Raw genomic sequence first — 57671 nt, 5'->3', positions numbered from 1 at the left:
GGTCTGCGTAAGTTTCTCGATAGCATTGGGCAGATTGCTTATCTCATAAACAGCCTTGAACGGGTCTACAATCTGAAAATAAAGCAGGGCGTTGATCTGCGTCTGCACATTGTCTTTTGTAATCACGTTCTGCTTGTCGAAGTCGTAAACCTGCTCACGAAGGTCGATAGAGTTGCTGTAGATGTAGCGGCCGCGGCGCATGGTTACAATCTCCTTGGCGCGGTCAATAAACGGTATGATGATGTTTATTCCGGGTTTCAGCGTGGCATAATACTTGCCGAGACGCTCTATAATCTTTGTTTCCGACTGAGGTATGATGACAAGACTCTTCTTCACTACGATGAGCGCACATATAATTAGCGCAATAAAGATATAAGCAACGATGTCCATAATTTAAAAGATTATTAGGTTATTAAATCAAATTTTCTCTACCGTGATGATAATACTCTCGCGCCCTATCACCCTTACGCTCTGCCCTACAGCCACACTTTCGCCATTGGCCGTGACGGCTTTCCAGTCGTCACCGTCTATGGCCACGCGCCCGTATCCGCCTTCAACGATGGTCTCGCTGACGCGGCCTGTACGGCCTATAATGGCATCGGCATTGCTAAGGCGCTCCTTACGGCTGCCATGCAGATACTTTATGGCAAACGGACGCACAAAGAATATGCACAACACCGAAAACAGCAAAAACAGGAAAAGCTGCAGATAAAAACCCGGCACAAACAGCGAGACAAGAACCGTAAGCAGCGCACCAATGGAAAAACACATCACATAGAAGTCTCCGTTGGTAAGCTCTACTATAAGACAGACAATGGCTATGAGAGTCCACATCTGCCACAAATTATCGGCAAAATATTCTATCATACACACTAATCTTATTTATTTGCGAAGATAATGAAAATTATTTGTTCCTACAAATAATAAGAAACAAATTAAACATATAAAACGTAATACCACAGAATGGCGGCATACGGAAAGACACGGCAGCCAACATAACTTTACGAACAAGACGTGGCCGACTTCACAGCCGGCCACGATCAGTGTATACAAAAACATTATGAATTTTACTTAGCGAACAAGATTTCTAAAAAGTTTATCATCTACTTTACGTCATTGTGCCTTCATGCAGCTGCGGCATTTGCGCTCACAATAGCGCTCACACTGCGCGCAGATATCATAGCCGAGCATAGCTCCGAGGATGAAGTCTTCCTCAGGCGTGAGCTGGCTCAACGGCCGTGTAACCATGAGACGGATAGCCTCAAGACACTGCTTGCGGCCGAAGAACAAGTTTATGCGGTCGTTGCCCACCGGCTGAAGTATATAGCTGATGTTCTGCCGCTTAAGGCGCGCCGTGGCATAGTCCTCATATCTCTTGTTGAAAGTGAAGAGCACCATCTGGCGCACACCTTTCTTATACTCGTAAATATGGTTCATCAGCACCTTCATGTCAGGCGGCAGTATCTCTGTAATAAGGGCATCCGTTCTCATAATTCATGTTGTTTTAAATTAACTAAAGACTGTTCTTTATACTTTCAAGCCATGCGTCGATGCGGCAGTCTGTCTTGTCCGGCTCATTGACATCGTCGAGCGCAAGCCCCACAAAACAGCCGTCTACCACGGCAGCTGAATCGTCATAGGTGTAGCCGTCTGTCGAAACGGCACCGACAAACTTTGCTCCGCTGTCTTTAAGCGCATTGTATATCTCGCCGATAGCCGAACAGAACGTGTCGCCATACGACTCGCTGTCGCCGCAGCCAAACAGAGCAATGGTCTTTCCGGAAAGGTTGGCCTGCTTAAGTGTCTCAAGTCCGTCGTACCAGTCGTCCTGAAGTTCGCCTGCTCCCCATGTAGAAGTGCCCAAAATCAGATTTGTGTAAGCATCCGGAGTTGAAGCGTCTATACTTGAAACGTCAAGCACGTCGGCAGCTCCCACACCCAGCTTGCCGGCTATATTCTCGGCAATGGCCTGACAGGTTCCCGTTGACGAACCGTAAATTATACATGTCTTTTCCATATCAATTTTATCATTTATGAGTTATTTGTCTTTACGGCTGCAAAGATAACGTACAAGAAAATATACTGCAATACCTAAAAATAGGGTTTCTGACAATACCTAAAAATGATTAGGCCATGGCCGTAACGACTGGGTTTTGCACTAAATTAAAGTCAACAGACTCACGAAAATATTTTCAAGAAAAAGTCAAAAATAATGTCATGAGTTTTCTGTAAAATAGGAATCATACTGCTAACATAAGTTAATTTGACGCAATCAACAGCAGCAATAAATTAACCTATATTCACAAGCGGCATCTCTTAGAACCTAAAAAGCACTTGTTTTTAATCAAAAAAGCATTGATTTCAGCAGGTAAAACTTGCCGTTTTGCATGCAGAAACCTATGCTTTTGCAACACAAAAGGGCACATATTGGGCAACATCCGACTTACGTCTACATGACAGGATATGATAAACTGCTGATATAGTGCAATTTAGAAAAGATTACAATATCCGGCTATTTTTCAGAGAAAAAATACTTTCATAAAGAGCAACGCCATTCTGAGAGCGTCAAAATAAAAAAGTTTTCTGTTTCAGCGGTAATATTTCATTACATTTCAGAATACCATACCGCGATAATGAGACACAATAACAAGATACAGCAAAATGCCAAACGACACATACAAATATGGCAGTCAGGACACAAAACAAAAAAAGTCCGTCTGAGCTTACGCACAGGCGGACTTCCTGATATACGATAATGATTATCTTTCTATGCCACGGTTGTTGAATGTTACGTTCAGAAGCATCAGATACTTGCGGAACTGATCACCGGTAAGAACGTTACGCATGTACTTCAAGTCTTTCTCTACTGCACCGTTAACCATAGATGCACGCTCGTCTGAATTAGCGTTGGCAGCATTCAACATGTCTGCGCAGAATGAAGTGTGAATGTCCTGAACAGCCTCAAGCTGGTCTGAAGAAAGACCGAGGAAGTCGGCAAGCTTGCCGTAGTTAACTTCCATGTTGTAAGCTTTTGCGCTCTCAACGTTGTTCAACTTCTCATCTTCTGCAAATGTCATAGTCATGCTGAGCACAGCTACGACGGTTAAAAACAATCTTTTCATAATCCTTAAATTTTCATTTTACCTTGAGCCCCGGCTCTTTTCTCACGAATCGCCTCAGCTCGTTATCCTAAATTTATTTATCTCTTTTTGTCTTTCGACGGTGCAAAGATACATCAAAATCCGACAAAGCGAAGCAAAAATATCATGCTGTTTGCGTTAACAGCTTACTTTTTTGACCTAAATCAAATATTTAAAATACTTTTAGCAATCTGTTTACAATATATTACAACAATATGAAATAACTGCAAAATATTTGTAACATAAAGTAAGACAATACCCCTTCATCCGTTCAAAACGGCAACAAAAGATGCACCCAAAACAGGCAAAGACAGGGCACGAGAACAAGAAACGGGCATGAGAATAAACAGAAAAACAGAAAATTTAAACACGATTTATTTTATTCTGAGCACAAATTGCATTATCTTTGCACTCAAAAGAAAATTTTAGTCAAGAAATGGAAAGTAACAAGAACAAATACATAGCAGTAGCTTACAGACTGTATGTTGTAGACAACAACTCTAACGAACTCGTTGAAGAGGCTACCGATAATGAGCCGTTCCAGTTTATCAGCGGATACGGCATAACGCTCGATGCATTCGAGAATGCCACTGCCGGGCTGAACAAGGGTGAAGAATTTGACATCACCCTGTCGAAAGACGAGGCGTACGGCGACTATGAGGAAGAGCATGTGCTCGACCTTGACAAGAACATCTTCTGCATAAACGGACACTTCGACCATGACAACATATATAAAGACGCCATTATTCCGCTGCAGAACGAAGACGGAAACAGATTTTTGGCAAAAGTTGTATCAGTAGGCGAAGACAAGGTTAGAGTGGACCTCAACCACCCGCTGGCAGGCAAGACACTCAATTTCAAAGGACATATCGTTGAGTCTAGAGAGGCTACTAACGAAGAAATTCAGGGTCTTATCAACCGCATGAGCGGCGAAGGATGCTGCTGCGGACACCATGGCGAAGACGGAGGCGACTGTTGCTGCGGACATCACCACGGAGATGGCGAAGGATGTCATCACGGACATGGTGAGGGATGCCACCATGAGCACGGCGAAGGATGCCACCACGGACACGAAGGCGGCAACGGATGCTGCTGCAACTAAAGAAAAGAACAGCACAGACAAAGGTCTGAAAAGCATATAGGCAAATACGGCAACAGACCTGAACCTATAACGGCAAAAGGCTATGACACGACAAGCGCTGTAGCCGTTTTGCCGATTTTTTATGTTAAAGTAAAAACGGTTCTGCAAAACATGAGTAACTCTTTCGGAAAATTGTTCAGACTGACCACCTTCGGCGAAAGCCACGGCGAGGCTGTCGGCGGAGTTGTAGACGGATATCCGGCAGGAATAGACATCGACCTTGATTTCATACAAGGCGAGCTTGACAGAAGAAAACCGGGACAAAGCGCCATAACAACAGCGAGGAAGGAGGCCGACAAGGTTGAAATATTGAGCGGAGTGTTTGAAGGCAAGTCTACGGGCTGCCCCATCGGCTTCATCGTGAGAAACTCCAATCAAAGATCGTCCGACTATGACAACATGAAGGACGTTTTCCGTCCGTCGCATGCAGACTTTACATATAATTACAAATATGGGATACGTGACCACAGGGGCGGAGGCCGCTCATCGGCACGAATAACCATAAGCAGATGCGTAGGCGGAGCGCTGGCCAAGCTGGCTCTAAAGCGTTTAGGTATATCAGTTAATGCCTACACATCACAGGTTGGCACCATCGCTCTCGACAGCGACTACAGTAAATACGACCTTGAGTCGGCCGAGGAAAACATTGTAAGATGCCCCGACAAGGCTAAAGCCGAAGAGATGATAAAACTTATTTCGGAGGTTAAGGCTGAGGGCGACACCATAGGCGGAACAATTACGTGCGTGATAAAAGGCTGCCCGGCAGGACTCGGAGAGCCCGAGTTTGACAAGCTGCATGCAGCCCTCGGAAGTGCCATGCTGGGCATAAACGCCGTGAAAGGCATTGAGTTTGGAGCAGGATTTGGCATGAGCGCCAGACGCGGAAGCGAAGTGAACGACCTATTCTTCAATTACAACGGGCGCATAGCCACAAGAACGAACAACAGCGGAGGCATACAGGGAGGCATAAGCAACGGCGAGGACATCTACTTCAGAATAGCGTTCAAGCCCATAGCAACACTGCTGAAAGACCAGACGACCGTAAACAAAGACGGCGAAGAAGTGAACCTCAAAGCCAAAGGACGACATGACCCATGTGTGCTGCCACGCGCCGTACCGATAGTAGAAGCCATGGCTGCCATGACAATACTTGACCAATATTTGTTATCAAAAACAATAAAACTTTAAAATTTTGCAGAAAAGTGTAAAAAGGCGCATAATTATTTGGTTGTATAAAAAATATATCGTATATTTGCATCGACGATTCAGGGTTTGTGAAAATCTTGATTTCGTCTAATTAAGTCTAGTTTAGTTTTTGTGTTGGTTGAGAGCGGTCAATTGGCCGCTCTTTTTTTGCTACACCGTAACATGCTAAAAACAAGCACTTTAGACAAAAATAAAAAGGCAGGACACAAAAAACTTTCTTATCATTTCGTTTTTGCATGACAATTGGCTATCTTTGTACGGAATAATTTTTTAGTGTCATGACAAATGTGTAATCCCTAAATAATTCTATCTATGAAAAGAATTTTATTTTCTGCATTTTTACTGTTTGTTGCGTTAATAGGCATTCAGGCGCAACTTTTATGGAAGATATCCGGCAACGGACTGAGCAAACCGTCGTACATAATAGGCACATACCATCTTGCACCGGCATCTTTTACTGACAGCATACCGGGACTGAAAAATGCCCTAGACGCATCTGAACAGGTTTACGGAGAAATAATAATGTCGGAAATGACTGCTCCTGAAAACATGGCAAAATTACAGAGCGCCATGATGCTCCCTGACGGACAGACGATAGACAAGATGTTCACAGCCGAGGAAATGGCACGTATCAACGCCATGATGAAGGACATTATAGGCATAGACATGACCAACCCGATAGTGGCACAACAGTTCGGGAAAATGTCACCACAGGCCCTTACAACACAGTTAACCGTACTGATGTATCTTAAAAAGAACCCGAAATTTAACCCGAACCAGACTTTTGACGAGTATTTTCAGAATAAGGCCAAGGAACAGGGTAAGCCTGTTGGCGCGCTCGAGACAATAGACTTCCAGATGGAACTCTTGTACAAGGGACAGACGGAAGAGCGCCAGAAAGAACTGCTGCTGTGCCTTGCGGACAATAAGGATATGTATGAGATGATGACAGAAAACATCACCAAAGCCTTCTTTACACAAGACCTGAAGGCCATAAACGACGCTATGGAAGAAAAACTGAACAACAGCTGCGACTACACTCCACAGGAAAAGGACGCGCTGATATATAACCGCAACGCCGACTGGATAAAGAAGATGCCGGAGATAATGAAAAAGAGAGCTACATTCTTTGCCGTAGGAGCCGGACACCTGACGGGAGAGCAAGGCGTGCTGGAACTGCTGAAGAAAGCCGGATATAAGGTTGAAAGCGTAAGACAGTAAGCTCCACAGCATCTGACAAATCATAACGCTACACGGCATAACAGAGACAAAAACGGGCAATACCCTGCCATTTTACAGGCAAGAAAGCCTGATGACAATAGCGTTTTGCTACAAAATAATGCTCCGAATATGGGATAGCCTTTATTCGGAGCATTTTAATTCTTACAGAAATAAGCTTTACGACAAATCTAAGCAGGGAAACAGATAAAAATGACAATATTCTGCAATATTAACCGCCAACAAGCATTATGAATAAAATAATGCTACAATCGGCCATAAGACCGCATATTGTTTTATCTATTTGGCGTATTCCTGCTTTCATCCCCCTTTTATGTTCTATAGACGCCTTTTCGCCCGTTTTTCTTGACATAGTTCGTTACATCTGCCCAAGAAGCAAACGGCAAGGCGACGGATATTAAGCTGCTATCCAGCAAAATAATAATGCCCGGTTGGAGTTAAACGGCCTAAATTTATCACTAAACACCCTGTTGAGAAGGCGGAATGGAGCTAAATTAGCCCCAATTATTAGGCAAAACACCATAATAGTAGGCAAATTGACATATAAAAGACCACCTTTCAGGCTCTAAAAGACGGCAAAACGCAACGTGAAAGGTATGCTTCTGCAAAATCGTCAATATGCAAAGACATCCTGATTAAGCTTTTCAAGCTGAAACAGGAATAACACAGCCTCAGGTAAACCGAAATCAGGATTAAATCAAAGAATATAAAGAAAAAGTTTTCTGAATAAACTCGTCACTCATCACAAGCAGACATAACTTACTGATTTTCAACGACATTGAATGTGATGAGTTGAAAAACAGACTCATCACGCCTAGCATAAAGCCTATGCTGTGATGAGTCTGCCTTCAAAGTCGTCACATCATAAGTGATTAAATTACAGCACTTTACATATCATTGTGACGAGTGACGAGTTTATTCAGAAAACTTTTTTATAAAAATCTCGTAAAAAGCAGAAATATCAGCAGTCTTCCAACGTACCGATAATCTCCTTAACCGACTTGCAGCCGTGGCTGTCAAGCCATTCATTAATGCCGTCGCGTACTTTTATCGTAACCTGCGGATCGATAAAGTTGGCTGTACCAATCTCTATTGCCGTAGCACCGGCCATAAGGAATTCGATGGCATCATGGGCATTACAGATACCTCCAAGACCGACAACAGGGATTTTCACAGCCTTGGCCACCTGCCATACCATACGCAGGGCAACAGGCTTCACGGCAGGACCGCTAAGTCCGCCCGTATTGATGCTAAGCAAGGGCTTGCGCTTCTCAATGTCAATAGCCATGCCCATAAGAGTGTTGATAAGCGATACGCTGTCGGCGCCCTCAGCCTCAACTGCACGCGCTATCTCGGCTATGTCGGTAACATTGGGAGAGAGCTTTACTATCATGGTCTTGTCGTATCTGGCACGCACAGCCTTTACTACGCTTGCCGCACCGGCACACGTAACGCCGAAGGCCATGCCTCCCTGCCTTACGTTTGGACATGAAATATTAAGTTCTATGGCCGGAATGTTGTCCAGCTCGTTGATACGGGCGGCACATTCAGCATAATCTTCAGGAGACGAGCCGCTGACGTTTACAATCATATTTGTATCAATGTCCTTTATCTCAGGATATATATGCTCACAGAAATAGTCTACGCCCTTGTTCTGCAGTCCCACGCAGTTGAGCATACCCGAAGCCGTCTCTACCATACGGGGATAATCGTTGCCCTCACGCGGTTTTAGAGTGGTTCCTTTCACAATAATACCGCCAAGACCTTCCAACGGTATGAAATCAGCAAATTCGGGGCCATAGCCAAATGTTCCCGAAGCCGTCATTACAGGGTTCTTCAACTGCAATTTGTTGATATTTACGCTTAAATCTGCCATAACAATTTCTTTATGTTTACAACCGGTCCTTCCTTACATACACACACGTTGCCTTCTGTGGTCTTTTCAACGCAGCAGAGACATGCTCCCAGTCCGCAGGCCATCTTATTTTCCAAAGACACCTCACATTCTATACCTTTTGCCTTGGCATATCTTGCCACGGCAGCCATCATTGGCTTCGGACCGCAAGTGGCTATACGGCCGAAAGCCACCTCATTGAGCACAGAATGGTTTGTAACAAAGCCTTTCTCGCCCATTGAGCCGTCTTCTGTCGTTACGCATACGCGCCCGTACTTTTTAAACTCATCCAGCAGAAGCAAATCTTTTCCGGAACGTGCCCCGAGAAGAAATACAGGGGGTATACCGGCATCGCAGAGTTTCTTGCCGAAATACAGCAGCGGAGCCACACCTACGCCGCCTCCAACAAGCAAAATCTTCTCTGAGGCGCCTTCAGGCATTGTAAAGCAGTTACCCAAAGGGAACATGCAGTTAAGCACGTCTCCGGCCTTTAATTGAGCCATACGGCGTGTTCCGTCGCCTATAGCAGCAACGAGAAGCCACAGCTGATTTGTGTCATAATCAACGAAATTAATTGAAATGGGACGCCTAAGGAATGTAGAAGGCGATCCGTCTACTCTTATCTCAACAAACTGTCCCGGGAGCATTTCCGGAAGTCGTTCGTCCTGAGTAAGCTTTATCAGAACATATTTGTCGTTTATATGTTCTACAGAAACGACCTTGAGGTCTGAAACATATTTTTTCATAAGAAACGAATTTATCTTATTAAACCAGGCGCAAGAAAGACTTTATCGCCTTACTTACAGAATACAAAGGTACAAAATAAGCCTGCGCTTTCCAAAAAAACGAAAGTCACAGGCTGTTAAATATATGTTAAACGGCATATATGATGCCATAAAAGGCTATTTAACGTCAAGAAAAACGCTCAACAATGAAAAACAGACACATGACAGAGCCAATAAATGCCTCAAAAAACGTATGTACATGCCATAAGCCTACAAAAAAGGGCATACCAGCAAAGCTAAATCAACATATTATCGGTTTTTACACGGCAATTCTATTTTTTGGGGACAAAAGTCTCATAGGTAAGGTCGTCAAAATAAACCCTTATCTCTGTAATCTGTCTTTGCGGACGCTCAACATATTTCACTTCAGGCCGAATAACGCTCTCAACATGTCTGTGCACAGACTGTTGAACAGATGCTCCGGTCTGGTTGTCTCCGAAAAGATCCGGCACGCCGCCTCCAAAGTCAGCAACATGCTCACTGCCCATATCTGTATCCTCAGCAGGAGAGGGGTCGGTAGTCGGAGTGTCGTCGATAAACATCGAGCCTCTTCCGAACATGAGCCAGTCTGTACTCAGGCGAGGCATTTTGCTCTTAATCGCTTCAACGGTGTTGAGCGTCGGTTTTGTACGGTTGTTAAAAATGCTGCTTAATGATGCAGCAGACATTCCGATGAAGTTAGCGAAGGTCTGTTGACTCATATGTTGAGACTCCATTATCTGCCTGATTCGGTCTTTCATTTCTTCCATTTTCTTACCTTGATGTTGTTTTTTGCTATTTTTCTTAGACTTTACAAAGGTAAATCATTTTTTTGACATACACAACAAACCTAAATATTATTTTAAAATTTAAATGTCAAATTTATAAATTTATATTTGTAAATGTAAATATCTAAATCTTATAATTTGGTATTTAAAAATACAAATGTAAATTTAGACTATTAAAACGCCCGATAAGCCTTTATTTAAAGGATTTTGCTAACTAATTCATTAGGCGAGCGTTATTTGCACTAATAAAAAGCGTTAATCTAGCTTTATGCAGTATTTTAAGGCGAAAATAAGCATAATCGCATAAATTTACTTCATAAAATATCGTATTCAGGCTGATAATCAGGCATTTAAACAATAAATCCGAAAATGCATAAATATAACTTGTAATTTGCAAATTTAAAGATTTAAGTATTAAAATATAAATTCAATTATCAATATATTTATATTTAAATATAAATTTATGCTTTACATTTGCATTTTATATAAACAAATATAAACATTCAGATAGCTAAATTTCGGTATTGTAAATCATAATAAATGCAAACGCTAAATTTTAACACCTGTTTTTCGGTCGAAAAACAGAAAAATTAAGTATTTCGAAACGAGGTAAAGAAAGCTCAAAAATACACGATTCTGAGAGCGTCAAAAATCATAAAAGGCTCTGATTTTTACGACTTTAACCCTATTTTTTTTGTTCAGAAAAAAATGCGAAAGAGAAAAAAATAGCCCCAAAATGGGGCTATTTTTAGTGTAAAATGAAGAAAATTAGCTCTCTTAACAGCTCCCCGACAGGGGTATTTGGGTTGTCTAAACCCTTACTTTTGGCATCTGTCTCTCTAATTTTAGAAATTATCTGCATCACTTTCACACCAGTATAATTTCTCATACCAGTGATGTAGTCCTTTGCAGCCCACCCTGCCCTGAGGTCCAACCAGCGTGCAACACTCTCGTCAGTTTTAGGTTGAGGAGCATAAAATGCTATAAGTAAATTTTGAAAATAAGAGAACAACATCGGTATAAGCATGTATGCATTTCCGGTCTTCGGGTTGTCATTAAAATAATACAAAATCCGTGTCGCCTTCAACACATCACGGTTAACTATCGCGCTGCGTAATTCGTAAGCATTAAAATCCTTGCTCACTCCTATCCTCTCCTCTACAACCTCAGGAGTAACACGCCGGTCATTCTCTGGCAAAGAAAGAATCAGCTTGTCGAGTTCACTCGTCAACCTGCTAAGATCTGCCCCGATATGGTCGGCTATCATCTGGGATGACTTATGGTCTATTGCAGCGCGTCCATAATTTTTAAGATAACTCTCTATGAAAGCCGGCAATTCATAATCACGCTTCTTCTTGCTCTCAAACACCACACCCGTGGCTGCTGCCTTGGCCAATATTTTCTTTCGCCCGTCAATACTGCCGTTTTTGTGACACAAAACCAAAACTGTTGATTTCACAGGTTTTTCAACATACTTTTCCAGTTGTTCCCAGTTTTTTATATTCTGAGCCTCTTTCACTATCACAACCTGCCGCTCGGCCATCATCGGGAAACGCCTTGCCATGTCAACAATCTGACTTGAAGAAACGTCAGAGCCAAAGACAACAGACTGATTGAAGTCGCGTTCTTCAGGAGTAAGAGCATTCGTCGAGATAAAATCTGTTATCTTATCAATATAATAAGACTCCTCGCCCATAAGAATATATACGGGCGCATAATTACCTGCACGCAAGTCGCGCATTATGCTCTCAAAAGTAACGATCTTTTTCTCTGCCATATCTTTATGCTTTATCAGAAAGCCATTGCTGCCAAAAAAGGACGCTGACGTTCACCGTTTAAAATAATAATGGCTAACTTTGCAAAAATTACTGAGTCAGCGGCCTGAAGACATAAACTATCTGTCTGCGGCTATAAACTCATACGCCCTAACACATGGCAACTTAAAGCCATTCAGAATGCAAATTTAATAAAATGTATCGATTAAACCTACCTCAATACGAAATAAAAATAAAACAGCAGAACGGCAAGACACTGATTCTTGACACGCTGAGACGCAAGTTTGTAAGTCTTACACCGGAAGAATGGGTGCGCCAGCATTTTATTCATTTCCTGACAGAGCACAAAGGTTATCCGGCATCACTCATTGCCAACGAGACAGAACTGACATGCGGTCAGAAAAAACTGCGCTGCGACAGCGTTCTATACGACTCACAGGCGCGTCCGCGCATGATTATGGAGTATAAAGCTCCAACAATAGCCATCACACAGAAGGTGTTCAACCAGATTTCGGTTTATAACATGCTGCTGAAAGTGGATTATCTCGTAGTAAGCAACGGCCTGCAACACTATTGCTGCCGAATGGACTACGCAAATAACAGCTATAGTTTTCTGAAAGAAATACCTGATTTCAGCGAACTTTAACGCCAAACAGCATTAAAATTTTTGGTAAAGCGATATCAAGAATAAAACATTACCACAAAAAGTCTGATTTTTAATCATAAAAAGAGAGCGGACAAACACCTAATTCATTTTTTAATGGTATTTGTCCGCTCTTTATTATATATCTAAACTGCACAAATAAAAGTTGGCAGATTAGCCGTTCTGTGTAAACATGAGAATATTTAACAGGCTAAAACTTCTACATTCCCCTTGCCTTAAATATCTTTTCTTTAGCCTCATTGATTTCCTGGAATTTCTTCTCTGCCGCACGCCTGATATCCTCGCCAAGCGCAGCTACACGGTCTGGGTGATGCTTCAAGGCAAGATTACGATATGCCTTGCGCACTTCATCGTCTGTCGCATCAGGCGATACGCCCAACACAGCATAAGCATCTTCCAGTGTGTCTTTTTGCAGATTCAACATTGAGTCAAGATCTTCCATATCCATGCGCATATAGCGAACGCACTCTCTCAAAGCCGAAATTTCCTCATTTGGCATAGAACCGTCTGCCCTTGCTATCATTACGAGGAAGTTTAGCAGCTGCAAACGCTGACCATAGTCGAGATTCATAGCTATCTGCTCACAGCTCTGACGTATAACATCCCTGAAAGCATAAGGATTTGTGGCATTCAGTCTCTTCTGCTCGTCAAATAGGCGCAGAAGTATGCTGTTGCCCTGCTCTACGGCCACTTCACCGAAGTTTGCACGCAAGAACTTCCGCACAAACTCCATCTCGCGGTGCATCACCTTGCCGTCTGCCTTAATAATATACGACGCCAAAACAAGCAGAGAGAACAAAAAACTGTTGCGCTGCCCCTCATAATATTGCTGTTCGCGCGTCGCGCTGCCAAAGCCCTGACGGCCGGAAGAAGTACTTCCGTATCCGTTTTTGGGCTCTCCGTCTTTGTTTACCGCATTAATTCCATAATCAAACAAGGCTCCCAGTGCCACTCCTGCCAAAGCTCCGAGCGCACCGCCGGACATAAAGCCCAATATGCCGCCTATCCATTTTCCTGCTGCCATAAATTTCTGTTTTTTACGTTTAAAGCGCCATGCGAGTCTAATATACAAGACAAGATGTCTGACATATAGTCACAAAAGCGCCATTATAATTTCATTTTTAGTATATTTTCCCTTATGCAAATATAATGCAAACGGAGGGCTGAACAAAATAAATTTATTTAATTAAACCCAAATCAGGCTGTATATCGCGGATATATCGCCATAAACGCTCATGTTTACAAACTTTTTGGATGCTACATGCCTGAACCATGGAAAATTCTGACGAGTATTACCAACACCCGGCTATCGCCTACATCAGGCATTTTTTTGCCTCTTTATCAGCTTATTATGCGCCAATGGCGGGCTGCATCAATCACTACGTCAAAAAAAGCCGACAACTCCGTGACGCAAAATCCTATCGTCTGACGCCTGTGTCCCATTGTCAGCAGCTCTTTTTCCTGAGTCATCATACACATTTTCATACCTTCTGACATGACCATATTCAGACTTATGTCACCGCTTGCCGACCTTACCACGATGTTTCTGTCTAATTTTTCATCACGCTCCACAGTCCTTGTCACATAGCCTATTGTATCATAAAACGCCCTGAATTCGCTGCGGTCCATGAATATTTTGTTGCGTTCATACTTTCCGTCTGCCGATTTTGTACTTTGAGTAAGTTTGATATAAACATCCTTTCCGGCCTCATTAAAATCGAAAAATATCGTGCTGTAACCCAAATCGAGCCTGCGGCTCCACTGTCCTACGCCATTATCAGCCTGTCCTGCCACTGCCCTGCCACCTTGACTGAATCCATTGGAAACATTCTGATTTACAGAAAAACTACGTCCGTTATACGAACGTCCGCCCTGCAAACTGCTTTTTTCGCGCTGAGAATCATCGGGAAAACGGCGTCCGGCATACGAACGTCCACCCTGTTGCGGTAACGGTTCCTTAGTTTTCGCCCTATTGTCTTGATTGCCTACAAGGTATCTCACATTGCTGTATCCGGCCAAACCGCGCTCCAGATTGCCGCCTTTTGAGCAATATCCGACTATAATTTCGTCAGCAAGAGCCATCATCAGTGCGTTGCGGTCGAATGCCGAGCGGGCGCATACCGTATGCACCTCAGGCCCACAATGGCTTATTATCAGTAGCCTGCCACTGCCCAAAGCCTCGCTCACCGGCTCGCTCCACTGCTCATGCATCGCCTCTGCCAGCACCAATATTGCCGGAATTTTTCTTTCAAGCAATGATGAAAACACGTGTTTTTCCATTGGCGACTGGTCGCCGCACATTACGCAAACCTTATCCGGTTGCAGGGTTGCTATCCATCTGTCCACAGCAGCCTGAAGTCCAGACGGCTCCTTTCTCGAGCAGAAAAATGCCATTTTTCGCAGCTGCATAATATTTTCGTTGCCCAGTTTACTTCTTATTTCCATGTTTTTAGTTTTGTTCTCAAATTCAAGGTTATAGTATAAAATCCAAGCAATAAGCCTAAAATTAGTCCCGGTTTTATACCGAAATGCAGATTATCTTATACTAAGATTTATGCAAATATACAAAAAAACGGCATGCCACGTATAAAAACTGATGCCGATTAATGCCTTCAGGCAATAAAAACATCATAATCTTCATACGCAGCATGCCGTAAAGTCAACACACTTGCCGTCTACATACGGCTTTTCTGGCTCTGTCCTGCTCCCGTGCCCTTATATTTGCTCTTGTCAACATTAAACTTATAGCGCACCGTAAGGCTAACTCTGCGCTGAGCCGGAGCGCCCCAAAGCGTCTCGCGCATGGAGCCATAAAACATGGTCAAGCGCTGGCGTGAGGTCTTGAATAAGTCCTTTACTTGCAGCTGCACCGTAAGCCGGTCTTGCATAAATGCCTTATATAAAGACATATCTGCCCTGAAAGAAGGCTTCCGCATGTACACATTCTCGTCACCTCCACGTGTCGTATAGCGCATATTTAGCGAAATACGGCATATTTTAGTGTCTAATGTGTTGTCAAAACGGAATGTTCCAACGGGATTGTCGAGCGGATTATGCCCGTGAACCTGCATGGCGAACCACTGCTTCTGCACGCCGAGCATAAGCGACGGATGCCACACTCCAAAAGTCGGACTTATATTAAGCGAGGCGTACATCTTGTCGTACGACTCACCGTTTACCTGCCTGAAAAGCACCACCGACGGGTCATCTCCGTAGGGTTCGCTGTGCTCTATTATCGGATCAATTACATGCGACCATCCTGCATTCAACATTATCCACTTATATGTAAGCGCCAAATTGACGTTGTTTGACCTCGACGGCAGCAAAAACGGATTACCGCCCTCATAAGTGTAGCGATTATCGTAGGTTATGTTGCTGCGAAGCTGGTTATAAGACGGCCGGGATATGTCTGACGCATAGCCCAACTGAACGCCAAAGTCGCCAAACATGCCCGAAAGCGACAACGAAGGAAAGATATTGTTAAACACACGGCTCTGCTCGCCCACATACACTCCGTCGTCATAATAGTCGAAATCTACATTCTCATACCTCACTCCGGCCTGCATGCTAAACGGCCCAAAATGGCGGACATATTCAACAAAGGCCGAAGCCATACCCTCTTCTATACGGCTCTTGTCGTCTTCGAGGACGTCTGCCGGAAGCACGCCATAAAGAGTCTTGCGCACCGAATAAGAATACTCTCCGCCAAAAGACAAGGTGCCGCCAAACAGCGGAGACGTCAGCACCAGCTTTGACGCCACAAGATTGTTACGGCCGTCTGACGAAGTGCTGACCTGCTGGTTTACAGGTTCCTGTCCTGTTTCCTGATAGTCCTCAACTGTCGTCATGTGTCTTCCCGTCTTGCTCCAATACCAGTCAGCATTAAAGTCAACACCCAACTGACCTATCTTTCCGACATAATATAAATTTCCCTGCAGCGTTGTGCCTTGTCCTGACGCGATATAAGAGCTTAAAAGCTTTTCTGTGAGCAGATCGTCCTTAACGACACTCGATTTCATATATCCCGAAGCGTTGTCCCACGGCATGCGATACCAGCTAAGGCTTGCCCCCAGCGAATGATTTTCGTTGAACATATAGCTCAGCGCCAGTCGTCCATATATATTCCTTTTTTTATATACCTGGTCAAGCGAACTTGGCTGCCGCCATGTCTTGTCAAGATATGTTATCTGCTCCAGCTGCTTCGGGTCAAGTGTGTTAGTTCTTGATATGTTGAACGTTCCACCTATATCGAGGCCTCCGCTGCGCCAGTTCATGTTTATGCGCTCCTGCCCCGAGGCATAGCCTCGCTCTTTAAGTTCACCCGACAGTCTGTTGTCAAAGCCAAAGCCCTCGCCAACGGCCTTCTTGGTGGTTATGCGTATAACCGACTTGACACTTGCGCCATATCTTGCACCGGGATTTGTTACAACCTCAACAGACTTTATATTGTCCGAACTAAGGCGTTCAAGCTCCACTTTGTCGAGCATCTTGCGCCCGTTTATATAAATTTCGGGCTCTCCGCGCCCAAAAACCTCTATTTTATCGCTGTTTGCCGACACGTTTGGTATGCGGTCGAGCAGATCTTCCATGTTTCCTGCCGTCTCCAGCACCGTCCCCACCACGTTTGTCACCATGGCATCGCCCTTCAGCCGTGTCTTCGGCATGCGGCTCCTGACCACCACCTCGCCAAGCATCTGCGTGTCTTCTTGCAGACAGATGCGGCCCTCATCGTCAGTTCTGTCGGCATAAACGGTCTTATATCCCACACCCGAAACGCGCAAAAGGCGTCCTTCTGGCGGAACATCGAAACCGAAACGACCAATGCTGTCGGTCATAACGCCCGTAACATAAGACGAATCAGGCAGCGACAAGGCCACCACATTTATATATGGTATGCCATTACCATGCGCATCCACCACCTGTCCGCTGACGTTCTGTCCTGCTGCCGTTAATGTCATCAACGTTGCCGGAAGCAGCATCATCCGCTTTATATCAACACGTATCTTTGTCATATGTTATGCTTTTTTTACTGAAAATCTTTAACCTCAAACAGCATTTCTGACTTTTTAAGGCTGCAATGCTTTTGATTTTTTCACTTTTAAGACGGATAAACCATAACAAACGTTGCACGGGCAAGCTTATATTTATTTTTTTTAACAAATACAGTTAAAAACTATATAAAACAACTGAACGTCTGCCGATGAATTACGGCAGACGTTCAGAAAGACTATTATGTATAACAATGACGGTAACTTATTCAACTATCACCTTTCCGTAGTAGCTTTTGTTGCCTTTTATGGCCTTAACAATATACAGGCCGCTGCCCATTGCATTAGTGGCAATTGTTGTTCCTGTATAGCGTCCGGCCAATGCACCGTTAGAAGAATATACCTCAACGCTCTCAGGTTCAACACCTTTAATAACAATCTGCTTGTTGTCAGAGTCGTTATAAATCCTTACGGGAGATGTCTCTGCCTTAGAAACGCCCGTAGAGCTGCCTTCTTCCTTGATAATCTTGAACGAATCAAACAGTGTTGCGCTGCCTGCGTCGTTAACGGTGTATGTGCTTACAAATATCGTGTCGGCCGTTACTGTAACGTCGCTGAATGTAGGTTCGCCTGTCTGACCGAACTTTCCAGAGAAGAGTCCCCAGTAATTGTCAACTCCATGAGCCGAATATGCGTCAATCATAGCCTGTTCGTCGCGCGGCTCATACTTCTTCTTGCCGGCAGAATTGTTCAGGAAGTACAGAGTGCCTTCGTTTACGTTGAACACACCGCCCTGCTTTCCTGTCATATTCTCACGCACTCCGCCGGGAACAACGGTCTCAACCTCTTCTACGGCACCGTCTACAAGAGTCTTTGTCAGGTTGTTAACCGGGCCGATAACTTCGTAGATATGGTCGTGGCCCTGCAAGGCAACGTCTATATGAAGCTCGTTGAACACGGGGAGCATGTTTTCACGTACAAGACGTCCGTCGCTGTCGCTCTGGTGCGACTGGCTGCCTGTAAACATGTTCTTATGGAATGTGGCAATGCGCCATTTAACGTCTTTATGCTCCTCAACCTGCTTTCTCATCCAGTCGGCAAGGGCGTCAAAGTAGCCTTCTTTCTTGTAGTCCTCGTAGTTTATCACCATAAACAAGGCGTCGCCCTGAACAAACGAATAGACTGTTCCTTCCATTGTAGTGGGCACGGCCGAAGTTGTGTTGAACGTGTTGTCTGTGTTAAAGTGCCATGCAAAGTTGCTGTTTGAACTTGTATCGTGGTTACCCTGCGCAACAACCAGCGGATAGTTCATCCAGATATCCTGCATTGTGCTGAACCACTGCTCATATTCCCATTCAGAGTTGTTGGCTCCTGAAGTTTCAACCAAGTCGCCGTTCACCAGTACAAACTTGGCATCGGGCACCATCTTCTGTGCTGCATGGGCTGTTTTCTGAGAAACATCAAACATGCCGTCATTCTGTGCCTGGGTGTCTGTTATATAGATGAACGAGAATCCTTCTTTCTTGTCGTATGACTCGGCTGCTGTGGTGAAGTGGCCAATCTCGCTCCAGCCCTCCTCGTTACCAACACGGAACGAATAGGTTGTGCCCGGTTTCAGGTCTTTTGCCAGAGCCTTATGACTTGTGTATGAGCGCTTTGTGTTGGCCTCAATGCCTTCCACTCCGTTTTTGCTCGTCACGTAGTTAAGGTCTTTTACATCAGCAGAAACAGCATCAATTGTGATGTCGGGCTTGCTGAAATCTTCTACACTTGCGTCTGCCTTCAAGACAATCTGCACCTTGCCTGTCTTCACAGAACTGTTGGTAAACCAGGCAAAAGCCATACGCGTAGTAGGATCTCCGTTAAGTGTCATGTTGATGCTGTAAGGCTGACTTGCCGACTGCATTTCTGCCATGAGGCGTGTCAGACGTGTCCATGACGGAACGGTGTAGTTGTCCTGATTCAAACTGATTTCCTGTGCTGATGCTGACAGCATACCGGCTGAAAGGAATGCCACAACTACGCCAGACTTGATTGTGTTAGAAATTTTCATAAATAATTTTGTTTTAATGAAACATAATTAAATTTTCGTATGCAAAATTATCAGTATGGTGTTTCATCTTTCTTACAGCATAACTACGAGTTTGCAGCAAAATAATTACGAAAATAATACACCTAAAAAGCCCATATTTTAATGTACACGTAAGAGATTTTTATTAAAATGAAATAAAATCAAGGTTAAGTTACGATTAATATAACAGGACGGACAACAACACCAGCAAATAATCTTCGGAATATGTCTTTCCGCAGAATTTTTATGACTATATTTTTACTCAAAGCGAAAAGACGCTCAAAAATCGAAAGTTTTTACCATAGAAACACTTTCGATTAAATATCAACTCAATATAATTTACATGGTTTGTTAAGCAAACGACAGCCATTTACTTTCAAACTGTTAGTGATAGAGTTACGGGTCATAACTCTATCACTTTTGATGCAAAAGTGGCCGCTTTTCAGGTCGTAAGTCATAGGAATTTTTCTGATAAAACGGCTTGATTTAAACCTAAACCTGTGATTAGGGTACGAAAAGATGCAGACAAGCTAAAGAAAACAGCTATATATACAACAAAGAAAATGGCGCAAAAACTTTTGCCAACAGCAAAGAAACGACAAAAAAACAAAAGCCATAACTACGCGCAACAGCCTGTAGCCATGGCTTTTATCGGCAAAACAACATCAATGCTGTCTAAAACATTCTCTTATGCTGTGTAAACGTGCGCAAAGTTGCGCTTCGCTCAGTCCGGCCATACTGTTGATACAGCCCAGCATTGCCGCGCCGCCGAAATTTAGAGACTTCAGATAGTGTATCTTATCCGGCGTAACACCGCCAAGAGCCACAACCTTATTGTCCAGGATGCCCTGTTCTGATGCCAGACGGAGCGTTGCATCAGTGAAGGCTGAGGCATATCCCTGCTTTGACACGCTGTCGAATATCGGGCTGAGAAATACATAATTGCAGTTATCTTTGTGCTGTTTTACCTCTTCAAGAGAATGACACGAACGGCTGACATGACCGCTGTAACCTTCGGGCACAATGTTTCGGCGCGCGTTAAGGTGTATTCCACGCAAACCATAAGGCTCCGCCAGTTCAAAGAAGTCGTGAACTACAATATGCGAACGGTCTTCTGCCGACAGCTCTTCAAGCAGGCGCGCACATTCAGCAGCCGATGCTCCGGGTTTACGCAGATGTATTATGTCAACGCCGTTGGCCAACAGACGATGAAGAAACGTGGCTTCATCTGATAAAAAAACGGGAGAAGTAACTACAATCCAAAGCATTGTTTAAGCAAAAATGAAAAGCAAAAAGTAAACAAAACGAATTTAGGCGTCTGTCTGCACTGGCAAAATGCCTTACGGATACACCTTATTATATATAAGGGGCTATGAAGTCCGGACAAAAAGCCGCTACTTCATAGTCCCACACCAAAACTATTTAAGTTTCTTGATAATCAGTTCGGCAACCTTCTTGCCCGACATGAGCATACCGCCGAAGATTGGTCCCATACGGGGAGTTCCGCTTACGGCAGAAGCAGCCATACCGCAGACATAAAGTCCGGGATAAATCTCCTTTGTGCCGTTAACCACCTCATTCTCGCCTGAAACCACGTCGAGCGAGCGCTCGCCGATAACATCACCCGTATCAGTTGCAAGGCGTATGCCGTTCTTGCGCGCTACAGTCTTGCACATCTCGCTGTCATGGCCTGTTCCGTCGATAACACACTTTGCCATAATGTTAATCGGGTCTACATGCATACCTTCACGCAAAACCGGAGTCCAGTTGACAACAACACCGCTGACAACATTGTCCTTAAACACAACATCCTCAACAGAATAGCAGTTGAATATTGTTGCTCCGGCATGAACGGCCTTATATAGCAGTGCAGAGGTACTCTCAACAGAATCCATCACAAACAGGTCTTCGTCGTAGCTCTCAAAGTTGATGTCAAAGTCTTTCACGATTTCGATGGCTTCTTTCTGCACGACAATCTGATTGAACATCATTGCGCCGCCCCACATACCGCCGCCGGGAGACAACTTGCGGTCGAACTGGGCAACTTTAAGTCCGGCCTTTGCCAGATAATATGCGGCAACAATGCCTGACGGACCTCCGCCTACAATGGCTACATCGAGGTCAAGATTACGTTCCAACTTGCTGAAATAGGTACTGATAATACCCTGTGATACTTTCTTTTCTATCATTTTGTTTTTATTTTTTATATAGTAAATTTCTTATTTTCAATGAGTTAAGTATTTCCTTTCTTCATGCTTCATTGCGCTCATGCAAGCAAGGCATAACGGCATGACAGGCACATATACAGCCTGTCATACTGCTGCGCAGACAGCTTAACGCCGAGGCATTAAAGCCCACAGACATTAAACGTCGCACTCGCCTTCTTTTATCGTCTGGCTTATACGCATGGCGCAGAAGTTAGGACCGCACATAGTGCAGTATTTTCCGCCCACATGGTTGGCCGTCTTGTAGTATTCAAGCGCACGCTCAGGGTCAAGACTAAGGTTAAACTGGTCTTTCCAGCGGAACTCATAGCGTGCCTTGCTCAGCGCATTGTCGCGCACAATGGCACCGGGATGATGCTTTGCCAGATCGGCTGCATGTGCAGCAAGCTTGTATGTCACCACGCCCACGCGTACATCGTCACGGTCGGGCAAGGCTAGATGCTCTTTCGGCGTTACATAGCACAGCATGGCAGTGCCTAGCCATCCTATCTGAGCCGCACCGATGGCACTTGTTATATGGTCGTAGCCGGGCGCAATGTCAGTTACCAACGGGCCGAGCGTATAGAACGGCGCGTTGTGGCACTTCTCTATCTGACGCTGCATATTCTCAGGAATCTTATCCATAGGCACATGGCCAGGACCTTCGATAAATGCCTGAACATTCTTTGCCCAAGCACGCTCCACAAGCTCTCCCATCGTGTCGAGCTCGGCAAACTGGGCGCGGTCGTTGGCATCATAGACACTGCCCGGACGCAATCCGTCGCCAAGCGAAACGGCTACGTCATATTTAGCCAGAATGTCGCAGATATCATCAAAATGCTCATAGAGGAAACTCTCTTTCTGATGCATCTGGCACCACTTTGATATAATGCTTCCTCCACGGCTAACCATACCTGTCATGCGGTTGTCGGCAAGATGTATGTTCTGCAGACGTATACCGCAATGGATGGTGAAATAGTCAACTCCCTGCTCACACTGCTCGATAAGCGTGTCGCGGAACAGCTCCCAAGTAAGGTTTTCAGCATGGCCGTTAACCTTCTCCATGGCCTGATACATAGGCACGGTGCCCACGGGCACAGGACAGTTGCGCACAATCCACTCTCTTGTCTCGTGAATATTTGCTCCTGTAGACAGGTCCATCAGCGTGTCGCCACCCCACTTGCAGCTCCACACAGCCTTCTCAACCTCCTCGTCGATGCTCGAAGTTGTGGCCGAATTACCTATGTTTGTGTTGATTTTCACAAGGAAATTGCGGCCTATAATCATAGGTTCTGCCTCGGGATGGTTGATGTTTGCAGGAATTACGGCGCGTCCGGCGGCAATCTCGCTGCGCACAAACTCAGGAGTGATGTGCGTTTCGATGCCTAGTTCCTTGCAGTTCATGTTCTCACGTATGGCTACATACTCCATTTCGGGGGTTATTATGCCCTGCTTTGCATAGTAAAGCTGGCTCACCTGGCAGCCCTCCTTAGCCCTGAGAGGCAGGGCTATATGCTCAAAGCGGAGAGAATCGAGCGAGTGGTCATCACGCCTCATGCGTCCGTATTCAGACGAAATCTCCTTCAGGCGCTCCACTCCTCCACGCTTCAGTATCCACGGTTCGCGCAATCGCGGCAGACCTTTGCGTACATCAGTGGCAACGTCAGGGTCGCTGTAAGGACCGGAAGTATCATAAATATACACAGGAGGATTAGGACGCTCCGTGCGTTTGTCACCATCAACGGTAACCGTGGGAGTCTGCTTTACGACACGCATGCCCACACGAATGTCGGGAAAGAGTTCACCCTTGAGGTAAACTTTCTCTGAACCCGGATAAGTTATTCTTACATTATTTTCCATAAATATATTATAAGGTTTGTTCTTTTTGATTTATCAGATCTGCTATACGGCGCATCTCGCTGACCGGATCAGCGGCACGCAGGATGCTTCCGCTAAGGGCTATGCCCGTAACACCTGCACTGAAAAGGTCAGGAATGTCGTCGTAGCCAATGCCGCCAATAGCTATCAGCGGCAGGTTTATTCCTCTGTCGTGCATCTGCTTAAGCAGACGTCTGTATCCGTCGAGCCCGAGAATGGCAGCAAGATTCTTCTTTGTAGTAGTGAAACGGAACGGGCCACAGCCGATATAGTCGGCACCTTGGGCGGCAAGACGGCAAATATCGTCGAATGTGTTGGCCGTTCCACCTATTATATAATCAGGACCTAAAATCTTTCGCGCCTCGTCCACCGGCATGTCATTTTTGCCAAGATGAACGCCATCGGCACCAACACGCTGCGCCATCATCACATTATCGTCAATGACGAACGTGGCATCATAGCCGGCGCAAAGACTCTTCACCTGCAATGCTGCCGCTTTGAGCTCTGCCTCTGTAGCATCCTTCATGCGCAGCTGAATCCAGCGGCATCCGCCTTCAAGAGCCATTCTGGCAGAGTCGACGTAAGTATATTTGTCAGTAAAATGTGTGATAAACTGAAGTCTGTTCATATCTTTTTGTCTTTATTCTTTATCAATTACGATTGCCGGCACAGGACTGAAAAAATGGTTCAAGGGGCCTGTTCCATCACCTATTATTATATCTGCTCCTGCCGCAAGCGCAGAAGTAAGATAACGTTTAGCCTCGCCTACAGCCTCAACAAGACTATTACCGCGGGCAACAAAAGCGGCAATGGCAGACGAAAGTGTACAGCCCGTGCCGTGAGTGTTGCGGCTCGCTACAGAAGGAGCCGAATATTCATTTAAGGAGATGTTGCCGTCAAGGATGCTGAAAAGCATATCTGTCTTTACACAGCCCGATGCATGACCGCCCTTTATCAGTACGGAACGAGTGCCATAATCAAGGATGGCGCGTGCTGCAGCCTCCACATCATTAGCAGATACAGACGGCATGCCGGTCAGCACTGAAGTTTCAGGAATATTAGGAGTGAGCAGATCTGTCATGGGCAACAGCCTTTTTTCAAGCAAAGTGAGTGCATCTGAACTCATGAGCATCTTTCCGCTGCTCGAAACCATGACAGGATCGACAACAAGAAAATGCGGACGGCAGTCTGTCAAGGCATTTATTATGGCATCCAATGTTGCTGCATCGTTAACCATACCTATTTTAACTGCATCGGGATGCAAGTCTTCCATGACTGCCACAATCTGGTCGTATACCACCTGTGCGGGCACGGAATGAACATACTTAACGCCCTTGGTGTTCTGTACGGTTATGGCTGTAACGGCAGCCGCGCCGTAAACTCCAAGCGCAGAAAAGGTCTTCAAGTCGGCCTGAATGCCTGCACCGCCGGACGGATCTGAGCCAGCCACAGAAAAAGCAACGGGATAACGCTTCATAAAGCAGCCCTCCGCAGCATACAGCAGTCAGCACCCGACTTTACGGGCATAACGCACAAAAAAGAAATAAAAGTCATACTTAAATCTCCTCTTTTAAGATCAGTCAACACTCTCAAAAGCAGGTGACGCGGAATAACCGCCATAAAAGAATTGCATCAAAATCCCAGCGTCGGCATTATCCGTACTGGTTCAATGTGTATAATCTCAGACACGGCAGCCATAAGGCATGCCGGACACCACCTTTTGAGTACATTGCAAAGATAAGACAAAATAACGGCACAGCCAAACTTTTGCTGTCTTTTTTGTGTGCATTGATATCGTTCACGACACAGAAAACAAAATTATCACTACTGAATCCCGGGACAAGCCGCAAAACAAAAGCCGCAAGACTGATAACAATCTTGCGGCCTACAGACTTAAAAAGTCTCAATTTATTACTATGAAAAACGATTTTCACATTTAATCTACAGGGATGTCCTTGTTGACATTCTTACATCCGAGCAGAGCATAATAAAGAAGGTATGCCAAAGCTACAAGCGGCACGATATAAGAAATCATGTAGCCGGCCTTGTCGGCAATGAAGTTCTGCAACAGCGGCAGTACACCTCCACCAACAACCATCATCATGAATATGCCTGAAGCGGCAGCAGTGTATTTGCCAAGTCCTTCCGTAGCAAGATTGAAAATACTTGCCCACATGACAGACGTACACAATCCGCAGAGCACAAGCAGCAGAGCGCTGACAGGCACTGTTACCATTGTGAACGAAGAACCCGTAAACACAGGCATAGACGTTGTAGAAGTCTTAGACGAGAACATTGCCACCAACATGAGCACGATAGCCACGAGCGATACAGTGATCATCATGGCGCGGCTTGAAACCTTGTCGGCAATGAAACCGGCAACGAAACGTCCTACAAGCATCAGCAGCCAGTAAGTTCCGGCAACAAAACCGCCTATGGCAGCAGCATCGCCAACAACTCCTGCACCCTTCGACGTCGTGTCAGAGATATAGAAGTTGAGAGTGCCTGGGATACCAATCTCTATTCCAACATAAACAAAGATACCGATTACGCCCAATACGCAATGGCGGAAAGCCCACGGACTATGTTCAAATACGGTGTCTTGTGTAGCCTTACCCATCTCCGGATCAGCTATCGGTATGAACGAAAGCACGATAAACGCACCGGCAAACACAGTCATGGCAATGTAGAGCACGAGGTTTACATCGCTTATGGCAGTGTCTTTAGTAACTGTACCTACCAAGGCGCCCACCAGCATAGGTGTCAGCGTTCCGGCAAGCGAGTTGAGCGTTCCTCCGATAAGGTTGAGCTGGTTGCCACGGTTGCCGCCTCCGCCAAGGAGGTTGAGCATGGGGTTAACCACTGTGTTGAGCATACATACAGAGAAACCGCATACGAATGCACCCAAAAGATACACCCAGAATCCGGTAAGACCTGTAGGGAAGCCCGACAGATACTGCACGAGCACACCCACAAAACCAACTGCAATGGCCACCATTGCAGTCTTTTTATAACCTATCTTGATAAGCAGCTTGCCGGCAGGTATACCCATAAACAGGTATGCAAGGAAGTTCATCATGTTTCCCATCATGCCTAATGTGTTGCTGCCCATCAGTTCGGGCTGATTCTTCCATATTACGCCAATCGGTGCCGCCAGGTTAGTGACGAACGAAATCATGGCGTAGATAAACATCATAGCTATGATGGCTATGATACGTCCACTTTGTTTATTTGTCTGTTCCATGGTTCTTATTTAATAAGGTATTGCTTTTTATGACAATCTTTCCTCTGGAACAAAATCGTCATCATCCTCTTTCTTCGTAGTACGCTTACGAATTACGCGCTTACGCTTCGGCTTCTCCTCTACAGGCTTTTCGCTCTTAACACCTGCCAGTTCAGGATCAATCATGATGCGTCCGCAATACTCACACACAATAATTTTCTTGTGCATTCTGATGTCGAGCTGACGCTGAGGCGGTATCTTGTTGAAGCATCCGCCACATGCATCACGCTGCACGTAAACGATACCCAGACCATTGCGCGCATTCTTGCGGATACGCTTGAAGCTTGTAAGCAGACGCGGCTCAATCTTCAGTTCGAGTTCCTTTGCCTTCTCCTTAAGCTTCTCTTCCTCAGCTCTTGTCTCGTCCATAATCTCGTCGAGCTCGTTTTTCTTTTCTTCAAGAGCTACACGGCGGTCCTTAATAAGCTCCTCGTTGTTCTGGAGGTCTTTGTTTTTCTCCTCAATCTTAACGTTAGCCTCTCTTATCTTCTTGTTGCAAAGCTCTATTTCGAGCGACTGGAACTCAATTTCCTTGCTCAGTGTGTCATACTCGCGGTTGTTCTTAACGTCGTTGAGCTGCTCTTTATAGCGCTCCACGCTGGCCTGAGCCTCGTTAATTTCAGCCTTCTTCTGTACAACGGCATTCTGAAATTCCTTGATGTCGTTCTTTATTTTCTCAATACGTATTGTAAGACCGGCAATCTCGTCTTCGAGGTCCTGAACTTCAAGAGGCAACTCACCTCTCAGGGCTCTCTTTTCATCGATAGCCGACAATGTGGTTTGCAACTGGTAGAGAGTTTTCAGTTTCTCTTCTACAGACAAATCTGTTGGATCTTTTTTAGCCATATTTTATAAGTAGATTATAGGATTAGTGTTGGTCTTTGTGAGATAAGTCACAACTCCCGGACACGCTTCCTCGATTATTGATTTAAATATTTCGTTAGTATACTGTTCGCTCTGATAGTGACCAATGACGGCAATCTGTATTTCCTGCTCATGGCCGAAATACTCATGATAGTGCATCTCACCTGTGATAAAGGCGTCGGCTCCCTGTGCAATTGCCTCAGGCAGGAGGAACGAGCCTGCGCCTCCGCAGATGGCAACGGTCTTGATGGGACGGCGCAAAAGCTGATTGCACTGCACACACTCGACATCGAACGTGCGCTTCAGCATCAGCACAAAGTCGTCGGCGGCAAGCGCCTCGGGCAACTCTCCTATAACTCCGCTGCCACACTCGATGCCCATAACCGTCTTTTCTGCAAAGAAACGGCAGTCATGAAGCTCCATTTTTTCAGCTATCTTGAAGTTAACACCGCCACGGGCATTGTCCATGTTAGTGTGCATGGAAACCACCGTGATATCATTCTTTAAAGCCTTGGCAACGGCACGCTGCACGTCGTCGGCATAGGTGATGCGCTTCAGTGCATGAAAAATCAACGGATGATGACTCACGATGAGATTACAGCCTAAAGCCACAGCCTCGTCGACCACTTTTTCGGTAACGTCAAGGCACAATAAAGCCCCTGATACTTCCGCCTCTGTCAGTCCTGCCTGCAGGCCGGCATTATCAAAGCTCTCCTGCAGGGGCAGAGGCGCGAAACGTTCAAGGGCGTCAACCACTTCTCTTATTTTCACGCTTTTCAGCCTTTTAAATAATAATAATGTGCAAAGATAGCTATTTTCAGCGGCTTGTCAAAGAGCGGCGCAATTTATTTACATTCTTTAACCACTATTATTCATGATGCGCTTCTGCCCAAATCGTCAACAATGCAGCCGGACTACCTGTTGCTTGTTATACAACAGTAAAAATTCATGACACACGACATGCGTAACATGCCGATTTTTCACACATTTATGTAATTATTTTGCATGTTTATTCTTAAATGAGACAAAATGCACCTTTTTGTTGAAAAACAGAAGTTTTTTGCAGACTTATAGCAGCAGAATTATTACTTTTGCAGCCAAAATTTTCAATAGGTTAGTTATGAACAAAAAGACAAGGATACCAAATCCAATCGTAGCCCTGACTCCTTTAGCCGTTCTCGTGGCCCTGCTGGCCATGGTCATCCCTACCTTCGGGGGCGACGCCCTGCTTGGCGGCAGTCAGGTGTCGCTGCTCATAGCCTCGGCTGTTTGTGTGGGCATAGCAATGATAAAATACAACTACAAGTGGAGCGTGCTTGAGGAAGGAATGGCCAAAAACATAAAGAAGGTTACTCCGGCCATAGTGATACTTCTGCTCATCGGAGCCATCTCGGGCACATGGATGCTCAGCGGAGTGGTTCCCACGCTGATATACTACGGTCTGCAGATTCTCACGCCGCAGTTTTTCCTTGCGTCGTGCTGCATAATATGTGCCATAGTGTCTATCATAACCGGCAGTTCATGGACTACCATAGCCACAATAGGCATGGCACTGCTCGGCATAGGCAAGGCGCAGGGTTTCGACGAGGGATGGATTGCAGGAGCAATAATATCGGGAGCCTATTTCGGCGACAAGATTTCGCCGCTGTCAGACACGACAGTGCTGGCATCGTCAACAACGGGCACAAAGCTGTTTACCCACATACGCTATATGCTCATAACCACCGTGCCGTCGATAATAATCACTCTCGGCATATTTACCGTTGCAGGACTTGTCATGAGCCACAGCGGCAACGAGCAGAGCGAGCTTTTTGCAGGCACGCTGGCACAGACATTCAACCTGTCGCCGTGGCTTCTGCTGGTCCCGGTCATCACGGCTTGTCTCATTCTGGCCAAGCTGCCAACCATCATTACGCTCTTTATATCGTCTGTGATAGCCGGAATATGCATTCTGCTGTTCCAGCCCCACATCCTTCTGCAGATAGTAGACGGCAGCGTTCTCGACTTCGCAACAGGCTTCAAGGCCCTGATGACGTCAATATTCGGAAGCACATCCATATCAACGGGCCACGCCGAGATAGACGCTCTTGTTGCCACAAGGGGCATGCGCGGCATGATGGACACCATCTGGCTGATAATATGTGCGATGTGTTTCGGCGGCGTGATGTCTGCAAGCAACATGATAAGCAGCATAACCAATCTTTTCGTGCGCTTTGTACGCAAGCCCGTTAGTGCCGTGTGCTCTACTGTGGGCGCAGGACTCTTTTTCAATACCTGCACTGCCGACCAATATCTGTCTATCATACTTACAGGCAACCTGTTTAAAGACCTTTACCAAAGCCGCAGACTGGAGAGCAGACTGCTTAGCCGTACTGTAGAAGACTCGGTTACAGTAACATCCGTGCTCATACCATGGAACTCATGCGGAATGACTCAGGCAACAGTGCTTGGAGTAGGCACTCTGACCTACCTGCCCTATTGCTTCTTTAACATACTCAGTCCGCTGATGTCCATCCTTGTTGCCTTCACAGGCTTTAAGATAAAACAAATTATCACGCAGCCAAAAGAAGAGAACTTAACAAAAGTGGCATAACATACCTGAATATTCATTTATACAGACATAAAACAAATGCGACAAAAACTTACCGCTATAGGTCTTTTCGCTTTGAGTATGACCAATGAGCGATAAGTTTTTGCCGCATCAGTAACTTAATTATCTGGATAATTCTAATCACATAAATTATTTTACATATCTTTATATTCTGTCTGTCTTGAATATATCGTTATGCTTTCTGTCATGTCAGAATATATATCCAAGAGTAAAGCAAAGGCTGTTATTGTTGATTTTATATCGGTGAAGTTGTGTATATGGCTACCTTGCTGTTGATATATCCGTCATATGGCTTTCAACTTTCTGCGGTAGTTCCGGCCTTAGATGTGCCGGCTATATCTGACTCAACATATTAGAATGTCAGGCCTATTCCAAAAGAAATAGAGTGCCGTGTGCTATTACTCTTGAAAAATTCAGTTTTATCCATTGCCTCATTATAATAAGCTGTTGTAATATCACAAAAGTTTTTTAAGTCATACGCAATCTGAAAATTCAGTCCGAAATGTCGCATTATCATCCAAGTATAACCAATACCTAATCTTCCCGAAAAGCCGGAGTTGCTATCATCACCCAACTTCAGACCATAACCTAAATCTGTAAACAGATATGCCTGTGGCTGTTTCCTTACTGGTTTATAGCGCAATGTCGCAAACACTGGGTATGTATTAAAGTCAGGTTCGGTGTAACGAGCCAATCCCATGCCTATCCCGACCGACCATTGTGTTGCCACATCGTAGCGCGCAGCGACTTGCAACAAGTTGCCACCCATCTTATACGAGCCTCTATTATACGTATATTCTGCGAAATTTTCAGACAAGCCAAGGCTGTATTGGTAGTCTAAGTCAAAATGTAATTTTGATTGCGCTAAAGCAGTTACAGAAATGAAGCTCGCCACTATTATTGATACAAATATTCTTCTTGTCCGTACCATAGATATAAAATTTAATTAGTTTAATCTTTCTTGATATATATTCCGTTCAAATGATTTCCCGGTTTCCCTGTCAAAATGGTTTCACCGCCAATATTTTTTTCACTTTTTCCCTATATTTATCGGGGTAGCCGTATTTTCACACCATCAACAATGACAACTTTAAGTTGCATTGAACAACTATCATTGATTAACACATACCGCCACAACAACTCACGACAAGAACTATCCGACACATACCCGGCCGTTACCATACAGCCCCATGCCGATAAGTTCCTGTCGTTTCAGAAAATTGCCATAAGGCATTGCCTATCACTGCAATTGTCTTAAATATCCATAATCATGTCAGATATGAATGTGTTTTTGCACTTTTTGTTGTGTCAGAACACATATCCAAGAGTTAGACGCAGACTATTGTTGTTGATTTTATAATAGTCGTCCTGATTAATCAACCCACGCATATATCCGGCTGAAATCACATAATGGTCTTTCACGGTCAGCTTAAGTTCCGCGCTGCAGCCAAAATCCCATCTCTTTATCGGTGATATCGTATATGTGTCAATCCGGCTGCTGGTATATCCGTTGTATGGCTTCCAGCTCTCTGTTATGGTATTAGCCCCAGACGTTCCGCCAATGCATGATACGACATCGCCTTTAAATGAGTCGACACCATAACGCTCATAAAACCCAACCATAGGAGTAAGCGATATGCTGCTGCCCAACCTGAAGGTATAGCCCACTTTCAGAGGTATCTCGAGCGACATTGTCTTCACGTTAACCTCGCTGAACTTCATCTCTACCGGATAGTATTCCGTCAATGCACTGAACTGTCCGTTAGATACAAGCAGGCTTATCCCCGATGCCAAAGCAACATTATTGTTGAATGTATAGGCAACATCACCGCCCACAACAAATCCTGATTTCATCTTTGACTCATCAAACGGAGGATTGTTCTTAGCCGAATACCACAGCAAATCTGTGCCGGCATGCACGCCGAACTTTAATCCTTGAGCGTTAACATGCAGAGATGCAACACATAAAATAAACAATAAAATCTTTTTCATTTTTATTTATTATATTAATATTAGAAACTGTCGCAAAGGTATACAAACGCATACAAACCTGCAAACAGCGCGGACAAAACCAATTTTCGGTAATCACTGAAAATCAATAAGTTACATAAACAAAAGCGGACAAAATCACTTAATTTTGTCCGCTATATCAATAGTTTCTTTATCATTTCGCAGCTTGTTAAGTGCCCTGCTCCGCGTTTTACGATATGCTTCGTCCGAAAGACCAAGCATATACTTTATTATGTTTTCATCCTTACCCATATTGCGCAACACGCAAAACAGTTTCTCCTGAATGGTAAGTTTGCTGCCTTCAAGTTTCTCTATACGATGAACAAAAGTCATGTCTATAACCCTATAGCACTCTATAAGCGATTCGCGTTCGCTCTTGTTAAGTTGAGAAATATTCTCATTGCGCATCACGCTGTAAAGATAATGCAATCCATGCTCTATTTCTTCGAAACGCGACAAATAGTCTTTCAGTTCGTCCTTGCTTACCGAAAGTTTGCCGCTTAGCTCTGTTATAGCAGCCTGCTTTTCACCAATAATGGTCTTTAAAGCCTCTGTCTTTTCTTTTACAGTCTTATCACCGTCTTCCTTTATCTTATTTATTCTTATCTGCATCTGCAGCAAATCGTTTTTCAATGCGCTTATCTGTGCGGCACGCTTACGCAGCCTTCGCCCGGAAACAACAAATGCTGAAAGCACCGACGTAATTACGACAAAACAAATAAAAACTATCATTGTCATTTTGCGCCTTGCAAAACGCCTGACAACCTCTTGGTCATATTTTTGCCATAAATCTGTTGCAAAGTTAGCATTAACAAGTCTGTTAACTACCGTAAATGCCGAATCGCGACGGCATTTCATAATATAAGCTTCCTTAAACTGTCCCTTTGCAGCATAATATTCGCTCAATGAATTGTAAAGCCATACATTAGATTTTGCGTTATCTGAAGACATCAGTACATTTACCAGCGAGAAGGCATCCTTCTCACGACCAGTCTTCAAATATAAATCAGCCAGCAGATTAAGTGAACGCCAGTCGCTACCGCCATAAAGCGACACATTGAGCATTTTCTTTGCAAACCTCATGTCGCCATGCCCAATATGCATCTGCATGAAAGCAATTATAATCCGCAAATCCAATTTTCCGCGAAATCCGAAACGAAGCGTCTGAAAAAAGAACTTCAATCTAAAACGAAGCGTTCAAAAAAAGATAAACGCACAGCAACAAAAATGCAGCCAAAATTGGCTGCATTTTTAGTATAAATAGATTGATAAATGAGCATTAAAATGGCATTAAAATAGTAGTCGAAATACTTTCATAATTCAATAAAAATTAGTATATTTGTTTAGTGTTAAGCTGCCTTATTACAAAGAATTTCATCCTGCTTTTTATACAGCATTATGTCTGTGTATTTGGCCGCATAATTCATGTGTGCGTTGAATTCAACCTTACGACAATCTTTGAATGGATTTCCAATAGTATCATTACTTCCAAGCCATTCACATAACTCAATTATTGAAGACTTGTTAGAAGTGAAATAAACAAACGGTTTGTCCTGGAGAACAGTCAGTACATCCAGGTAGTCAGAAAGCCGCCAATACATTTTATATGTTCCTACTTCCGTTGACAAATAAGGAGGGTCAACCAAAAAAACGACACCAGGAATATCTTTATATTGTTCATATAACTCTTTGTAGTCACAGGACGTAATGGTCAAACCGCTCAGATAGTCTTTACAATCTGGATAGTCCGCCTTTCTAATGTTATTATAGAGAGTTTCTTTTCTCATCCCATCTACACTTAGCTGATACTTCATTGAAAACATCAGCGAGGAGGATATTGTTATAAAATCCACATATCCTTTTTCACGTTCCTCACGTATGATCCGTTCAAATATCCGTTCTCTTGCCTCACCTCTTATGGGCTTGCTTCTCGGAGTTTCTTTCGCTATTTCACGTAAATCTTTCAGTAAAGCATTTGTCTGTGGAATAGCCTGTAAACGGAAACGATAGCCATCATAATCATTATATACAACTTTTGCATCCGGCCTTTGATATTTGGTGATATGCGATAGCAGTCCACTTCCGCCGAACAAATCAACAAATACAGTCTTATCTTTGAACTGATCTAATACTTTTATAAACTCCTTTGCAAACATACGCTTTTGTCCCACAAATGGTAGTGGGGCTGATAGATAAAGTTTTCCCATATTTTATCATTTTATATGCACAATCATTTGTTACAAAGGTACATTCAGTGTGTAGAAAAAGTGTAAAAGCGATACAAATCATACTGCATCAAGCGTACAGTATTTTCCGAAACGCTTTATTACGTCGTAAATTTTCCGTTCACAAACTGAGTATTTATTTGCTAAGAACAAAACAATATAGATCGTTTTTTCTCCTTTACTTTTCATTGATTCATACTCGGCATATAGGTCTATATAACGAATATCATCAGGCTTTCCTCCCAGTCTTGCTATTATCTCTAATGGCTCACGATTAAATTTTAATGCCTCAAATAGTGTCATATCCAATCATTTTAATTATTTTTGCATTGCCAATCATTTATAGAACATAAAAAACGCCACGCGTGCGGCAGAGGGTATTTGCCCCCGGTCGCGCACGCGTGGCGTTTTATGTTAATAAATGATTGGCGTCTATATTAACAGGCTGGGGGCTTTTATATTTCCCCCGTAGGAATCATTCATGTGGCCTCATACAAAGCCAAGTTCAGTGCATCTTTCTTTTTCCAACCTTCTAATAAAGCATTCTGGATGTGTGCCATTGCTTTTATATAGAAACTCTGGAGTTCCTCAACCGTTTCAAACGTCCGATAACTCGGAGAATCGTCCGTACCAAATTTGAATGTCACGGGCAGATTCAAGCCGCCAGTCTGTACAGCAAGGTCATAGGCCGCTTTATAATTGAACTGGTTCTCACTTGACAACCATACAGGTTGACCATCATATTCAAACCCGCATAAGATACGTTCATCTGTTTCTGCATTATACCATCCAGACACTAACGATCGTACTTCTTCAACATGTGGCCTATGGTCAAGTTCTTCTTCCATATAAGAGGCGGAACCGTCCTCTCTTGTCTCCACGTCCCAGCGGACGCGCCATCTATTTTTCACCGGGTTCGTGCATTCCAGCACCGGAACTCCGGCACTTCCTTCTACTCGTTTCATATCAGGTAAAAACATATTTGGTCCGACCTTTGCCGAAAGTCTCGCTTTTGATTACAGTCTCAAAAGGAAAGCCGTCCGGCATTTCTCTAACTTGTGCGAGGATGTTTTTCATCTCCTCACTGTTGGTGAAGAATTTACATGCCTCCCCGTTTTTTTCGATGGCAACAATACACCTGTCTTCACCCTGTTCTGTTTTAATGCCCGTTTCAAAGTCTTTGACTATGATAGGCAGGTTTACCAACTCTCGGATACTGACGACTGATCCGGGGAACCGTTTCTTTCCGTCATCCGGTTTGTACGCAACATTCAAATCCTTAAATGATTTCATTTTTTTGCCTGTTAATTTATAAAATAACTTATTACAATCGGCGTGCTTTGCCATCCCATAAAAGGATGCTACCAGTTCACGACGCCTTCTTCTCGACTTAACCTCGTGCATTTTTCGGGCGAACTTCTGCTTGATACGTTTACGCAGCCGGACATGGTCCGGACGGATCACATAACCAAGAAAGTCTATGCCCTCGTCCACGGGGAACACCCTCTCGTTGGGCTTTATGGAAAGCCCGATAGAGTTCATCTGCCCATGAACGGCATCACGAATCTTCCATAATTCCGCTTTCGTTTCACCAAGCACGACACCGTCATCGCAATACCGGTAGAAATGACGGACACCGTACTTATCCTTCAAATAATGGTCTAAAAATACAGACAAAAGCAAGTTGCCCAGCCCCTGCGAGGAACGCAGCCCGATGCTGATGCCTTCCGGCATAAGTCGGGTGAAGTTCTCAAGCATGGCAATGAGCTTCTGGTCCTTAAATACGCGGCGGACACAATATATCACAAAATCCTGCCCAACGCTCTCATAGAACTTGGATATATCGAATTTGTAACAATACTGTGTACCTTCCGGGTCTTCACACATATCGCGGCGGATATACGTCATCAGATCGTGCATACCGCGATTCTTGATACTGGCTGAGGTTGTCCTTATAAACCGTTTCTTTAGATGTCGGTCAACAACAGACATGACTGCATGAACGGCAATACGGTCTTTCATCGTCAGAACCTGTATCCGCCGGATTTTTCCGCCTTCACATATAGTGCGCTCACGGTAATCCTTAACGGTGTAGGTTCCGGATGCTATCCGACCGGACAGTTCCTTAATGACTTCCTCCCTATGCGCAAGCAGATAACGTCCCTGGCGGCTCTTTTTACGTTTGGAGCCACGTAGGACCTGGTCAAACGAGGATGACATATTGGAATAATCTGCAACCTCTTCTACAATATAACCTTCTCTGCGCATATTACTTGTTTTTATGGAAGGTATAGGCCTTCCTTCCTCCGGGCCTGACTTCTTCGAACCCATTTAGGGCCTACCAAACTCCACCCGACACGTGATTTTTCAGCTTTCCGCCTTACTGACCGATAAGGTCATGCGCTGTTGCTGAGGCTTATCTCCCTCGGCACCGCTTTGGGGACACGTCCCCGGTGCTGTACGCCGATTATTTGATTTCCAGACGCGAGCCGACATTCGTGTTCGTGTTCGTAGCATCGTTATTCGCATTCGCATTCGACACACCGCCATTCGCGTTCGCATTGTTGTACCCGCGATAGACCACACGGCCTATTGGGAGATGCCGCCTTCCTGTTACAAAGGTAAGCAATATATGCGCAAATCAAGCATAAACGTAACGCTATCAGCCCATCACGGTGCAAGTTGACCATTTTTCAAAAAAAATCGACCGGCTTCGCCGGGAGAGTTCTTTCGCTACGCTCACGCTTTGACGCTTTGGCTTACGCCTTTTCGCTTAGCGATTTATACGCTACGACGCTCGACGCTTTGACGAGTTTTCCGCGGAAGGCCAGACGCGAGCCGACATTCGCGTGCGTGTACGTAGCATCGTAAAACGCACTCGCACTCGACACACCGCCATACGCGTTCGCATTGTTGTACCCGCGATAGACCACACGGCCGGATGATGTTGAAATGTAATACTTGTCGCAATAGTATGTTGACGAAGATCCGTTCACACTTCCGACTGGAACAACATCCATGAATTTGCCGTGTGCCACGGCTGCAGTCCACTGATCACTGCTGGTTCGGCCTTTCACGAAACGTGTCGTTCCGTCCGGCATCCAGATGCGCCATTTCCCGCTGTTACCGCTGTCGTTCGGCAAATCCACCCCATCCATCATGTCATACTTGTGGCCGAAAATGTCCTCATATCCAAGGCAACATATATTGTTTACCTGTATCACGGACGGTTCACCGTATTCATCATTTGTCTTGTACCAGGCGTATTGGTGGACAAGCCCGTCGATAAGCGAATTCGTCACTCCAGGATTAATTCCACTGGCCTCCTCGTAACCGATGGTATCGGTCATGCCATAAGGGGCAGTTCCTCCAGTAGTACGCATATTTGTGTGCTGTCCGGCACCGCACTGCTCCTGGCTGTCACGTCGGCCGTATTTCGCATAGAACAGGTTGGCGATGCGTGAATGCATCAGCGCGTCAATCTGCTGCATACCTCTTTGCTGGCTGTAGTAATGGAAATCTGACCATCCAAGACTTGCGGCGGTACTGCTGCCCGTGATACAAGCACGGAGCTTCGTGCCGACAATACTGCTGCCGACGACAGCACATAGGTGTTCATCGTTGGCAACCCATTCCGGTTCCATATCCTCTATCTTATCACTGTTGCTCAAAACCACACAGTCAAATTCAGCCGTGTTCAGGATTGAGAAATACAGGAAGGCGGCCCCTTCCGGCACATCGCAGACCAGATACATACCCGCCTCAAACTTGCTGCTCAAGGTGGGAACAATAATGGAACTTATAATGGTTCCGTCAGAACGGACGAACAGTGAGCCGACAAGGTTGGTGCCTGGTACACTTGGGAAACGGACACGCTTATGTCCAGAAACGTCAACCTTACATACGGAATAGGTGCTGTCGGTGCTGTAGGAGTTCTCCAGCGTATCCTTGCCTGTCATAATCTTACGCCCTGACTGCCATCCTCCACTGCCTTTGATGTCCTCAAGGGTCAACACGTCCACGTCCGGACATTCCGGCATATCTTCGGGACCGTTGGAACTGTAACAGCTGTAATGTTTTCCGCCAAGATAGTCATTGATGCCCTTGCTCCAGAAGAACGGTTCGTACATCATCCAATCACCTTCGGTTCCGTCCAGCTTAGCCGGAGTTCCGTCCGCATACTTGTTGCTGTCCGCGTCATCCAGGGGATAATAGGTCATTTCGCCGTCCGTATTATTCACGGCGGTATCTGTATTTGCAATGTTCACCTGACGGGAGGTCGGCATCTTTGTAACTTTTGCCAGGACACGGTGACGCTGGCCCAATATGGCTGTAATATGACCGCTCGGAACATAAGTGTTGCCGTATTTATATCCGGTCTCATTGTCAAGGTTACTGATATTGGCATCGTCGGCCACGTCGTCATCGAACTCTATCATCGTATATTCCGGCTGCCTTATGTTCAGTTCATCAAAACGTTCTGTGTACTTGTTGAATGTATCGTCGTCCAGATACTTTGTCAGGCGGTATGTACCAACGAGCTTGCAGCGTGAGTTCGTGGTATTTCCGCTTGCGTCGATACCGCCGAGCCCGGCATCATACCATTGCTTGAGGTCGCTTCCGTCACCTTCAAGCTCAACGCCTGTAATACGGACGTATTTCAGTGCTCCCCCCAAGGCGAACAGTTCCTTAAATGCGGACAGGCCGTTAATAAGAGCACAGTTCTCAATCCACAAGCCGGTAAGGTTGGCCTTGCCCTCAAAAGTGATGGAATTCCATTTCAGGTACTGCATAGAGCGCAGGATCAATGTCTGGAAATTGGCCGGGATACGCAGCTTGTTAAGAACGGCACCTTCAGCAAAGGTGATTGTCGCCAGTTTTGTGCATCCGGACGCGTTCACTTCTTCCAGACGGTTGCATCCGGACAGGTCAAGGCTCGGAAGGTTGGTGTAGTTGACCACTTCCAGCTTGCGCAGCATCGGTATCTTCGTACCAAGAACCAGCTCTGTCAGAGCGTATGTCTTTGCGCTGCTTCCCAGGATAAGCTCCTCAAGAACCGGAAGTGTCGGAAGGCTCATGTCGGTAAAGCCACCCCATGCGGACAGGTCCAGTTTCTTCATCCATTCACCTCCGTATAAATGGAAGATGGTTCCGATGTTGGCCGTCTGCCCATAAGTATAACTCCATTGCTGGTCCTTCTTAACGGCGTCATGTGTCATGGTGTCGCTTTCACGCCGGAACTCAAAATAGAAGTCACGTGCTGGAGTGGCCTTGACGGTCGCACCGGCCGCGCTGTTGCCCTTGAAAGAAATATCTGTGGCCGTATATTGTCCGGCACTATATCTCGCGTCAAAAAGCCCCATTCGGTTGCTAACCCACCAATGGCGGTGTGACTGTCGGCTTCCCTGCATGGCTTCCAAATATGAATATTTCACGTTGGTTACCGTGCCGTCCTGGTTGACTTCAACACCGATGGTCTTGGGCTCCACGTATTTATTCAGCGCATCAAGGTTGTATATACGTTCACAGAATTTTGCGCTCTGTTCGTCATCGAACATGGCGAAAATGGTACTGTTGCTCATGCGCTCCCTGATTCGTTTATAGGCGGCCGCGAGTTCGTCCGGGAACTGTTCGCGCAGGTTCTTCCAAAGGACGCTGTCGTGTCCGGCATAGGCATACACGGTCTTGTCTTCCGTTGAAAGCTCCGGGTCGGTCGTGTTTTCGTCCACATCCCAGGAATACTTCAGACGGCCGTCGTTGCGCACACCCAGAATGGTGTCACAGTCATAGAATATCATATAGGCCAGCGTTTTGTCCTTGTCCGGATCATACCAGAAGGCCATCATCATATTCTTCACACGCTGGTCCACGCATCCCATGATATCCGTAAACATATAATAGTCGCACAGGTAGTCCACATCGAACCAGTTCGCGAGCTCCGCCTTGAACTTTGCACCGTTGTTCTGTGTGCTCTTAACCCATTTTACAAGTGGCTCAAGATATTTTGGTTTCCGGGTTCCCGCCTCATATTCGGCGTTGATATCGTCATCGTCCGGGAATCGTGCCTCAAACACCTTCAGCCAGTTCGGGGTACCGTCGTCACCTTTCGTATCAAAGTCATCGTCCAGAAACATACCCATCGGGTAGTCGTTGTTCAGGAACTCCCAGCACTCGGTCGGATTGACACCGCCGAATTTATCATTCACCCATGCCTGGTCATGATATCCGGGTATGTCGCAAAAGCCGAACACAGCCTCTGTTGACTTGTCATTGTTGAAATTGAACTTGCCAAGGAACTGTGGAGTTTCGTCCAGGGTACCGCGGTAGAACAGGTAACAGGGCTCGCCGTCGATGGTTGTTCGGACATCATATCCATACTCCCCTGAACAATGTGCCTGTGCCGGGGTAAGCTCTCCGGCGGCCGTCAGGATATTCTGAACCAGCTTGGCCATACCGGTATTATGCGAGGACGAGGATTCGGCAAAGTCGGCCTTCAGGCAGAAGCAGTCAACCGGAGCTGCCGCCTTGTTGGACGTACCTGCAGGACGGAAGGAGTATTTGGCCGTTTCCTGTAATGTTCCTCCCAAGCCTTGCTCGTCACAGCCCAGATACAGGTCACCGGCCACCTTGGACGCATTCTTGAAATAAATGCGGTAGTTCTTTATCGGATAGGCAAGCGATGAGGTTCCCTGCAAACGGATACAGCCTCCGACACAACGGAAGTTCAATGCCTGGTTCCCCTTCACAACGCAAAGCATTTCGGTAACGTCATATTTCGGATCCTTGTCATTGTTGACCGCCGCCTGGAGTACTGTTGGCACACCGTTGTCCTCACGCCCGGTAACGATGATATATCTCATTCCATCCGGGACACTGTCCACGGTCACATTTCCATTCTCGTCGATGACATTGTTGCTCTCGTACATGGACATCATCATGTCGGAGCTGTCCTGGTCTATCATATAGGTTTCCAGAACTTGTGAATCACTCAGGTAGGTATCGTATGCACGGAGGAGGTAGACATCTGTTGTTGCGCCGTCTGAGCCAAGTTCTATGTATGCCGGATTCGCCTGATATATACTGTCAGATGTGGCTCTCTGAACTGAACCGGACATGATACCGTTGATATACAGGTACACCATCTCCGTATTCTGTTTTTCATATTCAGATGAACCATCTGTACTTTTCGGGAAACTCACAAATGCCACCTCATAAACCTCTCCGGAAGCCATTTTCATCGAAAGCGTACTGTTTCCCTTTGTGGTCATCCTTGCTTCCTGTGCGGTGATTACAAAACCGGTACCGGACGCATCCAGGCACTTGATGACTTCCGCATCCTCATCGACGACCTCACTGACTTTGTATTTCACGATGAAGGCAACGGCGTTGGTGACATTCTGTTCCGGCTGTTCCAGCGGCCTGTGCCGGATGGTGGCCCTCGCCGTGTCTGTCAGACGCAAGGCCTCGCCAGTCCATCCGTCACCGCCCCATTTGAATCCTTCGAACACAGTTTGAATGCCGTTATAACTCCATTCTTCACGGTTGACGTCGCTGTTGCTTCTGCCCTGTGCTGTCAGCTTGAGTGTCATGCCGTCTGTCGGCTCACTGATGTTCAGGTCGCTCTTGGACGCAATTAGGCGGAAATTATAGGTTGTCACACCGACCACTATACGGCATTGCTGTTCGCCGTATTCCGATGCCCGCAGCGTCAGGTTCTGTACCGTGAAAGGAACAGAAGCGGATGATGCCAGTGTGTCACCGACATAGACATCCGCCCTTGTCGGGGTCTCTCGCGGGTTGTAGGCTGCATACTGGAGCGTATAACTGTCGTACTGTTTAGCCTGGATATAAGGGGTTGTCCCTTTTTCTATGACCGTACCATCTGCATAATCGAACCTTGCAGACACTACAGGGGTATTGTTCCCGGCTTCACGGATGCCTACGGCAAAAAGGATACTGTTTGACTTGATGATGCTGCCGTCCGTCAGCTCCAGTTCCACCACAAGCTGTACGGTGTGGGGTCCATGTGTCAGGTTGGTTGTCGCAATACTGAAACTGCCGTTGGCCGTGGAACTGGTGATGCTCCGGTCCTCTGTGTCGGTACCGTCAACGTAACAGCGCAGGGTCTTCGTTCCGGCACCGCTCAAGGCGTATGGGATAGACAGTGTCTGCCCGCGTGTAACGGCAGTGGAAATGCTGAAGGAGCTGCTAAGGGTGAGCTGCACCACGTTGATGCTCCAGGTCACCTGGGCGACCTGCATCTCCGCACCTTCACCGACTTCTACACGTACACGCACCGTGTTGGTGCCCACGCCCATGTATTTCGTGACATCCACCGTATTTGTACTTCCTGCAGATATATTTCCGGTTAAGGTATTGGAGTTCGCGCCTTGTGTAACGGTAACCGTCACACGTGCGGGGTTTCCCGTACTTTCTCCTGTAGTGGTGTCTGTCTGGTCGTATGTGTAGGTCAGTTTCACCTCATCACCGGACTTCACCGTCTTATTTGGAGTGACACGTGTCAGTACGACCTTTGTTGTGGCAACGGTTCCGCCGCCACCACCGGTGAACATGTCACTGGTACTTATAACCTCCCCGGCTTCATTAAGGAGACTCAGGGAATAGGCTTTGTCCGAACCCTCGCCGATTTCATTCAGCTGGAGGGCGGTTCCGTAGGTAGAAGCCTTCTCGTTCATTTTGGCAGCCACCGCTTTGCCGCTCACCGGGTTGGTGGAATTCTCGTTAACTGCCTGGTCGACTTCAACCACAGGTATATCTAGGCTTACCTCGCCCTGTTCATTGGGCGTAAGGTCTGAACTTGTGGTGCCTTTCGTCACACGTATTTTCTTGATTGCATCGCCACCCCCGTAACGGTTCCAGGCTGACGAGGTCAGGAAAGACGAAATGTCCGTTCCTTCAAAACGGTAGTCGAGCCATTTCCCGGCTGACGCTTCAAAGGTTATCACCATGCCGGGCTTACTGTCATCATCGATATCGGCATCGGCAAGAGCGGCCACAGCGGTATCCTTTGTGTAATAGCCGGAGCCGAGAGGGTGTAGCTGTGTAACATTGTAGAAACCGCTGCCGGAACCGCCACCGCTGGCCTTGACAAGTGTGTTTTCCTCATCACTCCAAACATATACAGTTTCACCATACAGATATAGTTTGTCTTTCAATATGCTACTCCTCGTATCATCAAGATACATGTCCGCACCCAGCCAATTATTATAGAATCTTGACATTGTCATACTGCCGGCAAAATACGCAAAAACACCTTTGCTCTTGACAAAAGCGACTCTACCGTCATTCCCTGAGTATGACATCAATTCAATTTTTGCGTCTTCGACAACCATGTCAAATCTGGCTGTAGCCCCCTTCATTGCAGCCTTTGCCGTATCTTCGTATGAGGCTGCTGCTTCCTGAGCCACCGCTGCAGCAGCATTTGCCTTGCTTGCAGATTCGTTTGCAGTGGCTGCCGCTGAATTGGCCGCATTCTTGGCTTCTTCGGCGGTTTGTGCGGCCTTGTTGGCAGTCTGTGCGGCTTCTTCTGCTTTGGTCGCTGCATCGGTTGCCGGCTTCTGTAATAATGAAACTGGTACTGATACAAGCTCATTTCCCTTAACGGCAGGAAGTGAGTTGACACCGTTTAGCGATGTTACCTCTTCCAGTTCCTGCACGCCCTGGCTCTCTGCCTTGATTGCGTTGAGAACCTGCTGTATATCTTCTTGTGACATTGCCATAATTATTTCTCCTTTTTATGAATTGTTTTGTATGGGAAAAATTTATAAGTTTTTCTTTCCGCACTTTTAACGGCTTCTTTTGATGCCTTCTTGAAAAGTTCTATTCTGGCATTGAAAATTGAGTCCGCCTTTTGAAAAGAATCTGTAAGCCTTTTGTCTGTATTGCATGTTGCAACCACAAGTACAACCATTATCGTATCTGTTACCATACTATTCAACGTTATCTTGTTCTTTGTCTATCTGTTCGAATAACCCGTCAATAAAATTGGGGGCGCACATTCTTTCTGCGACTTCCTTTATTAACCTAATTTCATCCGGGGAATACTCTGTCTCTCCATCACTTTGGTAAATTTTCATTGCCAAAGCATGGGCACGGATACCGTTCACATTTAGGTAAATCAGATTTGCGAAACTTTCCCTTGCATCGCCGATTTGCCTATTCTTCTTATCTATCCCTGTCGGGACCGAAAACCGTTGAAAATTCAATTTTACCATATTATTCTAACTTGAATGATTTAATATCTGATATCTGAACCCGTCAATTTTAGTGATAAGCACAATGATGGAATCACCCGGTGCCATCTCATAATCCTGACTGGTTTCGTTGTGATTGTATATCCCTTTAAGTATGATGTTCTTTGAACCGGTACGCACACGAAAAACAACAATTGCTGCGAAATCATTAGGAAGAGAGGACATACCGAACTGTCTTGCGACGCTGCTTTCCGTGGGCAACGATACCTCAGTCTTAGCATAGTTTGGATCATTGTAATACAACAGGATGATGTTGTTCTGCGAAAAGTCCACGGTATAAGTGTCGCCTGTAAAATTCAGTATCTTTGCCTTTGTGGTAATGAACGCCGGAGCCATCAGTGCAGCGTCAGAATAGATACCGTAATTCTTCGTGCCACCGCTAACGTTTATGAATAATCCGTAATTTGCTTGGTCGAATCCGTATGCGCCATAAGTATTCGCAGCTTCATTTACAATTCGTCCAGCAGCGGTAAATGCTCCACCTGCAGTACCAGGTATTACGTCATTACCAAACATTACATAACCATTAGATCCACCCACACGTATGAAGTCATCATATATGGCCAGTGAACCGCCTCCGCCCGATGCAGAGGCTGCAGAGCCGATACGTCCATTTGCTATCTCAAACCCACCAATACGGCCAACGTTAGCTTCAAACGAACCGTCCGCGAGAATCTTGAAATAACTGTTGGCAGTTACAACTCCCTCAAGGCTGATACTTGATGCTTTTATTTTCACCCCTTCGGCACCGGCACCGACAAAAGACTTCAGATTGCCATCCTCATCTATTGCAAAAAGTCCGGCAGTGTCCTTTTTAGTTATCAAACCGGCACCTGAAATAAGCTGACCGTTTTCATCAAATAAGCCAGATGATATTAGGTTCATGTCGGCCTTTGTAACTATCTGGGAGCTTTCAATAATGTTGCCGTCCTTGTCAAAGTTGGCAGCTGCTATCTTTACCAGCTTCTCAGACTGTTCGAACAGCGTTTTGTATTTGTATGCCAAGGCCTCTGCACGGTCGGTACTCAACACCATCATGTACAGGTATATTTCACCCGTGAAGGACAGTTTGAAGTCGCCTGTTCCATTCCATAATCCGGAGTGATTGAATATCTGGTATCCGTCCGTAACGTCAAGTTCGCCATCGTAGGAAAACTCGTTGAAATTCTCGAAACCGGATTTATCCAGTCCTTCGAACTTGATGATCATCCGTCCGGCTTTTGCTACGCGATAGAAGAAACTCAAATATACGGCTTCCGGTTTTTTCTGTCCCTCATCATTTATATCGTTGTAGTCGGGAATAAAGCGAAAGTTCTCATGCTTCTGGAGGATATATTTGTTCCGGATAAATACAGTAGTACGTCCGTCATCGGTCTTGACAGTGGCGTAATTGGTCTTATCGGACAAAGGTGCTCCGTTCGCCCAAATCCACTTGCTGCCCAGCAGGAAGAAGGTCGCCTCGTTCTCGGTATCCCATTTGTTCATTCCATTTCCGAATGACGCGTTGTCCAGGTAACTCTTATCTTCCGTGAAGTCTTTTCGCAAACCTTCTACGGCAGCTTCTATTTTTCCTTCAGTTATTTCAAAACGAGTCAGGATGTCCTCGCCGGTAGTCAGAACGAACGTCCCCATCAGGTACACATTATCACCATACAACCCGTTACCGTGCGGCTGATTGTCTGCAGGGAACCGGCTGTCGCTGATTCCGTCCAGATTACCAAGGCGAACGCGCAGACAGTCATTGAAGTTCTTGGCACACACACCGTCCAGTACGTCCACACGCGGCTGTCCGTCCTCGGTGGCCGCAATGGAGATGAGGTTCTGGCGAAGCCGGTTCTGCGTGTTGCCCATCAACACACATTCGTCGCCTTCTTTCGGCTCCACACCGCCGAACTCGCTCACGGGTACAGTGATGCTATTCCCGTCCGAGGCGGACACTTCGACCCAGTAACCGCGTAAGGATGCGCCGGTGAACTCCGCGCAGCGCATCAGGTCGTGCGCTACGAATTCATTGTCCTGCTCGAATGTGATTTTATAGTTGTCTCCATCCTTCGCTACAGTCTTTATTTTACCGCTGGCCGCACTGACGACAAATTGACCGCCAATGCTGCGCACCTTCTGGATGAGCAGTTCCAGGGCTACCAGCGTCTGTCTGATGGTCACCTTGTCGATGGTCAGGTTGCTTAGCCCCGTCAGTGCGTCCATCCATAACTGCCAACCCTCTCCGGTCATACCGTCCACGAATTTCAATGAGCGCAGCAATTCACGGATGACTGCGGTCAGCCATTCGGCATTACCGTCACCGTCCACCGTTGCACCGCTTTCTCCGGCTTCATACTTGCCGAAGTCGGCCCCCTTCAGGAAACGTATCTTTTCTTGTGCGGTATCCTCGCGTAGCCTGCTCAGTGCTTCCTTCAATGTCCTGCGTGCCGAGAACACATTGTTGTCGGTTGGGTAAGTGTTATCCCAGCTGCGTATCAGGTCTGGGAAGCTCCCGGACATGGCAGTCTTGACATAATTCTTCGCATCGGTGATGCTGTCGCTTATGGCTTCCATTGTTCCGGTGCTTGTCGCATCACTTATCTCGATATCCATCTGCGAAGGCAGGTTCACTTTTCGTGTGACCTTTGTAATGCGGCTGTTTCGGAAACCCGTTTCCGGAAAGTATTTGCTACTTTCCAGACGGACACGACGACCGATGTACAGGTCTATTCCGTGTTCCTCGATATAGACATGGTCCGTAGGTGATTTGTAACAGCTTACATCAATGGCGTGTTCCTCATTATATTTGTCAACTGCCTGCTTGAACTCCTGCTCCGCCAGTGGATAATACTCATCCGGCATGCGTATATTCCAAAGGATATATTTGTCTCCGACTTTAGGTATCAGGGTGTCATTCGGAAGCTGAGTGTCATCATCATACGGCCAGATGGTTATGATTTCAAATTCGCGCGTATCACTATTGAAGTTAACCTCAAAATAATATGTTCCGTTTTCTTCATCACCAAGACCAGCCAGTTCACTGCCTTCCTGGAATGACACACGTTTTACTTTACCGCCGATTTCATAATCGTTCGGATCGAATCCCATGCTGTCATCACGGAAATAATATATTTTGAATGGGTTACCGTCCTCGCCTGTAACCTGTTCACTTCTCACACCGGTTACAGTACCAATGCGCTTCGGATAAATATCTGCGAAAGCGTCAGCCTCGTAATGATGCCAGATGCCATATTTTTCAACATTGACATCAATATGCTTTTCACCGTTCGGAAGTTGGAGGCGTGAATGTCCGTATCGCTCCGGATCTATATTCCGGCTGCTTCCTATCGGATATAAACGGGTGTAAAACTTTACATTGTCCGCCATGTCACATTCCAGGGAAGTCAGCCCCTTGCCGTAAGCCAGTGTCACTTCCTCCCCATGCTCACACCGGCACACATTGACGGTCTGCCCCTCACACCACCATTCAGCACGGTTCCCGGCTTTCTCTGCCACCTCTTTCAGTGCCTCGTCACAGTATTTACCTTCATAGTCGATAACGATGTTTTCCGTGCCTTCCACCGTTCCGACTTTCCAGTCGGTGGTATTGTTCATCCCGTTGTTGATGCTCTTCACAATCAGGGCGACATGTTCTCTTGGTGGGGCGGTCAAAGTAAAAACCGGCTCATCGTCCCCGTCAGTATCATTCAATACGAGAAAACGTTTCAGAAGGCTTTCGATTCCGTACAGCTTTACATCATACTTCCACTCAACGGTGGACAGCTGCTCCGGCTTGTATTGCTCCATGAGCCAGTAGCGTTCGCCCTGGAATTCTGTGTAATCGTTCACCTCAAGCGCAATATGCTCGTACAAGGTAAAGGACAGGGTGAGAATATTGTCGCCCTGTATCTCCTTGACCTGTGTACTGTTGTCATCTGTTGCTATCTGTGCCTTTGCAATGCCGTCACTTCCGTATATTGTTATCATATTCTAATGCCGTTTCTAATGCCGTTTAATGTCTTATAATTGAGGCTGCGGTTCGCGGAAAGTCACGTAAAACCTGCTGGCCTGTTTCCCCTCCTTCCAAAGGTATGTCAGGGGTTCGTAGTCGCTCGATTCTTTGTAGAATACATGCAATGTCATATCAAGGTCAGGGAAGAAAATATCCAGCCATCCGTCATCCCCTTGTTTAAGATATGAGATAAATTCTCTGTATTGCGAGAGCCAGGTTTTCCGTGTGTCTGCGTATATGGCGAAGTAGAGCTTTACATCACGAGCCTGGTTTTTCACGTTCAAAACTGACGAATATCTTTCTCCGTTCTCTTCGCGAATATCTACCGCAACGTGTGTCTTGGTTTTGGACGGGGCCATAATAGCCTTCAGGTTGTTCCTGTCGCCACGTTTTTTCTCCACCAGGAAGGCACCAAATACCTTCCAAATATCCGTCCCGTTCACTAACACCTTATCTCCGAGTATATTATCCATTTCCATCGTTACTTCATTTTAAGTCCATCGCGTATAATTTTCTTAATATCCTCCTTTATATCAGCAAGATGTCTTGCACTATTTCCTGTGTTTTCTTCGATGCGACTGAGATGGTCGAGAGCAGTTCCCATTTGCGAAGAAACATCTTGTATCTGTTCGTCCATACTGGCCCAATGCATAAGTCCGGAGGTGAACATACCCTCCAGTTTTGTACCTTGCTCTTGGTTCATAGCATTGAAACTCCCCGACTTGCCAGTCTGTGTCGTGCCGTCGCTGTCTGAGTTGATGAACCCAGCCTGGATCATCGCATCTCGCCAATCTACACCTTTTTCCGCTATCGCCTCATTCATCTTTCGTATCGCCTCAATCTCATCCTCGTCCAAACCATCCGGAGCCGCATCTGCAATGTAGTCGTATAATGCCTTGATGTCCTCCTGCAGCACCTCGTTTACGAATGCTTCCGTTAGCGCATCCGATATCGTACTGTTGATGAAGTCTGCAAAATCCTCTGTCGTACTCTCAGCATCTTTCAGCATCTCTTTGTACTTGTTAAGGAAACCGTCCCATGTGTATCCCGTTAACTTCTCGTTCAGCGCACCTGTCAGTTCTTCCAATGTTCCAGCACGTTCAATATATTCGTCCACTTCATCTTTTGGGTTTTTATGTCCATCGCCACTGAACAACTGCTGCCACTCTGCAGGATTACTGTCACGGAGTAGCTTCATCTGTTCTGGTGTTAAGTTCCACAAATCACCCGTGTTGTCAACTGTTATGTTGATTCCATTTCGCCGAAGTGTTTCCGTGAAAGCGTCCCAGCCGGCCCAGTCGCTTCCAGGAGAATGAGAATTGAAACTCTTTTTGCCACCGAGCCCGAGAAATCCATAACCTGTATTGGTCCATGCCGATGCTAAATTCTTTATTATCTCGCGTTGGTTATTTTCCCATTCCAACTCCGCTTCACGTGCATCGTTGTAGTAGTCTATACTTTCCTTGTTCGTTGTATCACCTTTGCCAATGCGTTCGGTCAATCCATCAATACTTTCTTTCAAATATTCGTTGCTCTCCGTCAGGCGGTTCACTGTCTCCATGACTTCCTTGTCGTTGCCACCGAGCCACGAACCCAGACCCCCAAAAGTCAGCGTGTCGAGGATATTCCCGACACCATTGACAACAGACTGCAGAGGCTTGGTTATGATGCCCCCGCTGAAAATGTCGTCAAGAACACCGCCGACGGAACCGAGAACAGTGTCTATAAGGTTCGACACAATACCGCCAACTCCATCCTTCGCCAGCATGTCCAGTACGCCGAGGATGGCTGATATGATTTCACCAGCAAGCCCGGAGTCTCCCAACGCAGCCGTAAGGGTGTTGGCAGCTTCACTGTCTTTCCCAAGCAATGATTGGAATCCTTTTGCAAGGGCGTTGCCTGCCTTTTCAGTCACCTTTCCTCCGAATAGCTTGTCAAGTTGCATTGTACCATTTCCAATGCCCTGCAGGCTATCGGAAGAAAGCCCGCGCAGTCCGGCGGCGAGATTCTCGAACATGCTCTTGGCCTTCAATGCGGATGAATTCAGGTTTGATGTTGCGCCTTGTACCTGCGAGCCAAAGGCATTGACCTGTTCGGATGCGTCCATATATGCTGCCTTTGTTTCATCAACTGCTACCTGCGTGGCCTGTATCATGCCGCTGTTCCCGCTACGGACGGCGGCGTCGTGCGCTTGTTGAGCGTTTACATAATCCGCCTCGGCTTTCCGAGCGGCTTCAACTGCTGCCGTATATTCCTGCATGGCCGACTGGTAGGTCTTTATGTCATCTGAGACATGTTTGAATATGTCACTGTCCCAAACGGCATTTGACTGCTCCAGCCTGTTGATGAGCTCATACAGCGTTTTCTGTTCGTCTATGTCCGACTGCTTGAATGCATCGCTTTGTGCAATGGCCTTCAGCCTGTCGATGGTCGGCTTTAGCTGCTCCTTGAACATCGTGCCGAACTCTCCGAAAACACTTCCCCAATCTATATCCTGCCTTATGGCATTGATCTCGATCTGTTGCAACAAGCGGTCTCTTTCGGCGGTGAGGGACAAACGTTCCCCATTTGTCTGAGCCTTATTTATCTTTTCTGCATATTCTTCGGCAATGGCGAGTTTCTTCTGTTGGTACGTGCCGTACTCTTTCAGATAGTCGCGCATAGTCCTTACCTCGGCAAGGTAAACTTCGTTTGTCCGCCGTTGCTGCTCCTTGGCCGCGTTATCACGCGCTGTCTGCAAAGCGTCCTGTTGTTGCCGCGTAAGGCCGTTTGTAAGTCCAGGAGTCCCTGCCTCCTTATTCTTTTTCCTGAACTCGTCTTCCTGACGGTTAATTTCGTCAAGCCTCTTCTTATAGTCGTTGTCAATTTCCCTAAGTTTCTTTTCTGTGCCTTCCTGCATCAGGGAGATTTCGTCGTCTTGATTCTTCCGTTGTAATTCAAGGAGATCATTATTCATTTCTTCCATGGCAGCCTTTCGCTTCCCGACGACATTTTTGTCTGTTGTATCGATTTTTTCTTTTTGGGCATCGTATGTCTTTAGCCCCAGACTGTCATATACTGCCTGTTCAGCTTCTGTTTGTTGCTTTATGCCTTCCGTGGCCCTGCTAACAATACTATCAAGCTGGCTCCTTGCCTCTTCATTGTTTTTTTTCAGGCGGTTTGCAGCCTCCCGACTGCGTTGGGCATTTATCTTTGCAGCACCAGAAGCTGTCAAAACGTAAGCCTGTACCGCATTATTGGAAAAGTTTTTATAATCAATACCTTCAGTCAGATTTGCCAATTCTGACAACTTGAAATCTTTTTGCCCGAAAGTGGAGTAAGACTGTCTGTCTTTAGCTATGGTATAGTATCCGCCTCCGGCCACAGTAGACTTATTGTATTCCGTCTGTTTTATATATCTTTGTGTGGCATCTGTTATTTCCTGTTCGTATGCCGCAGCCTTAGCCCTTGCAACCAACGCGTTAACTACTGCATCTGTGTTTTTTACAAATAGGTTCTCAGCATCGGTTACATTATTTATTGAAAATCCGAGCCCGTGAAAAGCGTCCTCATTATCCTTGACGGACTTCTTTTTCGCGTTCATATTGTCACCAAGTGCTTTGTATTCGCGTGCGAGTCTTTGGTACGCGGCTATATTCTCTCCAGCTGTCGTGGCAACACTATTACGCCATTCATCGTTCAACTTTCTTACATATTCGTTGAATTTCTCCTGTGACTCACGTGTTTCATCCAATGCGTCTTTGGTAGTGAATAATCCTTTCACCCATTCCACAATTTCATCACCATACATAACCAATAGCATGATACCGGTAGTTAATGCAGTCTGCCATGAAAACAACGAGGAAAGGACTTGCTTCCATACAGGAGTTCCCTTTTGCCCAGAAGCAACCAGAGCGTCGTATTCCTTCCGCGCCCTTGCCAGTTCGTCCGTGAATACCGGTAGGTTGTTGCTTATGGCAAGAAAGAACATTTGGGGGCCCATAGCAAGTGAGGGCATTTCTCTCGCTATCTGTTGAATACTCATGTTAAGGCCATTATATTGTTTTATGACCTGCTCAGTACCACGAGGAATGGTACCTGTATTTTCTGCCGTTTCGTCCAATGCCTTCAATTGAGTCTGCAACTCCTTTATCTTTGCTTCCACTTGTTCTATGGCTGCAATGTTCTTGCTTTGGTCAAGATCTGGATTTGCCTCTTCACCTGCCTTTTTCATAGCCGCAAGCTGTACGTTGAGTGCACCGATAGCAGTGTCAAGGATACGCACACGTTCTGCCGTACTGGTGGCCTTGTCCATCAGCATATCCAAATTGCGTTGCATTCCTTCAAGACCCGTACTAAAGCGATCTTTCAATAATATCTCTATTTCTACCGGTTTTGTTGCCATTTATTTCTTTAAGTTGCTTTGGAAAAATCCTATAATATCTTTTGCTTCATCCTCAGCGCTCTTACCCTCTTTCTTCTTACGTACATAGCGTGGGGCATCTGCAAGCATCATTATAAGAGTCTGGTAATTCATTCCTTCCAGAATGTAATCTACACTCCATCCTGTCGCACTGGCTACCTGCCAGACAAATCCGAAGGGGCTATGAGAGGGCTCGTAGACCGTCTTTAACTCCCCATCTTTTTTTGGCTCAGTCTCAGCTTCATCGGATTCGTCCTCTCTGCTGATCTGATAATACTCATAAAAGGGTCGGTACCTAAAAGCAGCACGAAGTTCTGCATCGCCGCCTCCATATAGGCAGGCTCCATGAATTGGCGCACCCACCATGCAGTCAGTCCCACAAAAAGATGTCTGCTCCACCAGCCACGGCACAGGGTGTAAGCAATCATTCTACTCACAGCCTTACCATGTACGGCAATGAAGGACATCTCTTCGTCCTTGGTGAACTTCTTCATTTCAGCCGCAGACACACCCAAAGATATATAAACCTTTGACAGTCGTATCAGTCCCCCCAAACGAGGACGACGCATTACTATACGTAGCTTTAACGGCTTCTTTCTGAATGGTATTCGTACTTCTTTTAAGGGGACGGACACGCCCCTGTCTAACAAGGCGGCCGCCCCCTCATGCTGAATAATACGCTCTGTATCCTTGTCCATACGTTAATCTTCTACTGTGTCGTTGATTTCGTATGGTGCAGTATCCGGTTCTTCCGGTTTGTTCACCTTGAGCTGGCATTCCAGCTTAGACACTTCGGTCAGCGTCAGCTTTCCGCCTAAGTTTGCCATGATTGTACCATTAGGTATCGTCATGGTCTGTCCACTCACGAACTTGATTTTCCACGGACCGCTCAATTGCACAAGGCTTGTCGGTGCTTTCCAGCCAGTATAGCTTCCTACTGATCCGACCAACGTGCCACCCAGAACAGCCTGAATATTCTCATAATCCAACTGGATAAGGTTAAATGTCGGTGCAATAGTCGCGTTTTTGTTGGCTAACGTAAAAACCGGGGCATCCTGAACTTGTTCGGCTTCCAAATCCGTACTCTCAGGCTTCGTGCCTCCCCAGTCCCAGCTTCCTTTTTCGATATAACCGATTTCCTGTTCATTGAATGTTACCACGGCAATGCCGTATATGAATTTTTTATTTGCCATCTTTATTCCGTTTTAGATTGATATATATCACTATTGTTGTCAAAATACTCAATAGTATTCCTATCCCGAATCCATAAAAGAACGTTTTAACGGGATTCGAACGCTGTTTTACTTCCGTTTCGTACAGACTGGCCATTTCCTCGTAAGCCTTCTGATATGATGCGGATTTCCTTTCGTAGTATTCTACCAAAATTTGCAGACTGTCACAACTTGCATATACAGTAATTACGTCTTTGTTACGGCTTACTGATACATTGGCCTGACCGCTTTTCCCGCTGTACGATGCCATTGGAGGTAAATTCATCAAGCTGTCAGCCTGTATCTCCAGTTTCACCTCCGACTTCGGAACCGTTTCCGTCCGTATCAGGCGGACTTCGCTGTCCAGACTGTCCGTCATCGTCTGTATTGCTTCCATCTGTGTTCCCTTCAGCGTTGTCTTTCGGGTGCTCGCGCACCCCACGCAACACAGGGCAATCATCATGATGCTTGCAATTGTTAGCAGTATCGATAGCCTTGCGAAGACGAGCCATTTCACGCTTGGTGGCTTGCAGATCTTTCCGTGTTCCATTGAGTTCTTCCTTTAGTGGTTCTACTATGTTTTCTATTAGTATTCGGGTAGCTTGCTCAGTGTTGTCTATACGCACTGTTTCGGCTTCAGCCTGCGCCTTCTCAGCTTCCGCATTGGCTTGCTTTACTTTTGCCTTCAGTGTCACAATACCAATCACGGTCGCCAAGAGAGTGCCACCCAGTACGAAATTTAGGATTTCACTGAGTTCCATAAACATTTTATTTTGCTATTCCTTACTGTCGGCCTTTTTAGAAATCAAGCCTATAATCCATTGAACAAGTCCTGTATCTGCAATACCATTTGAAACAAGAGATGCCCCAAATCCATACAACAAAGCAATATACCAGGTAACACCTTCTACAAATCCGGCGTCAAGCCACCATAACAACATAGTCGCCACGAGACCGACAAGCCAACTTACAATTTGTGTCGCCAGTCCTTGCATTTTAGGAAAGATTGCCTTAATACCTTCAGTCAACAAAACGACACAACCGGTAAAACCTGCAAAGGTCGCAATCATGTTGTCATAATTCACATCTGACGTTTCACCCGTTTGGGCAAATGTTACTGATACAAATCCAAGCATCAGTACAAAAAATAAAAGAAATCGTTTCATTTGTTTTTGAATTTATTGATTTATACCTATTTGTTTAAGCCATTTTTTTACATCAAAACTGGGGCAGGCCTTTGCCGCCAGCTCATTATGTCCGACAATACGAACAGTGGGAAAACGCTTGTGGAAATCTTTTACATATTCTTCAAGTGCTTTAAGCTGCTGCGGTGTTCTGGTATCTTTGGCTGTTTTACCATCTTTTCCGACACCACCTACATATACAACATGACGTGACACTGAATTTTTCCCGGCAACACCGTTGGTTATTTCCCACGGATCCACATTTGCATCTTCATTGTTTTTCACAAGTCTTTCTACCTTGCCGTCAAGATGTATCATATCCGTGTAGCCCACCTGTTTCCATCCGCGTCCTCCCTTACTAACTGGATCCGTATGCCAATGTCGGATATCAGAGGAGGAAACTTCACGCCCTTCCGGTGTTGCGGTACAATGCAGTACAAGATATTTCAATTTCTGCATACGTTATGCCCCCTGCTGATTTTGCGTGATTGTTATCTCAACAGTTTTCTCAGGGGCAGAATTCAAGGTAACGATAACTTTACCGCTTTTTGCCTTTCCCGTGCTATTTGCCTCTGCTGAAATTGTAATTCCGGTTTCGGTTTCTTCTATACTAAAGCCGGATGGAGCCGCACCAACAGTATATTCGCCGCTTGCTGTAATTTCTACCTCCTTACTACCTCCTGTAGGATCGATAGTAACCGTAGTAGGATCTGCGGAAATAGTTTTTTCTGCAGGCTTAAATACAGGAACCTCACGGCTATCCAGAACAACGATTTCCTCACCGAAAGCGATGTTTGTATCTGCCTTCATCAACATTTTGAAGAAGTACAATTCACTGGCATTAGAAATCTTGTCGATTTGGATAACGTTTTCATCATCCTGCAGATTGACAGCAGCAAACAGGTTACCATCTGCCCCCATAGAGCACAATGTAATCACAATCAAACCATCAGGCCAAGCGGCCAATGTTTCAATGTCAATTCCTTTGTAACGCTTCGCATTGACATCTGTTTCACTTGAGTTCTTCGCTTCTCGTTCAGTCAATTCGTCATCGTATTTATCAAAATCATCGATGCTCATGATAATACGAAGGTTCGGGTTATTTCGGATGGCTTTTGGGATTGCCTTTCGCATAGCCTTCAACTTACCGATCATAGTCTCTTCTTCGCTGTCCACAATGATAAGTTCCTTGTCTTTTGCCATCTGGGTAAGAATACCGTTGAACAAATGGTCATCATCATCACCATATTCTCCATTTATATAATGGTATCCCAATTCAAACTGTACTTGTTTTGCTAATTCTGCCAGAAGAGCATTTTGGGCTTCAGGTGGCAACTCTGCAAATACAAGATTACCTTTGGGTTGCCATTTTCTCCAGATGTCTTCAAATGCGCGTGGATTAAACACGGTAAAGGCCATGAAGTCCTTCGGTTCAAGGCTTTTTTCGTCATAGTTGAAATTTCCCTTAGAGTCCTCTACACCTGGATTTTCTTTGCGTTTCTGCAGCATCTTTCCGCTTTTCAGACGCGGCAGACTGATTTTCTTTTCCACTCCGGGAATAACCATGATAAGTCCTTTCTCCACAATCTCGTTCCCGGTGGCAGCGAGTGTCAGAAGTTGTTCAAGGACCTCGCCATTGTAATTGGTGTTTTTTACTACTATTGCCATATCTTTTATTTGTTAAGTTTGTCTTTGATTTCCTTCATTCGCTTATTCCAGGGGCTGTCTCCACCTAAATCAACTTTAATGTCCTCCATAACTTTACGCTTTGGGGTAAGTGAGGCAAGGAGCTTCTTTCCTTCTTCCGGATTAGTTTTAAGGATATTTTCATACATAGGACGTGTTTCTGCATTGATACGGC

At 45.7% G+C, this 57671-nt stretch carries 47 protein-coding genes (2 of these 47 running past the window's edge); 5 read left to right on the top strand and 42 right to left on the bottom strand.

Annotation, left to right across the window (positions count from 1 at the left end; all coding sequences use genetic code 11):
* The 5 genes from ACZMIG_RS02935 to ACZMIG_RS02915 form a co-directional block, all read right to left on the bottom strand.
* On the bottom strand, positions 1-390 hold the start of the coding sequence (locus ACZMIG_RS02935) for an SPFH domain-containing protein (RefSeq protein ID WP_021853335.1). Its footprint begins 564 nt before the window's first position; only the first 390 of its 954 coding nucleotides appear in the window; the start codon lies at positions 388-390; its stop codon lies beyond the left edge, outside the window.
* A 27-nt stretch (positions 391-417) separates the two neighbouring features.
* Complete coding sequence (locus ACZMIG_RS02930; RefSeq protein ID WP_021853336.1) at positions 418-867, bottom strand: NfeD family protein; 450 nt, start codon at positions 865-867, stop codon at positions 418-420.
* Between the two features lie 246 nt (positions 868-1113).
* Complete coding sequence (locus ACZMIG_RS02925; RefSeq protein WP_302433188.1) at positions 1114-1491, bottom strand: DUF2023 family protein; 378 nt, start codon at positions 1489-1491, stop codon at positions 1114-1116.
* Positions 1492-1513: 22 nt separating this feature from the next.
* The gene (fldA, locus tag ACZMIG_RS02920) at positions 1514-2017 is read right to left on the bottom strand and encodes a flavodoxin FldA (RefSeq protein ID WP_487889027.1); all 504 of its coding nucleotides are present in this window, start codon (positions 2015-2017) and stop codon (positions 1514-1516) included.
* A 742-nt stretch (positions 2018-2759) separates the two neighbouring features.
* Positions 2760-3122 (bottom strand): hypothetical protein, encoded by a 363-nt coding sequence (locus ACZMIG_RS02915; RefSeq protein ID WP_021853339.1) that lies wholly within the window; start codon positions 3120-3122, stop codon positions 2760-2762.
* 454 nt (positions 3123-3576) lie between these two features.
* Here ACZMIG_RS02915 and ACZMIG_RS02910 point away from each other — a divergent pair, with 454 nt between their 5' ends.
* From ACZMIG_RS02910 to ACZMIG_RS02900, 3 genes are all read left to right on the top strand, one after another.
* The gene (locus ACZMIG_RS02910) at positions 3577-4242 is read left to right on the top strand and encodes an FKBP-type peptidyl-prolyl cis-trans isomerase (RefSeq protein ID WP_021853340.1); all 666 of its coding nucleotides are present in this window, start codon (positions 3577-3579) and stop codon (positions 4240-4242) included.
* Positions 4243-4392: 150 nt separating this feature from the next.
* Positions 4393-5469 (top strand): chorismate synthase, encoded by a 1077-nt coding sequence (gene aroC / locus ACZMIG_RS02905; protein ID WP_487889026.1) that lies wholly within the window; start codon positions 4393-4395, stop codon positions 5467-5469.
* 330 nt (positions 5470-5799) lie between these two features.
* The gene (locus tag ACZMIG_RS02900; protein WP_487889025.1) at positions 5800-6708 is read left to right on the top strand and encodes a TraB/GumN family protein; all 909 of its coding nucleotides are present in this window, start codon (positions 5800-5802) and stop codon (positions 6706-6708) included.
* Between the two features lie 979 nt (positions 6709-7687).
* Here ACZMIG_RS02900 and ACZMIG_RS02895 read toward each other — a convergent pair.
* The 4 genes from ACZMIG_RS02895 to holA form a co-directional block, all read right to left on the bottom strand.
* The gene (locus ACZMIG_RS02895; protein ID WP_287603191.1) at positions 7688-8602 is read right to left on the bottom strand and encodes a dihydroorotate dehydrogenase; all 915 of its coding nucleotides are present in this window, start codon (positions 8600-8602) and stop codon (positions 7688-7690) included.
* Positions 8590-9366 (bottom strand): dihydroorotate dehydrogenase electron transfer subunit, encoded by a 777-nt coding sequence (locus tag ACZMIG_RS02890; RefSeq protein ID WP_125104497.1) that lies wholly within the window; start codon positions 9364-9366, stop codon positions 8590-8592. Before ACZMIG_RS02890 ends, ACZMIG_RS02895 begins: the two co-directional genes overlap by 13 nt.
* Before the next feature lie 311 nt (positions 9367-9677).
* Positions 9678-10145, bottom strand: a complete 468-nt coding sequence (locus tag ACZMIG_RS02885; protein ID WP_418873971.1) for a helix-turn-helix domain-containing protein — start codon at positions 10143-10145, stop codon at positions 9678-9680.
* Between the two features lie 775 nt (positions 10146-10920).
* Positions 10921-11949 (bottom strand): DNA polymerase III subunit delta, encoded by a 1029-nt coding sequence (gene holA, locus ACZMIG_RS02880; protein WP_021853450.1) that lies wholly within the window; start codon positions 11947-11949, stop codon positions 10921-10923.
* A 194-nt stretch (positions 11950-12143) separates the two neighbouring features.
* Here holA and ACZMIG_RS02875 point away from each other — a divergent pair, with 194 nt between their 5' ends.
* Entirely contained in the window at positions 12144-12593 is a 450-nt protein-coding gene (locus tag ACZMIG_RS02875) for a type I restriction enzyme HsdR N-terminal domain-containing protein (RefSeq protein ID WP_418873954.1), read from the top strand.
* Positions 12594-12810: 217 nt separating this feature from the next.
* On the opposite strand, the gene ACZMIG_RS02870 is transcribed toward ACZMIG_RS02875, so the two are convergent.
* The 12 genes from ACZMIG_RS02870 to ACZMIG_RS02815 form a co-directional block, all read right to left on the bottom strand.
* The gene (locus tag ACZMIG_RS02870; RefSeq protein WP_487889024.1) at positions 12811-13635 is read right to left on the bottom strand and encodes a DnaJ domain-containing protein; all 825 of its coding nucleotides are present in this window, start codon (positions 13633-13635) and stop codon (positions 12811-12813) included.
* 317 nt (positions 13636-13952) lie between these two features.
* Positions 13953-15056: a DUF3276 family protein gene (locus ACZMIG_RS02865; RefSeq protein WP_418873953.1), complete on the bottom strand. Its 1104-nt coding sequence runs from the start codon at positions 15054-15056 to the stop codon at positions 13953-13955.
* A 230-nt stretch (positions 15057-15286) separates the two neighbouring features.
* Positions 15287-17623, bottom strand: a complete 2337-nt coding sequence (locus ACZMIG_RS02860; protein WP_418873952.1) for a TonB-dependent receptor domain-containing protein — start codon at positions 17621-17623, stop codon at positions 15287-15289.
* 241 nt (positions 17624-17864) lie between these two features.
* On the bottom strand, positions 17865-19652 hold the full coding sequence (locus ACZMIG_RS02855; RefSeq protein WP_125104502.1) for a fibronectin type III domain-containing protein: 1788 nt from the start codon (positions 19650-19652) through the stop codon (positions 17865-17867).
* A gap of 683 nt (positions 19653-20335) precedes the next feature.
* Positions 20336-20938: a thiamine phosphate synthase gene (locus tag ACZMIG_RS02850; RefSeq protein WP_487889023.1), complete on the bottom strand. Its 603-nt coding sequence runs from the start codon at positions 20936-20938 to the stop codon at positions 20336-20338.
* A gap of 150 nt (positions 20939-21088) precedes the next feature.
* On the bottom strand, positions 21089-21859 hold the full coding sequence (locus ACZMIG_RS02845) for a sulfide-dependent adenosine diphosphate thiazole synthase (protein ID WP_021853457.1): 771 nt from the start codon (positions 21857-21859) through the stop codon (positions 21089-21091).
* A gap of 174 nt (positions 21860-22033) precedes the next feature.
* On the bottom strand, positions 22034-23734 hold the full coding sequence (gene thiC / locus ACZMIG_RS02840) for a phosphomethylpyrimidine synthase ThiC (RefSeq protein WP_021853458.1): 1701 nt from the start codon (positions 23732-23734) through the stop codon (positions 22034-22036).
* Between the two features lie 7 nt (positions 23735-23741).
* On the bottom strand, positions 23742-24380 hold the full coding sequence (locus ACZMIG_RS02835) for a thiamine phosphate synthase (RefSeq protein WP_418873950.1): 639 nt from the start codon (positions 24378-24380) through the stop codon (positions 23742-23744).
* Between the two features lie 12 nt (positions 24381-24392).
* Positions 24393-25229: a bifunctional hydroxymethylpyrimidine kinase/phosphomethylpyrimidine kinase gene (gene thiD, locus ACZMIG_RS02830; RefSeq protein WP_418873949.1), complete on the bottom strand. Its 837-nt coding sequence runs from the start codon at positions 25227-25229 to the stop codon at positions 24393-24395.
* A gap of 459 nt (positions 25230-25688) precedes the next feature.
* Entirely contained in the window at positions 25689-26996 is a 1308-nt protein-coding gene (locus ACZMIG_RS02825) for an MFS transporter (protein ID WP_021853461.1), read from the bottom strand.
* Between the two features lie 27 nt (positions 26997-27023).
* Entirely contained in the window at positions 27024-27881 is an 858-nt protein-coding gene (locus ACZMIG_RS02820; protein ID WP_021853462.1) for a zinc ribbon domain-containing protein, read from the bottom strand.
* Positions 27882-27884: 3 nt separating this feature from the next.
* Entirely contained in the window at positions 27885-28670 is a 786-nt protein-coding gene (locus ACZMIG_RS02815; protein WP_021853463.1) for a Nif3-like dinuclear metal center hexameric protein, read from the bottom strand.
* A gap of 349 nt (positions 28671-29019) precedes the next feature.
* Between ACZMIG_RS02815 and ACZMIG_RS02810 the strand changes: the two genes are divergently transcribed.
* Positions 29020-30492 carry a Na+/H+ antiporter NhaC family protein gene (locus tag ACZMIG_RS02810; RefSeq protein WP_487889022.1) on the top strand — a complete coding sequence of 491 codons (1473 nt, stop codon included), beginning with the start codon at positions 29020-29022 and terminating at the stop codon, positions 30490-30492.
* A 370-nt stretch (positions 30493-30862) separates the two neighbouring features.
* Here the strand turns inward: ACZMIG_RS02810 and ACZMIG_RS02805 are convergent, their stop codons facing one another.
* The 21 genes from ACZMIG_RS02805 to ACZMIG_RS02705 form a co-directional block, all read right to left on the bottom strand.
* On the bottom strand, positions 30863-31441 hold the full coding sequence (locus tag ACZMIG_RS02805; protein ID WP_021853465.1) for an outer membrane beta-barrel protein: 579 nt from the start codon (positions 31439-31441) through the stop codon (positions 30863-30865).
* Between the two features lie 377 nt (positions 31442-31818).
* Positions 31819-32502, bottom strand: a complete 684-nt coding sequence (locus tag ACZMIG_RS02800) for an outer membrane beta-barrel protein (RefSeq protein WP_418873948.1) — start codon at positions 32500-32502, stop codon at positions 31819-31821.
* A gap of 135 nt (positions 32503-32637) precedes the next feature.
* Positions 32638-33630, bottom strand: coding sequence for a hypothetical protein (locus tag ACZMIG_RS02795; RefSeq protein ID WP_487889021.1), 993 nt, complete (start codon positions 33628-33630; stop codon positions 32638-32640).
* 239 nt (positions 33631-33869) lie between these two features.
* Positions 33870-34727: a DNA adenine methylase gene (locus ACZMIG_RS02790; RefSeq protein WP_259031287.1), complete on the bottom strand. Its 858-nt coding sequence runs from the start codon at positions 34725-34727 to the stop codon at positions 33870-33872.
* Between the two features lie 78 nt (positions 34728-34805).
* A complete protein-coding gene (locus ACZMIG_RS02785; RefSeq protein WP_487889020.1) occupies positions 34806-35048 on the bottom strand; it encodes a hypothetical protein in 243 nt (80 codons plus the stop codon).
* Between the two features lie 176 nt (positions 35049-35224).
* Positions 35225-35710, bottom strand: coding sequence for a DUF4376 domain-containing protein (locus ACZMIG_RS02780; RefSeq protein ID WP_486997651.1), 486 nt, complete (start codon positions 35708-35710; stop codon positions 35225-35227).
* Position 35711: 1 nt separating this feature from the next.
* A complete protein-coding gene (locus ACZMIG_RS02775; RefSeq protein ID WP_487889019.1) occupies positions 35712-37013 on the bottom strand; it encodes a DUF8468 domain-containing protein in 1302 nt (433 codons plus the stop codon).
* Between the two features lie 491 nt (positions 37014-37504).
* A complete protein-coding gene (locus tag ACZMIG_RS02770; RefSeq protein ID WP_487889018.1) occupies positions 37505-44479 on the bottom strand; it encodes a CotH kinase family protein in 6975 nt (2324 codons plus the stop codon).
* A gap of 8 nt (positions 44480-44487) precedes the next feature.
* Entirely contained in the window at positions 44488-44694 is a 207-nt protein-coding gene (locus ACZMIG_RS02765) for a hypothetical protein (RefSeq protein WP_487889017.1), read from the bottom strand.
* Position 44695: 1 nt separating this feature from the next.
* The gene (locus ACZMIG_RS02760; RefSeq protein WP_487889016.1) at positions 44696-44980 is read right to left on the bottom strand and encodes a hypothetical protein; all 285 of its coding nucleotides are present in this window, start codon (positions 44978-44980) and stop codon (positions 44696-44698) included.
* A gap of 6 nt (positions 44981-44986) precedes the next feature.
* Positions 44987-48988 carry a hypothetical protein gene (locus ACZMIG_RS02755; RefSeq protein ID WP_487889015.1) on the bottom strand — a complete coding sequence of 1334 codons (4002 nt, stop codon included), beginning with the start codon at positions 48986-48988 and terminating at the stop codon, positions 44987-44989.
* 33 nt (positions 48989-49021) lie between these two features.
* Positions 49022-49486 carry a hypothetical protein gene (locus ACZMIG_RS02750; RefSeq protein ID WP_487889052.1) on the bottom strand — a complete coding sequence of 155 codons (465 nt, stop codon included), beginning with the start codon at positions 49484-49486 and terminating at the stop codon, positions 49022-49024.
* An 8-nt stretch (positions 49487-49494) separates the two neighbouring features.
* On the bottom strand, positions 49495-53397 hold the full coding sequence (locus ACZMIG_RS02745) for a hypothetical protein (protein ID WP_487889014.1): 3903 nt from the start codon (positions 53395-53397) through the stop codon (positions 49495-49497).
* Positions 53398-53529, bottom strand: a complete 132-nt coding sequence (locus ACZMIG_RS02740) for a hypothetical protein (RefSeq protein WP_487889013.1) — start codon at positions 53527-53529, stop codon at positions 53398-53400. It abuts the gene before it with no gap.
* 92 nt (positions 53530-53621) lie between these two features.
* Entirely contained in the window at positions 53622-54113 is a 492-nt protein-coding gene (locus ACZMIG_RS02735) for a hypothetical protein (RefSeq protein ID WP_487889012.1), read from the bottom strand.
* A gap of 3 nt (positions 54114-54116) precedes the next feature.
* Entirely contained in the window at positions 54117-54608 is a 492-nt protein-coding gene (locus ACZMIG_RS02730; RefSeq protein WP_487889011.1) for a hypothetical protein, read from the bottom strand.
* A gap of 311 nt (positions 54609-54919) precedes the next feature.
* A complete protein-coding gene (locus tag ACZMIG_RS02725; RefSeq protein ID WP_487889010.1) occupies positions 54920-55387 on the bottom strand; it encodes a hypothetical protein in 468 nt (155 codons plus the stop codon).
* Positions 55388-55402: 15 nt separating this feature from the next.
* Complete coding sequence (locus ACZMIG_RS02720) at positions 55403-55792, bottom strand: hypothetical protein (RefSeq protein WP_487889009.1); 390 nt, start codon at positions 55790-55792, stop codon at positions 55403-55405.
* 12 nt (positions 55793-55804) lie between these two features.
* The gene (locus ACZMIG_RS02715; RefSeq protein ID WP_487889008.1) at positions 55805-56269 is read right to left on the bottom strand and encodes an N-acetylmuramoyl-L-alanine amidase; all 465 of its coding nucleotides are present in this window, start codon (positions 56267-56269) and stop codon (positions 55805-55807) included.
* 3 nt (positions 56270-56272) lie between these two features.
* On the bottom strand, positions 56273-57478 hold the full coding sequence (locus ACZMIG_RS02710) for a BACON domain-containing protein (protein ID WP_487889007.1): 1206 nt from the start codon (positions 57476-57478) through the stop codon (positions 56273-56275).
* A gap of 5 nt (positions 57479-57483) precedes the next feature.
* Positions 57484-57671: the 3' end of a head maturation protease, ClpP-related gene (locus ACZMIG_RS02705; RefSeq protein ID WP_487889006.1), read on the bottom strand. It continues 850 nt past the right edge of the window; 188 of the gene's 1038 nt are visible here — the last part of the coding sequence; its start codon lies beyond the right edge, outside the window — the gene reads right to left on this strand; it ends in the stop codon at positions 57484-57486.

Source organism: Xylanibacter sp. (genome assembly GCF_057607445.1).
This window is presented reverse-complemented; position numbering and strand designations above follow the sequence as displayed.

Coding starts and splice junctions, on each gene's coding strand:
- ACZMIG_RS02930 (WP_021853336.1), bottom strand. CDS start 867: ATGATAGAATATTTTGCCGATAATTTGTGGCAGATGTGGACTCTCATA.
- ACZMIG_RS02925 (WP_302433188.1), bottom strand. CDS start 1,491: ATGAGAACGGATGCCCTTATTACAGAGATACTGCCGCCTGACATGAAG.
- fldA (WP_487889027.1), bottom strand. CDS start 2,017: ATGGAAAAGACATGTATAATTTACGGTTCGTCAACGGGAACCTGTCAG.
- ACZMIG_RS02915 (WP_021853339.1), bottom strand. CDS start 3,122: ATGAAAAGATTGTTTTTAACCGTCGTAGCTGTGCTCAGCATGACTATG.
- ACZMIG_RS02910 (WP_021853340.1), top strand. CDS start 3,577: ATGGAAAGTAACAAGAACAAATACATAGCAGTAGCTTACAGACTGTAT.
- aroC (WP_487889026.1), top strand. CDS start 4,393: ATGAGTAACTCTTTCGGAAAATTGTTCAGACTGACCACCTTCGGCGAA.
- ACZMIG_RS02900 (WP_487889025.1), top strand. CDS start 5,800: ATGAAAAGAATTTTATTTTCTGCATTTTTACTGTTTGTTGCGTTAATA.
- ACZMIG_RS02895 (WP_287603191.1), bottom strand. CDS start 8,602: ATGGCAGATTTAAGCGTAAATATCAACAAATTGCAGTTGAAGAACCCT.
- ACZMIG_RS02890 (WP_125104497.1), bottom strand. CDS start 9,366: ATGAAAAAATATGTTTCAGACCTCAAGGTCGTTTCTGTAGAACATATA.
- ACZMIG_RS02885 (WP_418873971.1), bottom strand. CDS start 10,145: ATGAAAGACCGAATCAGGCAGATAATGGAGTCTCAACATATGAGTCAA.
- holA (WP_021853450.1), bottom strand. CDS start 11,949: ATGGCAGAGAAAAAGATCGTTACTTTTGAGAGCATAATGCGCGACTTG.
- ACZMIG_RS02875 (WP_418873954.1), top strand. CDS start 12,144: ATGTATCGATTAAACCTACCTCAATACGAAATAAAAATAAAACAGCAG.
- ACZMIG_RS02870 (WP_487889024.1), bottom strand. CDS start 13,635: ATGGCAGCAGGAAAATGGATAGGCGGCATATTGGGCTTTATGTCCGGC.
- ACZMIG_RS02865 (WP_418873953.1), bottom strand. CDS start 15,056: ATGGAAATAAGAAGTAAACTGGGCAACGAAAATATTATGCAGCTGCGA.
- ACZMIG_RS02860 (WP_418873952.1), bottom strand. CDS start 17,623: ATGACAAAGATACGTGTTGATATAAAGCGGATGATGCTGCTTCCGGCA.
- ACZMIG_RS02855 (WP_125104502.1), bottom strand. CDS start 19,652: ATGAAAATTTCTAACACAATCAAGTCTGGCGTAGTTGTGGCATTCCTT.
- ACZMIG_RS02850 (WP_487889023.1), bottom strand. CDS start 20,938: ATGCTTTGGATTGTAGTTACTTCTCCCGTTTTTTTATCAGATGAAGCC.
- ACZMIG_RS02845 (WP_021853457.1), bottom strand. CDS start 21,859: ATGATAGAAAAGAAAGTATCACAGGGTATTATCAGTACCTATTTCAGC.
- thiC (WP_021853458.1), bottom strand. CDS start 23,734: ATGGAAAATAATGTAAGAATAACTTATCCGGGTTCAGAGAAAGTTTAC.
- ACZMIG_RS02835 (WP_418873950.1), bottom strand. CDS start 24,380: ATGAACAGACTTCAGTTTATCACACATTTTACTGACAAATATACTTAC.
- thiD (WP_418873949.1), bottom strand. CDS start 25,229: ATGAAGCGTTATCCCGTTGCTTTTTCTGTGGCTGGCTCAGATCCGTCC.
- ACZMIG_RS02825 (WP_021853461.1), bottom strand. CDS start 26,996: ATGGAACAGACAAATAAACAAAGTGGACGTATCATAGCCATCATAGCT.
- ACZMIG_RS02820 (WP_021853462.1), bottom strand. CDS start 27,881: ATGGCTAAAAAAGATCCAACAGATTTGTCTGTAGAAGAGAAACTGAAA.
- ACZMIG_RS02810 (WP_487889022.1), top strand. CDS start 29,020: ATGAACAAAAAGACAAGGATACCAAATCCAATCGTAGCCCTGACTCCT.
- ACZMIG_RS02805 (WP_021853465.1), bottom strand. CDS start 31,441: ATGGTACGGACAAGAAGAATATTTGTATCAATAATAGTGGCGAGCTTC.
- ACZMIG_RS02800 (WP_418873948.1), bottom strand. CDS start 32,502: ATGAAAAAGATTTTATTGTTTATTTTATGTGTTGCATCTCTGCATGTT.
- ACZMIG_RS02795 (WP_487889021.1), bottom strand. CDS start 33,630: ATGCAGATGCATATTGGGCATGGCGACATGAGGTTTGCAAAGAAAATG.
- ACZMIG_RS02790 (WP_259031287.1), bottom strand. CDS start 34,727: ATGGGAAAACTTTATCTATCAGCCCCACTACCATTTGTGGGACAAAAG.
- ACZMIG_RS02785 (WP_487889020.1), bottom strand. CDS start 35,048: ATGACACTATTTGAGGCATTAAAATTTAATCGTGAGCCATTAGAGATA.
- ACZMIG_RS02780 (WP_486997651.1), bottom strand. CDS start 35,710: ATGAAACGAGTAGAAGGAAGTGCCGGAGTTCCGGTGCTGGAATGCACG.
- ACZMIG_RS02775 (WP_487889019.1), bottom strand. CDS start 37,013: ATGCGCAGAGAAGGTTATATTGTAGAAGAGGTTGCAGATTATTCCAAT.
- ACZMIG_RS02770 (WP_487889018.1), bottom strand. CDS start 44,479: ATGTCACAAGAAGATATACAGCAGGTTCTCAACGCAATCAAGGCAGAG.
- ACZMIG_RS02765 (WP_487889017.1), bottom strand. CDS start 44,694: ATGGTAACAGATACGATAATGGTTGTACTTGTGGTTGCAACATGCAAT.
- ACZMIG_RS02760 (WP_487889016.1), bottom strand. CDS start 44,980: ATGGTAAAATTGAATTTTCAACGGTTTTCGGTCCCGACAGGGATAGAT.
- ACZMIG_RS02755 (WP_487889015.1), bottom strand. CDS start 48,988: ATGATAACAATATACGGAAGTGACGGCATTGCAAAGGCACAGATAGCA.
- ACZMIG_RS02750 (WP_487889052.1), bottom strand. CDS start 49,486: ATGGATAATATACTCGGAGATAAGGTGTTAGTGAACGGGACGGATATT.
- ACZMIG_RS02745 (WP_487889014.1), bottom strand. CDS start 53,397: ATGGCAACAAAACCGGTAGAAATAGAGATATTATTGAAAGATCGCTTT.
- ACZMIG_RS02740 (WP_487889013.1), bottom strand. CDS start 53,529: ATGAATTACCAGACTCTTATAATGATGCTTGCAGATGCCCCACGCTAT.
- ACZMIG_RS02735 (WP_487889012.1), bottom strand. CDS start 54,113: ATGGACAAGGATACAGAGCGTATTATTCAGCATGAGGGGGCGGCCGCC.
- ACZMIG_RS02730 (WP_487889011.1), bottom strand. CDS start 54,608: ATGGCAAATAAAAAATTCATATACGGCATTGCCGTGGTAACATTCAAT.
- ACZMIG_RS02725 (WP_487889010.1), bottom strand. CDS start 55,387: ATGGAACTCAGTGAAATCCTAAATTTCGTACTGGGTGGCACTCTCTTG.
- ACZMIG_RS02720 (WP_487889009.1), bottom strand. CDS start 55,792: ATGAAACGATTTCTTTTATTTTTTGTACTGATGCTTGGATTTGTATCA.
- ACZMIG_RS02715 (WP_487889008.1), bottom strand. CDS start 56,269: ATGCAGAAATTGAAATATCTTGTACTGCATTGTACCGCAACACCGGAA.
- ACZMIG_RS02710 (WP_487889007.1), bottom strand. CDS start 57,478: ATGGCAATAGTAGTAAAAAACACCAATTACAATGGCGAGGTCCTTGAA.